Source organism: Streptomyces sp. NPDC051776 (assembly GCF_040681345.1).
Classification (GTDB): Bacteria; Actinomycetota; Actinomycetes; order Streptomycetales; family Streptomycetaceae; genus Streptomyces.
Genome location: NZ_JBFAYQ010000001.1, coordinates 59326 through 116996, shown reverse-complemented (window position 1 = coordinate 116996; position 57671 = coordinate 59326). Strand labels below are relative to the sequence as shown.

Annotated in this window: 48 protein-coding genes and 1 pseudogene (1 of these 49 running past the window's edge); 20 read left to right on the top strand and 29 right to left on the bottom strand. The window is 71.6% G+C overall.

Annotation, left to right across the window (positions count from 1 at the left end; translation table 11 throughout):
- From AB0M26_RS00525 to AB0M26_RS00505, 5 genes are all read right to left on the bottom strand, one after another.
- Positions 1–928, bottom strand: the 5' end (the start) of a protein-coding gene (locus AB0M26_RS00525) for a bifunctional FO biosynthesis protein CofGH (RefSeq protein WP_365252167.1). Its footprint begins 1670 nt before the window's first position; the window shows 928 of its 2598 coding nt (coding positions 1–928); the start codon lies at positions 926–928; its stop codon lies beyond the left edge, outside the window.
- A 258-nt stretch (positions 929–1186) separates the two neighbouring features.
- Entirely contained in the window at positions 1187–2047 is an 861-nt protein-coding gene (locus AB0M26_RS00520) for a TIGR03619 family F420-dependent LLM class oxidoreductase (protein WP_365252164.1), read from the bottom strand.
- Between the two features lie 90 nt (positions 2048–2137).
- Complete coding sequence (locus tag AB0M26_RS00515; protein ID WP_365252161.1) at positions 2138–3151, bottom strand: hypothetical protein; 1014 nt, start codon at positions 3149–3151, stop codon at positions 2138–2140.
- Positions 3152–3230: 79 nt separating this feature from the next.
- Positions 3231–4406 carry a DUF2306 domain-containing protein gene (locus AB0M26_RS00510; protein WP_365252158.1) on the bottom strand — a complete coding sequence of 392 codons (1176 nt, stop codon included), beginning with the start codon at positions 4404–4406 and terminating at the stop codon, positions 3231–3233.
- Between the two features lie 141 nt (positions 4407–4547).
- Positions 4548–5063, bottom strand: a complete 516-nt coding sequence (locus AB0M26_RS00505) for a PadR family transcriptional regulator (RefSeq protein ID WP_365252155.1) — start codon at positions 5061–5063, stop codon at positions 4548–4550.
- 216 nt (positions 5064–5279) lie between these two features.
- Here AB0M26_RS00505 and AB0M26_RS00500 point away from each other — a divergent pair, with 216 nt between their 5' ends.
- Positions 5280–6791 carry a CehA/McbA family metallohydrolase gene (locus tag AB0M26_RS00500; protein ID WP_365252152.1) on the top strand — a complete coding sequence of 504 codons (1512 nt, stop codon included), beginning with the start codon at positions 5280–5282 and terminating at the stop codon, positions 6789–6791.
- Positions 6792–6955: 164 nt separating this feature from the next.
- Here AB0M26_RS00500 and AB0M26_RS00495 read toward each other — a convergent pair whose 3' ends face one another.
- The 5 genes from AB0M26_RS00495 to AB0M26_RS00475 all read right to left on the bottom strand — a co-directional run bounded on the left by AB0M26_RS00495 (position 6956) and on the right by AB0M26_RS00475 (position 13723).
- Positions 6956–8698, bottom strand: a complete 1743-nt coding sequence (locus AB0M26_RS00495) for a D-aminoacylase (RefSeq protein ID WP_365252149.1) — start codon at positions 8696–8698, stop codon at positions 6956–6958.
- Between the two features lie 542 nt (positions 8699–9240).
- Positions 9241–10365, bottom strand: coding sequence for an LLM class flavin-dependent oxidoreductase (locus tag AB0M26_RS00490; RefSeq protein WP_365252146.1), 1125 nt, complete (start codon positions 10363–10365; stop codon positions 9241–9243).
- A 172-nt stretch (positions 10366–10537) separates the two neighbouring features.
- Positions 10538–11323: a glucose 1-dehydrogenase gene (locus AB0M26_RS00485; RefSeq protein WP_365252144.1), complete on the bottom strand. Its 786-nt coding sequence runs from the start codon at positions 11321–11323 to the stop codon at positions 10538–10540.
- A gap of 157 nt (positions 11324–11480) precedes the next feature.
- Entirely contained in the window at positions 11481–12410 is a 930-nt protein-coding gene (locus AB0M26_RS00480) for a TIGR03619 family F420-dependent LLM class oxidoreductase (RefSeq protein ID WP_365252959.1), read from the bottom strand.
- A gap of 92 nt (positions 12411–12502) precedes the next feature.
- Entirely contained in the window at positions 12503–13723 is a 1221-nt protein-coding gene (locus AB0M26_RS00475; protein WP_365252141.1) for an amidohydrolase family protein, read from the bottom strand.
- 178 nt (positions 13724–13901) lie between these two features.
- Between AB0M26_RS00475 and AB0M26_RS00470 the strand changes: the two genes are divergently transcribed.
- From AB0M26_RS00470 to AB0M26_RS00460, 3 genes are all read left to right on the top strand, one after another.
- Positions 13902–16910, top strand: coding sequence for a BTAD domain-containing putative transcriptional regulator (locus tag AB0M26_RS00470; protein WP_365252138.1), 3009 nt, complete (start codon positions 13902–13904; stop codon positions 16908–16910).
- Between the two features lie 358 nt (positions 16911–17268).
- Positions 17269–17538 (top strand): hypothetical protein, encoded by a 270-nt coding sequence (locus tag AB0M26_RS00465; RefSeq protein ID WP_365252136.1) that lies wholly within the window; start codon positions 17269–17271, stop codon positions 17536–17538.
- A gap of 199 nt (positions 17539–17737) precedes the next feature.
- A complete protein-coding gene (locus tag AB0M26_RS00460) occupies positions 17738–17947 on the top strand; it encodes a hypothetical protein (RefSeq protein ID WP_365252133.1) in 210 nt (69 codons plus the stop codon).
- A 49-nt stretch (positions 17948–17996) separates the two neighbouring features.
- Here the strand turns inward: AB0M26_RS00460 and AB0M26_RS00455 are convergent, their stop codons facing one another.
- Entirely contained in the window at positions 17997–19604 is a 1608-nt protein-coding gene (locus tag AB0M26_RS00455; RefSeq protein WP_365252130.1) for a FadD3 family acyl-CoA ligase, read from the bottom strand.
- Positions 19605–19737: 133 nt separating this feature from the next.
- Between AB0M26_RS00455 and AB0M26_RS00450 the strand changes: the two genes are divergently transcribed.
- From AB0M26_RS00450 to AB0M26_RS00435, 4 genes are all read left to right on the top strand, one after another.
- Positions 19738–20889, top strand: a complete 1152-nt coding sequence (locus AB0M26_RS00450; protein WP_365252127.1) for a lipid-transfer protein — start codon at positions 19738–19740, stop codon at positions 20887–20889.
- 1 nt (position 20890) lies between these two features.
- Positions 20891–21352 (top strand): OB-fold domain-containing protein, encoded by a 462-nt coding sequence (locus AB0M26_RS00445; RefSeq protein ID WP_365252125.1) that lies wholly within the window; start codon positions 20891–20893, stop codon positions 21350–21352.
- A complete protein-coding gene (locus AB0M26_RS00440; RefSeq protein ID WP_365252122.1) occupies positions 21349–22113 on the top strand; it encodes an enoyl-CoA hydratase/isomerase family protein in 765 nt (254 codons plus the stop codon). Before AB0M26_RS00445 ends, AB0M26_RS00440 begins: the two co-directional genes overlap by 4 nt.
- Before the next feature lie 211 nt (positions 22114–22324).
- Positions 22325–22885: a hypothetical protein gene (locus AB0M26_RS00435; RefSeq protein WP_365252119.1), complete on the top strand. Its 561-nt coding sequence runs from the start codon at positions 22325–22327 to the stop codon at positions 22883–22885.
- 26 nt (positions 22886–22911) lie between these two features.
- Here the strand turns inward: AB0M26_RS00435 and AB0M26_RS00430 are convergent, their stop codons facing one another.
- From AB0M26_RS00430 to AB0M26_RS00420, 3 genes are all read right to left on the bottom strand, one after another.
- Positions 22912–25599 carry a serine/threonine-protein kinase gene (locus AB0M26_RS00430; protein WP_365252116.1) on the bottom strand — a complete coding sequence of 896 codons (2688 nt, stop codon included), beginning with the start codon at positions 25597–25599 and terminating at the stop codon, positions 22912–22914.
- 253 nt (positions 25600–25852) lie between these two features.
- Positions 25853–26641, bottom strand: a complete 789-nt coding sequence (locus AB0M26_RS00425; protein ID WP_365252113.1) for a VOC family protein — start codon at positions 26639–26641, stop codon at positions 25853–25855.
- Positions 26642–26662: 21 nt separating this feature from the next.
- A complete protein-coding gene (locus AB0M26_RS00420; protein ID WP_365252110.1) occupies positions 26663–27451 on the bottom strand; it encodes a VOC family protein in 789 nt (262 codons plus the stop codon).
- 255 nt (positions 27452–27706) lie between these two features.
- Between AB0M26_RS00420 and AB0M26_RS00415 the strand changes: the two genes are divergently transcribed.
- Positions 27707–28354: a TetR family transcriptional regulator gene (locus AB0M26_RS00415; protein WP_365252108.1), complete on the top strand. Its 648-nt coding sequence runs from the start codon at positions 27707–27709 to the stop codon at positions 28352–28354.
- A gap of 330 nt (positions 28355–28684) precedes the next feature.
- Here AB0M26_RS00415 and AB0M26_RS00410 read toward each other — a convergent pair whose 3' ends face one another.
- Together AB0M26_RS00410 and AB0M26_RS00405 are read right to left on the bottom strand one after the other, a co-directional pair.
- A complete protein-coding gene (locus AB0M26_RS00410; RefSeq protein ID WP_365252105.1) occupies positions 28685–29182 on the bottom strand; it encodes a nitroreductase family deazaflavin-dependent oxidoreductase in 498 nt (165 codons plus the stop codon).
- Positions 29182–30618, bottom strand: a complete 1437-nt coding sequence (locus tag AB0M26_RS00405) for an acyl-CoA dehydrogenase family protein (RefSeq protein ID WP_365252103.1) — start codon at positions 30616–30618, stop codon at positions 29182–29184. The genes AB0M26_RS00410 and AB0M26_RS00405 overlap by 1 nt, the downstream gene beginning before the upstream one ends.
- A 294-nt stretch (positions 30619–30912) precedes the next feature.
- On the opposite strand from AB0M26_RS00405, the gene AB0M26_RS00400 reads away from it, so the two are divergent.
- Positions 30913–32046 carry an acetyl-CoA acetyltransferase gene (locus AB0M26_RS00400; protein ID WP_365252956.1) on the top strand — a complete coding sequence of 378 codons (1134 nt, stop codon included), beginning with the start codon at positions 30913–30915 and terminating at the stop codon, positions 32044–32046.
- A 47-nt stretch (positions 32047–32093) separates the two neighbouring features.
- Positions 32094–32762, top strand: a complete 669-nt coding sequence (locus AB0M26_RS00395; protein WP_365252100.1) for a pyridoxal 5'-phosphate synthase — start codon at positions 32094–32096, stop codon at positions 32760–32762.
- Positions 32763–32774: 12 nt separating this feature from the next.
- Here the strand turns inward: AB0M26_RS00395 and AB0M26_RS00390 are convergent, their stop codons facing one another.
- Positions 32775–33092, bottom strand: coding sequence for a DUF397 domain-containing protein (locus AB0M26_RS00390; RefSeq protein WP_365252097.1), 318 nt, complete (start codon positions 33090–33092; stop codon positions 32775–32777).
- On the bottom strand, positions 33089–33913 hold the full coding sequence (locus AB0M26_RS00385) for a helix-turn-helix transcriptional regulator (protein WP_365252094.1): 825 nt from the start codon (positions 33911–33913) through the stop codon (positions 33089–33091). Before AB0M26_RS00385 ends, AB0M26_RS00390 begins: the two co-directional genes overlap by 4 nt.
- 75 nt (positions 33914–33988) lie before the next feature.
- On the opposite strand from AB0M26_RS00385, the gene AB0M26_RS00380 reads away from it, so the two are divergent.
- Positions 33989–34306, top strand: coding sequence for a hypothetical protein (locus tag AB0M26_RS00380; RefSeq protein WP_365252092.1), 318 nt, complete (start codon positions 33989–33991; stop codon positions 34304–34306).
- On the opposite strand, the gene AB0M26_RS00375 is transcribed toward AB0M26_RS00380, so the two are convergent.
- Together AB0M26_RS00375 and AB0M26_RS00370 are read right to left on the bottom strand one after the other, a co-directional pair.
- On the bottom strand, positions 34307–34711 hold the full coding sequence (locus tag AB0M26_RS00375; protein ID WP_365252089.1) for a Zn-ribbon domain-containing OB-fold protein: 405 nt from the start codon (positions 34709–34711) through the stop codon (positions 34307–34309). It abuts the gene before it with no gap.
- Entirely contained in the window at positions 34708–35160 is a 453-nt protein-coding gene (locus AB0M26_RS00370) for a DoxX family membrane protein (RefSeq protein ID WP_365252086.1), read from the bottom strand. Before AB0M26_RS00370 ends, AB0M26_RS00375 begins: the two co-directional genes overlap by 4 nt.
- 161 nt (positions 35161–35321) lie before the next feature.
- Here AB0M26_RS00370 and AB0M26_RS00365 point away from each other — a divergent pair, with 161 nt between their 5' ends.
- Positions 35322–36515: an NAD(P)/FAD-dependent oxidoreductase gene (locus AB0M26_RS00365; protein WP_365252083.1), complete on the top strand. Its 1194-nt coding sequence runs from the start codon at positions 35322–35324 to the stop codon at positions 36513–36515.
- An 858-nt stretch (positions 36516–37373) separates the two neighbouring features.
- Here AB0M26_RS00365 and AB0M26_RS00360 read toward each other — a convergent pair.
- Together AB0M26_RS00360 and AB0M26_RS00355 are read right to left on the bottom strand one after the other, a co-directional pair.
- The gene (locus AB0M26_RS00360) at positions 37374–38072 is read right to left on the bottom strand and encodes a GAF and ANTAR domain-containing protein (protein ID WP_365252080.1); all 699 of its coding nucleotides are present in this window, start codon (positions 38070–38072) and stop codon (positions 37374–37376) included.
- A 799-nt stretch (positions 38073–38871) separates the two neighbouring features.
- Positions 38872–40014 (bottom strand): sensor histidine kinase, encoded by a 1143-nt coding sequence (locus AB0M26_RS00355; protein WP_365252077.1) that lies wholly within the window; start codon positions 40012–40014, stop codon positions 38872–38874.
- Positions 40015–40758: 744 nt separating this feature from the next.
- Between AB0M26_RS00355 and AB0M26_RS00350 the strand changes: the two genes are divergently transcribed.
- The 5 genes from AB0M26_RS00350 (at position 40759) to AB0M26_RS00330 (ending at position 45932) form a co-directional block, all read left to right on the top strand.
- Positions 40759–42984 carry an acetate--CoA ligase family protein gene (locus AB0M26_RS00350; protein WP_365252074.1) on the top strand — a complete coding sequence of 742 codons (2226 nt, stop codon included), beginning with the start codon at positions 40759–40761 and terminating at the stop codon, positions 42982–42984.
- Positions 42985–43284: 300 nt separating this feature from the next.
- Positions 43285–44115 carry an enoyl-CoA hydratase-related protein gene (locus AB0M26_RS00345; protein WP_365252071.1) on the top strand — a complete coding sequence of 277 codons (831 nt, stop codon included), beginning with the start codon at positions 43285–43287 and terminating at the stop codon, positions 44113–44115.
- A gap of 153 nt (positions 44116–44268) precedes the next feature.
- On the top strand, positions 44269–44709 hold the full coding sequence (locus tag AB0M26_RS00340) for a MarR family transcriptional regulator (RefSeq protein WP_365252068.1): 441 nt from the start codon (positions 44269–44271) through the stop codon (positions 44707–44709).
- Entirely contained in the window at positions 44706–45215 is a 510-nt protein-coding gene (locus tag AB0M26_RS00335) for a hypothetical protein (protein WP_365252065.1), read from the top strand. The genes AB0M26_RS00340 and AB0M26_RS00335 overlap by 4 nt, the downstream gene beginning before the upstream one ends.
- A 24-nt stretch (positions 45216–45239) precedes the next feature.
- A complete protein-coding gene (locus AB0M26_RS00330) occupies positions 45240–45932 on the top strand; it encodes a flavin reductase family protein (RefSeq protein WP_365252062.1) in 693 nt (230 codons plus the stop codon).
- A gap of 102 nt (positions 45933–46034) precedes the next feature.
- Here the strand turns inward: AB0M26_RS00330 and AB0M26_RS00325 are convergent, their stop codons facing one another.
- Positions 46035–47375, bottom strand: coding sequence for an MFS transporter (locus AB0M26_RS00325; protein WP_365252953.1), 1341 nt, complete (start codon positions 47373–47375; stop codon positions 46035–46037).
- 232 nt (positions 47376–47607) lie between these two features.
- Between AB0M26_RS00325 and AB0M26_RS00320 the strand changes: the two genes are divergently transcribed.
- On the top strand, positions 47608–48627 hold the full coding sequence (locus tag AB0M26_RS00320; RefSeq protein WP_365252059.1) for a helix-turn-helix domain-containing protein: 1020 nt from the start codon (positions 47608–47610) through the stop codon (positions 48625–48627).
- Positions 48628–48833: 206 nt separating this feature from the next.
- Here the strand turns inward: AB0M26_RS00320 and AB0M26_RS00315 are convergent, their stop codons facing one another.
- From AB0M26_RS00315 to AB0M26_RS00300, 4 genes and pseudogenes are all read right to left on the bottom strand, one after another.
- The gene (locus AB0M26_RS00315) at positions 48834–49907 is read right to left on the bottom strand and encodes a zinc-binding dehydrogenase (protein ID WP_365252056.1); all 1074 of its coding nucleotides are present in this window, start codon (positions 49905–49907) and stop codon (positions 48834–48836) included.
- Between the two features lie 258 nt (positions 49908–50165).
- Positions 50166–51629, bottom strand: a complete 1464-nt coding sequence (locus tag AB0M26_RS00310; RefSeq protein WP_365252053.1) for an aldehyde dehydrogenase family protein — start codon at positions 51627–51629, stop codon at positions 50166–50168.
- Positions 51626–53041: an acyl-CoA dehydrogenase family protein gene (locus tag AB0M26_RS00305; RefSeq protein ID WP_365252050.1), complete on the bottom strand. Its 1416-nt coding sequence runs from the start codon at positions 53039–53041 to the stop codon at positions 51626–51628. The genes AB0M26_RS00310 and AB0M26_RS00305 overlap by 4 nt, the downstream gene beginning before the upstream one ends.
- Positions 53042–53291: 250 nt before the next feature.
- Positions 53292–54302 (bottom strand): annotated as a pseudogene (locus AB0M26_RS00300) (SDR family oxidoreductase); the annotation flags it as partial.
- Between the two features lie 261 nt (positions 54303–54563).
- Here AB0M26_RS00300 and AB0M26_RS00295 point away from each other — a divergent pair.
- Positions 54564–55490 carry a cyclase family protein gene (locus tag AB0M26_RS00295; RefSeq protein WP_365252047.1) on the top strand — a complete coding sequence of 309 codons (927 nt, stop codon included), beginning with the start codon at positions 54564–54566 and terminating at the stop codon, positions 55488–55490.
- Between the two features lie 314 nt (positions 55491–55804).
- Here the strand turns inward: AB0M26_RS00295 and AB0M26_RS00290 are convergent, their stop codons facing one another.
- Together AB0M26_RS00290 and AB0M26_RS00285 are read right to left on the bottom strand one after the other, a co-directional pair.
- Positions 55805–56485 carry an ATP-binding protein gene (locus AB0M26_RS00290; protein WP_365252045.1) on the bottom strand — a complete coding sequence of 227 codons (681 nt, stop codon included), beginning with the start codon at positions 56483–56485 and terminating at the stop codon, positions 55805–55807.
- Between the two features lie 388 nt (positions 56486–56873).
- Positions 56874–57671 (bottom strand): acyl-CoA dehydrogenase family protein (locus AB0M26_RS00285; RefSeq protein WP_365252042.1); only part of this gene is annotated, 798 nt, incomplete at its 5' end.

Sequence of the window (57671 nt, the reverse complement as noted above, 5' to 3'; positions counted from 1 at the left end):
GCCGGGCGACGGCGATGGTCGCGGCCAGTTCGTTCAGCTCGGCGTCCGGCATCCCGCGCATCGCCGTGCCCGGCTTGGCACGGAAGTTCTGGATGATCAGCTCCTGGATGCCGTGGTAGGCGCGGGCGATGCGACGGAGCGCGAAGAGGGATTCCGCTCGCTCCTCGTACGTCTCGCCGATGCCGATCAGGATCCCGGACGTGAAGGGGATGTTGGAGCGGCCCGCGTCCTCGAGGACCCGCAGGCGTACGGCCGGTTCCTTGTCGGGCGAGCCGTGGTGGGGGCCGCCGGGTTCACTCCACAGCCGGGTCGCCGTCGTCTCCAGCATCATGCCCATGGAGGCGGCGACCGGCTTGAGCCGCTGCAGTTCGGTCCACGACATGACGCCGGGGTTGAGGTGCGGGAGGAGTCCGGTCTCCTCCAGGACCCGGATGGCCATGGCACGCACGTAGGCGAGGGTGTCGTCGTAGCCGTGCGCGTCCAGCCACTCACGGGCCTCGGGCCAGCGGTCCTCAGGGCGGTCCCCGAGCGTGAACAGGGCCTCCTTGCACCCCATTTCGGCGCCGCGGCGGGCGATGTCAAGCACCTCGTCCGGCGACAGGTACATGTCGTGGCCCGCTCGCCGCAGTTTGCCCGGGACGGTGACGAAGGTGCAGTAATGGCACTTGTCCCGGCAGAGCCGGGTGAGGGGGATGAAGACCCCGCGCGAGTAGGTGATGACTCCGGCGCGGCCCTCGGCCGCCAGCCCGGCGTCCCGCACACGGGCCGCGGAGGCGCACAGGTCCGTCAAGTCGTCGCCGCGGGCCCGGAGGAGGACGGCGGCCTCGGAGACGTCCAGCGCGACGCCGTCACGGGCGCGGCGCAACGCCCGGCGCATGGCGTTGGCGGTGGGTGCGGAGCGGTCGGCCCCGGGGGCGCTCGTCGTCATTCCCCGAGCATACGAGCGCCTTCGGACAGTGCCCCGGCTCCGTCCACCGCGCGGTGTGTGCACATGGTCACGGTGCTCCGACCTCTTTGCCGGGAATACACCCGAGTGCCGGTCGGAGGACCGGCCCTCGGGGACGCGGAGTCGTCGGTGGCGTCATCCGCCGCACCAGGGACGAAGTCCCCATGTGCGGCCACGGGGTTCGCGTCGGGCTTCGAACTCCGCGCAGCACAGCCTTGCTGTGTTCGGGGGAGCGCGGGTCTACAGGTACTGGGCGTAGTCGTCCAGGGTGCGCAGGACCTCGGCATCGTCCGCGGCGGGCAGTTGGAGCACGACCTCGTCGAGCGGCAGGTCGCGGTAGTGGCTCATCTTCCCGGGCGAGGGCCGCACCGCATACGGCACGACCTGAGGGGCCGACGGACCGCGCCCGGCCCGCTCCCACGCCTCGCGGAGCCGGGGGATGGTCTCGCTCAGGCCTCGGCCGCCGATCGGCAGCCACCCGTCAGCGTACTCGGTGACGTGCGCGAAGAGCTTGGGTCCCGCGCCGCCGCCGATGAGCGTGCGCGGTCCGGTGAGCGGTGTCGTACCGGCGCGCTCGCGCGGCTTCTGGACCGGCTTGGGATGGGCGTGACTGGCGCTGACGGAGCCGAACTCTCCCTCGTACGGCGTCGGATCGTCCGACCACAGGGCCCGCATCATGGCCAGCCGGTCGCGCACGATGTCGCGCCGGCGGGCCCAGTCGACTCCGTGGTCGGCGGCCTCCTCGACGTTCCAGCCGAAGCCGACGCCGAGGGTGAGCCGGCCCCGGGAGAGGTGGTCGAGGGTGGCGACCTGTTTGGCGAGGCCGATGGGGTCGTGCTGCGCGACGAGTGTGATGCCCGTGCCGAGGATGAGCCGTTCGGTGACGGCCGCGGCCTGGGCGAGGGCGACGAACGGGTCGAGGGTACGGCCGTATTCGCGAGGCAGCCGGCCACCGGAAGGGCTCGGCGTCTCGCGGCTCACGGGGATGTGGGTGTGCTCGGGGACGTAGAGCCCGGCGAATCCGCGCTGCTCCAGCTCGCGCGCGAGTCGGACGGGGGTGATGGTCTCGTCGGTGAAGAAGATGGTCGTCGAGATCCGCATCTGCGTATGTTCTCCCACGGCGGGTGCGGGGAGAAGGACGCGCGGTCGCGGATTCCCCGATCCGGCGAAGCCGCCTCCCGGACCGCGCCCTTATGGACGGGGAGCCGAATGCCGTGTCAGGAGCCGCTGTCCGGTCAGGCCCGTGACGAGCAGCCCGGTGACCATGACCGTCAGGGACAGCCCGGGCCCCGAGGTCCAGTCGACGTCACCGGCACGGACACCCAGCACCACGGCCAGGGCCACGGCGACACCGGGAACGGCGAGCAGGGCCGGGCGCGTACGGGTCAGGTCGTCCTCGGCCAGGGCGCCCAGGACACCGACACCGAGGGCCAGGGCCCATACGCCGAGGGCCTGCGCGTCGGGCCGGTCGACGCTCCACGGGACGAAGTCCGCCCAGAATCCCGGGACGGCGAGCAGGCCCGTGCCGATCCCGAACCAGGACGAGCCCAGGACGGCCAGGAACGGCTTCGACCATCCCGGCAGCGGCGCGATCCGCTCCTGGGGCGGCTGCCGGGTCTTGAGGTACTGCCCTCCGACGCACGCGACCGCGCAGACCGCCAGCAGTCCCAGGACGAAGACCCAGCCGAGGCTGAACAGCACGAGGACCACCGGACCACCCCGGGCGACCTGGAGTTCACCCGCGTTGAGCAGGGTCACGGCGAACAGGCCGACGAGTACGACGGCGAGCGGGAGGGCGAGTGTACGGACCTCCTCCCAGACCTGGGCTCGGCCGATCCTGAACAGACCGGGGGTGACGCCGAGCATGGCCGCGCCCAGGAGGCCAGGGCTCAGCGGTTCCGGGGAGGTCCAGGCACCGAACACCTCACCGGCGAGGCTTGCGCCCGCCATGACGGCGCCGACCAGGATGCCGACCACGGCCACGGCGACGGCCAGCATCGGCACCGCAGCAGTCAGTTCGCGGCCCCCGGCGAAGTCCGAGGCCGCGGCGCGGAGCTCGGCCCCGGGCCCTGTGGGGTCGGTCCCGGGCCCTGGGGGGTCGGCCACCGGCTCGGCGCGCGCCCCGTCGGTACCAGGCAGGCCCAGTCCCTCACCGCCCGGCGCGCCCGCTCCCCCACCGCCGGGCGTGTCCGTTGCGTCGGTCATCCGCTCCTCACCCACCCCTCATCTCCGTCCCGTCCGTCTCGGCATCTCTGTGGCTCGGTGTCCCGCGTCGCGGCCTCCGTCAGGCGACCCGTGACAGCCGGCGTGCGCGGCGTGCCGCGGCGACCCCCTCCCGCTTGACCACCGCGCGCCCGTACATCACGCGCAGGCTGACCACGGTCGTCGCCGCGAACGCGAGTACACCGCAGCCGATCGTCACTCCCGCGGACAGCGCGGCCTGCCGGTCCAGGCCCAGGGCGTGCTCGAACGGCAGCGCAGCGCCGGCCGAGAGCACGGGCGCCAGGCAGAGGGCGGTGACATGGAGCCGCCACTCCTCGCGCGCCCAGCTCCTGCCCTCGCGGCCCGCCCGCCGCCCGCGGACGGCTATGACGGCGTACATGGCGGCGTACGGCAGCAGATAGGCCACCAGCAGGCGCTGACCGGTCGTTCCCCAGCCCCAGTAGGACCAGGCGATCCAGGCCAGGGCACCCGCACCGGCGAGGTGTGCGGCGGCGAGTACGGGGGTCGGCGCCCATGTCCCCGTCACACCGCGCACGTCTGTACGCCGGTCCATCGCGCGCGAGGCGAGCAGTGCCCCGAAGGTGACGAGGGAGCCGAGGTGCATGATGGCCACCCGGTTGACGCTCTCCATGGAGTGCCCGGGCATGACCCACGGGAGCACCCCCCACTCCAGGCGCAGCAGCGGCGCCGTCATGAGGAAGGCGTAGCAGAGGAGCATCCACCGCTGGTGCAGGTCGGGGAATCCACCGACGGCGGCGAGGATGCCGAAGGTCACGCTCAGCACCGTGCCGACCAGGATGGTGGCGAGCACGATCCAGAAGGCCGGGCCGCTGAACGCGTCCTCGGGTGCCGTACGCGCCAGGTAGATCGCGGCGCCCGCCATAGAGACGTACACCGTCACCGCGAACACCACGCCCACGGCGCGGTGGAGGCGGATGCGCCGGCGGACAGCCGTGAGCAGCTGGGCGGGCCCGAGCAGCATCAGCACGCCGCCCAGGACCGAGTGGACGATCATCGGGACGAGATTGCGGCGGTAGGGCTCGATCCGCGTCGCGAGGGCGTCGGTGACGTACTGCGCCGAGACCACGCGGGAGAGGACCCACTCGCCGAACCGTGGTGCGCTCGGGTTCGTGTACGGCCACAGCTCGGTCATCGCGAGCGGCGCATAGGTGACGCAGACGAACACCACGGCCACAGTGGCCACGCGGCGCCAGTCGATCCGCTTCGGACGGTGCACGGCGACTCCTCGGATCGCTGGCCCTCAATAGTCCTTTTTGGACTATCGAGAAGGTAGCGCCGACAGGCGGTGTGGTCAACGCCACGTATGCCTGCGCTTTTTCGCGGCCTCCTGCGTGCGCCCCGGCCGCCGGCCGGCTCCTTACGAGCCGCGCTGCTCCACCCACTGCCAGAAGTCGAGCATCATCCGCTCGTACCGGATCCCGAACTCGAGCGCCTCGCGCTGACCGCGGGTCAGCAAGGGGCCGACATCCTCGGCGAGTTCCTCGTAGCCCTCCAGCAGACCGCGGTGTTCGGCGAACTGCACCGGGGCGAGCACCTCCGGCCTGGCGCCGAACCAGAGCTTCAGGATGCCGTGCTCACGCGCCTCGACGGGGACGAACGACGGGTCGGCGAGCCATGCGGCGAGCGCTTCCCGGCCCGCCTCGGTCAGCTTCATCAGCCGCCGGTTCCGGCCGCTGGTCTGGCGGACCTCCGAGAGCAGGCCCCCGTCCACGAGGCGGTCGCACTGCGCGTACACCTGTGCGTGCGGCATCGCCCAGAACGGTGCGACCGTGCGGGCGGCCTCGACCTTCACGTCGTACGGGGTGGCCTCGCCGAGCGTGTCGATGATGCCGAGCACGAGGTACGAGGGCGTGGTCAACCGAACGTCAGGCATGCCGCGACGGTATCGCGGTGAACGGGCCGCAGAGCCCGGCCCTGGACGGGCCGCAGAACCGGCCGCGACAGGGGCGGGGGCCGGACCGCCGCGGCGCGCCGGAGCGCCGCGCGTCGGCCGCCTGGTTGTCCACAGGCCTTCTCGTCGTCGCCCGGGACGCGTAGAACAGTGTCACGCGGTGTGACACATCAGTTCCCGACTGTGGGGGGATCCCGGATGGAACGACGTGACGTCCTCAGGCTGTCGGCTGTCGCCGGTGCGGCCGGCGCGCTTACGCTCGGGACCGTGACCTTCGCCCGTGCCGACGAGCGCGACGGCGGCGGTGAGGAGACGAGAAAGGTCACCGGTCACCTGCCGACCGGTTGTCCGGACTTCGTGTACCTCCCCGTCGAAGTCCCGCGCGGCGTCCGGGAGATCGCCGTCTCCTACACATACGACAAACCCGCGGTTCCGCCGGGCACGCAGGGCAACGCCTGCGACATCGGAATCTTCGACGAGCGCGGCACGGAGCTGGGCGGCCGGGGCTTCCGCGGCTGGTCGGGCGGGGCGCGCTCGGAGTTCACCATCGCGGCGGAGCGGGCCACGCCCGGCTATCTCGCCGGGCCGGTCCGGGCCGGCACCTGGCATGTCGTCCTCGGCCCGTACACGGTGGCGCCGCAGGGCATGGACTACGAGGTCACCATCACCCTGCGGTTCGGCGAGCAGCGCCCCACGCCGGAGCCCGTCTATCCGCCACAGCGTGCGAAGGGCCGCGGCCGCGCCTGGTACCGCGGCGACTGCCATCTGCACTCCGTCCACTCCGACGGCCGCCGCACCCCGGCGGAGGTGGCCGCCGCTGCGCGGGCCGCCGGGCTGGACTTCATCACCACGACCGAGCACAACACCGTGTCGGGCCACGGCGCGTGGGAGGGGCTGTGGGGTGACGACCTGCTGATCCTCACCGGCGAGGAGGTCACGACGCGCAACGGCCACGTGGTGGCGCTGGGCATCGACGGCGGCACGTTCATCGACTGGCGTTACCGGGCCCGGGACAACGCGTTCGGCCGCTTCTCCCGGAAGATCCGCGCGGCGGGCGGTCTGGTCGTCCCCGCGCATCCGCACGCCACCTGCGTCGGCTGCAACTGGAAGTTCGGTCTCAACGAGGCGGACGCGGTGGAGGTGTGGAACGGCCCGTTCACCCCGGACGACGAGGTGACGATCGCCGAGTGGGACAACACCCTGGTGGCCGCCGCCCGGGGGCGCGGCCGCTGGCTGCCCGCGATGGGCAACAGCGACGCGCACCGCGATCCGGACCTCGTGGGTCATCCGCAGACGGTCGTCCTCGCCGACGACCTCTCCCGTCAGGCGATCCAGGAGGGCATCAGAGCGGGGCGGAGCTGGATCGCCGCGTCGTCCAAGGTCGAGCTGGCGTTCCGGGTGACAGCGGGCCCGGGGAGACACGCGGGAATCGGCGAACGCCTCGCGGTGACCAGCGGGACCGAGGTGACGGTCCGCCTGGAGGTCTCGGGCGTCCCCGGCTGCTCTGCCCGCTTCGTCACCGATCAGGGCCAGCTCTACGCCACCCAGCTCCCCGCCTCCGGCACGGGCACGGTCGAGTGGCGCACGACGCCCGCGAACGCGGCGTACGTACGGGCCGAGGTGCGGCATCCCCCGGCGGACGGCGGCGCCTCGGGCCTGCCGGGCGCGCCGGCCGCCCTGACGAACCCGGTGTTCCTGGGGAGGGATTGAGTACCGCACTCTGCCGGGCCGGACGCCGAACGCCCCGGGAGCTGGAGCGCTCCCGGGGCGAAGGGGGGCGTGGCGTGGAAGGGCGCGGCGCCGAAGGGACGGAGGACCGAGGTGGCCGGGGAGCGTGAACAGGCCACGCCCACAGCCTTGTTGGGCCCAGCGGATCAGTGCGCGGTGACGACCGTGCACGTGTCACGGCCCGAACGCAGCACCGTGCCCGGCACCTTGCCCGTCACCGCGTCGTCCCGGACGGTCTCGACACCGTTCACGCGCACGCTGACGACACCGAGAGCCTGCGAGTCCAGCCGCGGGCTGCCCCCCGGCAGGTCGTGGACGAGCCGGGCCGGGCCCGCGTCGATCCGTTCCGGATCGAAGAGCACCAGGTCCGCGTGCCAGCCCTCGGCGATACGGCCGCGCTCGCGCAGACCGAAGAGCTGCGCCGGGTCGTCCGTCAGCATCTTCACGGCCCGCTCGAGGCCGACCAGCCGGCGTCCGCGCAGGCAGTCGCCGAGGAAGCGAGTGGTGTACGGCGCCCCGCACATCCGGTCGAGGTGGGCCCCGGCGTCCGAGCCGCCCAGCATCACATCCTCGTGTTCCCAGGTCTGCCGCCGCAGCTCCCAGCTCGCCGGGTCGTTGTCGGTCGGCATCGGCCACAGCACCGTCCGCAGGTCGTCCGCGACGCAGATCTCCACGAGGCAGGCGAAGGGATCCTGACCGCGCTGCGCGGCGATGTCGGCGACGACCCGGCCGCTGAGACCCTCGTTCGCGGCGGAGTAGGTGTCACCGATGACATAGCGGCCGAAGTTCGTCAGCCTGCGGAAGACGCCCGCCTCCTTGCTGCCGGCGCGGCGCAGCATCTCGGCCCGTACGGCGGGTTTGCGCAGCTCGGCGATCCGTTCCGGCACCGGCAGACCGAGGATGTCCCCCCAGCCGGGGATGAGGTTGAGCGCACAGAACGTGCCGAGCGACATGTTCATGGGCGTCAGGATCGGCATGGTGAGCGCGACGATCCGGCCGCCCGCCTTGCGGGCCCGCTCGGAGGCGAGGAGCTGGCGCGGTACGCGCTCGGGCACGGCCGCGTCGATGGTGAGGACGTTCCAGTTGAGGGGCCGGCCCGCAGCGGCGGACATCTCGACGAAGAGGTCGATCTCCTCGTCGGCGAACTGGTCGAGACAGCCGGCCACGATCGCCTCGATCTGGGTGCCCTCGTGCTCGCCGACCGCGCGGGAGAGGGCGAGCAGTTCCTCGGGGCGCGCGTGCCGGGAGGCGACCGGTCGGCCGTCCCCGTCGGAGTGCGTGGAGGACTGCGTCGTGGACAGGCCCCACGCCCCCTGCTCCATCGATGAATGAAGGAGCCGGAGCATGCGGTCCATCTGATCCGGCATGGGCTGTCCGCCGATCGCGTCCGGCCCCATCACGTGGCGGCGCAGCGCGCAATGTCCCACCATGAAGCCCGCGTTGACGGCGATCCGCCCCTCCAGGGCGTCGAGGTAGTCGCCGAAGGAATGCCAGTTCCAGGGCGCGCCCTCTTCGAGCGCGACCAGGGACATGCCCTCGACCTTGCACATCATGCGACGCGTGTAGTCGGCGTCCTCGGGGCGGTCGGGGTTCAGTGGGGCGAGTGTGAAGCCGCAATTGCCGCCCGCGACCGTGGTCACGCCATGGTTCATCGAGGGGGTGGCATACGGGTCCCAGAAGAGCTGGGCGTCGTAGTGCGTGTGCGGGTCGACGAAGCCGGGCGTGAGGACGAGCCCGCTCGCGTCCTCGGTGGTCCTGGCCGCTTCCGTGACGTTTCCGGCCTCGGTGACGACCGTGATCCGCCCGCCGCGGATCCCGACGTCCGCTATGCGCGCGGGCGCACCCGTCCCGTCCACGACGGTCGCTCCGCGTATGAGGTGGTCGAGCATGCTCAGGTCCCTTCTCGGGTGTGACGGTCAGTGGCGGGCGCAGGGGGAAGCGGCGCAGCGGGGCGGTTCGTCGGTCCCGGCCGGGGCCGCCGCGGAGGGGCCTCCGGCCGGGACCTCGTCCGGGGCGGCGGGCCGGGATGCCGCCGCCCCGCCGGGCGACCGGTGCGTCCTGCGGGCCGAACCCGCGGAACGTGCCGGCAGCCCGCGTCCGTACGCCCGCGGCCGCCACGGCTTCGCGGGCCCCGTCACGCGGAAGCCATGTGGTGCCCGGGCGTGCGCGGCCCGGCGAACTCCGAAGGGGCACGCTGCCGGGCCCCCGCGCAAAGCCTTCCCGCGCCGGGCCTCCCCGCGCCGGGCCTCCCCGCGCCGGGCCTCCCCGCGCCGGGCCTCCCCGCGCCGGGCCTCCCCGCGCCGGGCCTCCCCGCGCCGGGCGTTCCCGCGCCGGGCCTCCCCCGCGCCGGGCGTTCCCGCGCCGGGCCTTCCCGCGCAAAGCCTTCCCGCGCCAGGCCTCCCCGCGCCGGGCATTGCCGAAGCGGGCGGGGTCAGAGGCTCGCTGCCTGGCGAAAGCGGGTGGTGCGGTGCACCGGGTCCGTGTCGATCTTGGGTATGACGTGCTCGCCGATGAGCCGGATCGATTGGAGAGTGTCCTCGCGCGAGATGCCGATGGGCATACCGAACGAGAGCTGGTCCGCCCCGGCCTGCTCCCACCGCTTGCACTGCCGGAAGACCTCGTCCGGGTCGCCGCAGATCAGCAGTTCCTCCGCGATGAGCAGCTCGATGATCTCCTCGTTGAAGTCGGGCAGCGTCTCCGGCCACACCGGGAAGCCCTCGGGGCGCGGAAAGGTGTCGTGGTAGCGGAAGACCAGCGACTGCAGGTAGTTGAGACCGCCGTCGGCCGCGATCCGCACGGCCTCCTCGTGCGTCGGCGCGCAGATCGCCGTCGAGGTCACCATCACGTTGTCGTTGACGAAGTCGCCGACCGGCTCGGCCTCCTGAATGGCGGTCTTGTACTGCTCCAGCACCCACTCCATGTCGGAGACCTTCTGCACGCTGAAGCCGAGGACTCCGAGCCCCTTCCTGGCGGCCATGGCGTACGAGGGCGGGGATCCGGCCGCGTACCACATCGCCGGGTGCGAGGCCCCGTACGGCTTGGGGAGGACCTTCCTCGGCGGAAGCGACCAGTGCTTGCCCTGGAACCCCTGGTACTCCTCCTGGAGCCACATCTTGGGGAACTCGGCGATCGTCTCCTCCCAGATCTCCTTGGTGAAGTTCATGTCCGTGACCCCCGGGATGAACCCGAGGATCTCGTGGCTGCCCGCACCGCGCCCCGAGCCGAACTCGAACCGCCCCTCGGAGAGGTGGTCGAGCATGGCCACCTTCTCGGCGACCTTCACCGGGTGGTTGACCTGGGCGAGCGGGTTGAAGATCCCGGAGCCGAGGTGGATCCGCTCGGTGGCGTGAGCGAGGTAGCCGAGGAAGACGTCGTTGGCGGAGAGGTGCGAGTACTCCTCCAGGAAGTGGTGCTCGGAGGCCCAGGCGTACTTGAAGCCGGAACGGTCGGCCTGGATGACGTACTCGGTCTCCTCCATCAGCGCCTTGTGCTCGGCTTCAGGGTCGGTCTCGGCCCGCTTGCCCACGTATCCCTGTACAAAGAGCCCGAATTCCAAGGCGGTTCACTCCCTACGAGGATTCTGACGGTTCGTCAGATGCGGAACTGGCTCGACTGTGGCACCGGGCACCGGCACCGTCAATAGCTGATGGTCCATCAGCCAATCGGCACAGGCACACGCCGCCGTTCCGGTTCACCTCTCCCGTACGTCGGATGGCAGGCTCCACGCCTCAGAGCACGGAGACGCCCGCCAGCCAGCCGCCGTCGATGACGAACGGCTGCCCTGTGATGTACGAGGAGTCGTCGCACGAGAGGAACAGCGCCAGCCTGGCGACCTCCTCCGGCCGCCCGATGCGCCCCATCGGCACGAGCTTCCGGTACACCTCCTCCACCGCCTGCGCCACCTCGGCGGGGTCCACGTCCGGGTCGAGCCGGGCAGGGTTGGTCATCGGGGTGTCGATGGCCCCGGGGCAGACGGCGTTGACCCGGACGCCCCGTCCGGCCAGTTCCATCGCGGCGACCCGCGTCATCCCGACGATCGCCGCCTTGCTCGCGGCGTACGAGGTCAGCAGGGCCATACCGGTCAGTGCCGTGTAGGAGGCGGTGTTGACCACGGTGCCGCCGCCCGCCGCCTCCAGCTCGGGCACGACCGTCTTCATCCCCAGAAAGGCGCCGACCTGATTGACCTGCACCACCTGCTGGAACTCTTCGAGCGGTGTGCTCACCAGCTCGTTGAACCGCAGGATCCCGGCGTTGTTGACCAGGCCGTCGATCTTCCCGAACGCCCGCTTCGCGGCGGTGACGGCGGCGTTCCAGTCGTCCTCCCGGCTCACGTCCAGGTGGACGTAGCGTGCCGTGTCCTCGCCCAACTCCTCGGCCAGCGCCGCGCCCTGTTCGTCGAGGACGTCGCCGAGCACCACCCGTGCGCCCTCGGCGGCGAAGAGCCGCGCCTCCTGCTCTCCCTGTCCGCGCGCCGCGCCGGTGATCACGACGACGCGCCCGTCGAGCTTGCCCATACGACCTCTCTCTCCGCGTAAGTGCCTCCGCCGATCCGTGCCACCACGGAGCGAAGCACAGCGCCGTGCACATGGGCGCAGCGCAGCGCCGCGCACCGCCCCGACGACCGGAACCGCGAGCATCGCACCGCGCGGTCCGCCCTTCGGGCGGACGCCGCTACTGCGAGTCGGGGGACCGGTCGCCGAGGTGCGGGGCCACGTCGGAGGCGAAGGCCTCCATCTGTTCGATCAGTTCTTCCCTGCTCCGGCTCCGGAACCGGACCTGGATCTGGTGCACACCCATGGCCGCGTACTCGCGCAGTGACTCGGCCAGCCGCCCGGCCTTCCCCGACAGTGTTCTTCTGCCGACGTGCCATCCGGGTTCACCCACGTACAGCGGTTCGGTGATCGCGCCGATCTCGATCGGCGCCTCGATCCCCGCCTGCTCCCGCAGCGTGCGCAGACGCGTGATCTGCCGTGGAAGCTCCTCTCGGGGGTCCCCCTGCGGCAGCCAGCCGTCCCCCCGTACGGCAGCGCGCCGCACGGCCGCCGCCGAGGAGCCGCCGATCCAGACCGGCGGCCGCGGTGTCTGCGCCGGGCGCGGGCGCTGGCCGAGCCCGTTGAACGCGAAGCGCCGCCCGGCGAAGTCCGGGAACTCCTCCGGCCCCAGCGCGGCCTTGAGCGCGTCGACCGCCTCGTCGAGCACGGGCCCGCGGTCGGCGAAGTCGGCGCCGAGCGCCTCGAACTCCTCCCGTACGTGTCCGGCGCCGACCCCGAGGATCAGCCGGCCGCCGGAGAGGTGGTCCAGGGTCGCGTACTGCTTGGCCGTGGCCAGCGGGTGCCGCAGCCCGACGACCGCGACATGGCTCAGCAGCCGTACGTGCCGGGTGAGGCCCGCGAGATACGCGAGCGTGGCCACCGGGTCGTACCACGTCGTGCCCATGGCGGCCGCCAGGCGCCTCGGGATCGCCACGTGGTCGCAGCATGCGATGTAGCAGAAGCCGAGGCGGTCCGCCGCAGCGGCGACCGCGGCGAGGTCGGCCGGACCGGCACCGGCCTCCCATGCCTCGGCGTAGAGGGTGCTCCGGGACTGGACCGGGAGCTGCATCCCGTACGCAAGACGCCCGGCGGGCAGGACCTGCACCACATCGCCTCCCAAGGATCGGTTCGCTCGGTCGGGGCCGGGGCGGAGCCCGTGGTTCAGGGGCCCGGCCACAGCCCGTCGGCGGTCAGGCGCAGCAGGTCGATGGCGTTGCCGCGGACTATCCGTTCCACGACATCGGGCGCCAGGTGCCCCATCTGGGCCTCGCCGACCTCCCGGGACTTCGGCCAGGTGGAGTCCGAGTGCGGATAGTCCGTCTCGTAGAGGACGTTGCCGACGGCGATCGCGTCGAGATTGCGCAGTCCGAAGGCGTCGTCGAAGAAGCAGCCGTACACATGCTCGGCGAAGAGCTCGGAGGGCGGGCACAGCACCTTGTCGGCGACCCCTCCCCAGCCGCGGTTCTCCTCCCACACCACGTCCGCGCGTTCGAGGATGTACGGGATCCAGCCGATCTGCCCCTCCGCGTACATGATCCGCAGGTTGGGGAAGCGGTCGAACTTTCCCGACATCAGCCAGTCGACCATCGAGAAGCAGCAGTTGGCGAACGTGATGGTGGAGCCGACGGCCGGCGGTGCGTCCGCCGATGTCGAGGGCATCTTCGAGGACGAGCCGATGTGCATGGCGATGACCGTGCCGGTCTCGTCACAGGCCCGCAGGAAGGGGTCCCAGTCGTCGGTGTGGATCGACGGCAGCCCCAGGTGCGGCGGGATCTCGCTGAAGCAGACGGCCGGGACGCCGCGCGCCGCGTTCCGCCGCACCTCCTCGGCCGCAAGCTCCGCGTCCCACAACGGTACGAGCGTCAGCGGGATGAGACGGCCGCGCGCCTGCGGACCGCACCACTCCTCCACCATCCAGTCGTTGTAGGCGCGTACGCACAGAAGCCCCAGTTCGCGGTCCTCGGCCTCGGTGAAGGTCTGCCCGCAGAAGCGGGGGAAGGTGGGGAAACAGAGAGCGGACTGGACGTGGTTGACGTCCATGTCGGCCAGGCGCTCGGGGACGGAGAAGGAACCGGGCCGCATCTGCTCGTAGGTGATGCCTTCGAGCCTGACGTCGTCACGGGCGCAGCCGACCGCCGTGTCGAGCCTGGTCAGCGGGCGGTGCAGGTCCTCGTACACCCACCAGTCGGCGATCGGGCCGTCGTCGCCCGGCGCACCCATCGTGGGCGCGAACCTGCCGCCGACGAAGGTCATCTCCGTAAGGGGCGCCCGGACGATGCGGGGACCGACGTCGTGGTACTTCGACGGGAGCCTGTCCCGCCAGACGTTGGGCGGCTCGACCGAGTGGTCGTCCACCGAGATTATCTTCGGGAAGCTCTCCATGCCCGATACCGTAGCGCCGATCTGACGGATCGTCAGCTATCTGTTGTGGAAGGGTTTTCGGCCACTTCTCGGACAACTTTGTGGAGAGTGGGGAGAGACGGGCCTCTTGGTGACGCGGGAGACGTGCACAAGGCAGACTGGCGTGTGCGACTTGACTTGAGCAGATCTGGGGGCAGCGATGGGACAGGATCCGGGGGGCCGCCCGACCCTGCACTTCTCCGTACTCGGTCCCGTACGGGCCTGGCGGGGCGAGCAGCAGCTCCCCATGGGATCACCGCAACAACGCGCCCTGCTCGCCGCCCTTCTGCTCCGCCGCGGCCGCACCGCAACCGCGCCCGAGCTGGTCGACGCACTGTGGGGCGAGGACCCGCCCGAGGCCGCCGTGGCGGCCCTTCGGACCTACGCGTCCCGGCTGCGCAAGGCGTTCGGGCCGGACGCCGACGCACTCGTCAGTGAATCCGGCGGCTATGCGATCCGGATCGCGCCCGACGGCCTGGACACGGAGCGGGCCGAGCGCTGCGCCGGCGAGGCCGAGAAGGCCCGCGGCCGCGGCGACCGCGCCCGCGCCCGCGAGCTGATCGACGAGGCGCTCGACCATTGGGACGGCGAACCCCTGGCCGGGCTCCCCGGCCCGTACGCCGAGACCCAGCGCACGCGTCTGGAGGAGTGGCGACTCCAACTCATCGAGACACGCCTCGACATCGACCTGGAGACGGGCCACCACGCGGAGGCGATTTCCGAGCTGACCGCCCTGACGGCCGCGCACCCCCTGCGCGAGCGGCTGCGCGGCCTGCTGATGCTCGCGCTCTACCGCAGCGGGCGGCAGGCCGAGGCGCTGGCGGTGTACGCGGACACCCGGCGGCTTCTCGCGGACGAGCTGGGCATCGACCCCGGTGCCGAGCTGGTGGAGCTCCACCAGGGCATCCTCCAGGCCGACTCCGACCTGGCCGCCGCACCGGCGGGCGGGCAGCGGGGCGACCCGGCGCGGGAGACCGCGTTCGTACGGCCCGCCCAACTCCCTGCCACCGTGGCCGACTTCACCGGCAGGACCGCGTTCGTCGGCGAAATCGGAGAGCAACTCGCGACAGCCGAGGGCCGCATCATGGCGGTCTCCGCCGTCGCCGGAATCGGTGGCGTCGGCAAGACGACGCTCGCCGTCCATGTCGCGCACGCGGCCCGTGACCGCTTCCCTGACGGGCAGTTGTACGTGGACCTGCAGGGCGCGGGCGCGCGGGCCGCCGAACCCGAGGCCGTCCTCGGCGCGTTCCTGCGCGCACTCGGCACCCAGGACGCGGCGATCCCGGACGCGGTCGAGGAGCGCGCCGCGCTCTACCGCTCCACTCTCGACGGACGGCGGGTCCTCGTCCTGCTGGACAACGCCCGCGACGCCGCGCAGGTCCGGCCCCTCCTGCCGGGCACGGAGGGCTGCGCCGCACTCATCACCAGCCGTACGCGCATGGTCGACCTCGCCGGGGCGCATCTGCTCGATCTCGACGTGATGAGCCCGGAGGAAGCGCTCCAGCTGTTCACCAAGATCGTGAGCGAGGAACGGGTCGCGGGCGAGCGCGACGCCGCGCTCGACGTCGTCGCGGCCTGCGGCTTCCTGCCGCTCGCCATCCGCATCGCCGCGTCGCGGCTGGCCGCGCGCCGGACGTGGACGGTCTCCGTACTCGCGGCCAAGCTCGCCGACGAGCGCCGCCGCCTCGACGAACTCCAGGCGGGCGACCTCGCGGTGCGCGCCACCTTCGAACTCGGCTACGCCCAGCTCGAACCCCAGCAGGCCCGCGCCTTCCGCCTGCTGGGCCTTGCCGACGGCCCGGACATATCACTCGCGGCCGCTGCGGCCGTCCTGGACCTCGACGTCTTCGAGACGGAGGAACTGCTGGAGTCCCTGGTGGACACCTCCCTGCTGGAGTCCGCCGCCCCCGGCCGCTACCGCTACCACGACCTGGTCCGCCTCTACGCGCGTGCGTGCGCCGGGGCCACCCATGCCGGGGGCGCCACCCATGCCGGGGGCGCCACCCATGCCGGGGGCCGGAGGGACGAGCCGCCGCCCCAGGAGGCCGAGGGCCCCGATGAACGGGAAGCGGCGCTGTCGCGCCTGCTGGACTTCTACCTGGCGACGGCGGCGCGGGTGTACGCGCTGGAGCGGCCGGGCGATCGACTGGTCGAGCACGTGCATCACCCCAAGCACACGGGGCTCGACTTCGTGGACCGCAGCGAGGCCCTCGACTGGCTCTACCGCGAGGCGGAGTGTCTTCTGGCCTGCGTCCAGCAGTCGACCTCGCGCACCATGCTGGGGCGCGCGGGCGATCTCCTGCTCACCACAAAGGATTTGGCGGAGTCGGGCGCCAACTCGCGGCACTACGAGGAGGCGGCCGTCGCCGTCCGGTCCGCAGCCGCAGTCGCGGGCGAGGACAAGGTCGAGGGGCGGGCCCTGACGATCCTGACCCATGTGCACAGCATGGCGGGGAGATTCGACGAGGCCGATGACGCCGCACAGCGGGCCATGGCACTGGGACGCCTGACCGATGACCGGGTTCCGAGCTGCGAAGCCCCCAATGACCGGGGGATCATCGCGATCTATCAGAGCCGGCTGGAGGATGCGGAGACGTATCTGCTGCAGGCTTTGGACGCTTTCCGGGGGGACGCCAACGGTCCGGGCGAGGCGAGTGCCCTGTGCAACCTCTCTCGCGTGCATCTGGCCACGGGGCGGACGGAGAGCGCCATCGAGCTCGCCCAGCAAGGCATCGCCATCTACGACCGCATGGGGCTGGCCCTGCGTCTGGCCAATGGGCGATACGCCCTGGGCATGGCGCTGGGTCACGGCGGACAGACCTCGGAGGCCGTGGAGCGGCTCTCCGAGGCCCTGGTCGTCTTCCGCGAGAGCCGGCAGCGGCTCTGGGAGGGCATGACGCTGTTCCGGATGGCCGAAGTGCACCTGGCGGCACGGAAGTCCGCCCAGGCAGCCGCTCACGCCGAACTGGCGCTCGCCGTACTGCGAGACGTCGGTGGCGAATGGCGGCGCGCCAACGTCCTGCGTGTGCTCGGCGAGGCGCTCGAAGGGATCGGGCAGGCGGACCGCGCCCGCGCTTGCTGGCGGGACGCGCTCGTCGTCTTCGAGCGGCTCGGATCGCCGGAGGCCCAGGACGTGAGCCGGCTCCTGACGCCGGTCGTCGCTGCCTGACCGCGCGTCGGCCGGTTTCCGCCTCGCCATGCTGGCGTTGGGGCGCCGCCACGTGACGGGTCGGTCGGGCGGTGGGCCCGGCGGCGTCCACCCAGGCGCGTCGGGTCATGCGCCCAGCTTGCGCGATGGTGGCCCGGGTTGCCGCCCGCGCGACCCACGACTGCCGAACGTTCAGCGATCGTTTATCGCGCGGCGTCATGCTCATGGGTGTCGAGCCGCCACGGCGGGGGTGGGGCGGATCGACGGGGGTGCCGCACCACTAGGGTGAACGGCCCTGTTGTCCGACCGGCGACCGACGGGGGGTCGCCGGTCGGGCATCACCACCCGATGCCTTGCAGAAATTCACGGAGTTGACACCATGACCGCGGAACAGAAGCCCAAGACCGACGTCGGGCCGCTGGACAACCACGCCACGGACGCCGACATCTCCACCAAGGACAACCACGCCACCGTCGGCGACGTCCGGACCCTGGACAACCACGCCACCGGCCCCGGTAACGGCCGGGTCGGGCCGCTGGACAACCACGCGACCGACCCCGGTAACGGCCGGGTCGGGCCGCTGGACAACCACGCGACCGGGGCCGAGATCGCGCAGGACAACCACGCAACAATCAAGGACCCCAAGTAGTCCAAGGGTCCGACGGGGGATCGGCCGCGGCGGCGCGGAGGGGGAGCCGCCGCGGTCGTTTGCATGTTGTCATGTTTGCTATCGCGCCAACCTTCGTGCGTTTTGGGCCAGACCTCCCCGGACCTGAACCCTCCGCCCCCGGATTCCTGCTTCATCAGGGGATGGATACCCCAAACCCCACCAGCATCAGGAGTTGACCATGTCCCGCACAAAGAAGTTCGCCATAGCGTTTGCAATCACTGCGGCCGTCACCGCCGGATCCGCGGCCCCGGCTCTTGCCGACAACCACTCCACGGGTGGCACCCCTGTGGCCCCACAGGACAACCACTCGACGGTCGTGACGCCTCAGGACAACCACTCCACCATCGTCACGCCCCAGGACAACCACTCCACGGTGGTCACCCCGTAGCGGCAGGCGCCCCCGGGCCACGCCCCGCGGGCGCACCCTCCACGGCGCGTCACCGTGCACGCGAGCGAAGCTGGGTCTTGAGGACCTTGCCGCTCGCGTTGCGTGGGAGTTCGGTCACGAACTCGACCTCTCTGGGCACCTTGTAGTTGGCCATCTCACGTCGCGACCATGCGATGAGGTCGTCTGCCGTCACGGTCGCACCCCGGCGCCGTACCGCGTACGCCTTGCCCACCTCGCCCAGTCGGGGGTCGGGGACACCGACCACCGCCACCTCGCTGACATCCGGGTGACGGGCCATCAACTGCTCGATCTCCGCGGGATAGGCGTTGAAGCCGCCGACGATGAACATGTCCTTGATGCGGTCGGTGATCCGCAGGTTCCCGTCCTCGTCCAGCACGCCGATGTCGCCCGTCCGCAGCCAGCCCTGCGCGGTGATGGCCTTCCCCGTCTCCTCCGGCTCCTCGAAGTAGCCCTGCATGACGTTGTAGCCCCGTACGAGCACCTCGCCGGGGCGGCCCGGCGGCAGATCCTCCCCGGAAACTCCGACGACCTTCACCTCCGTACCGGGGATGGCCCGCCCCGATGTGCCGGAGACGACGTCGGGCGGATCGCTGCGGCGGCACATGGTCACCGTGCCGCCCGCTTCCGTGAGTCCGTACGCCGTGAGAACGGTGGCGATCCGCAGCTCCGAGCGCAGCCGCTCGACGAGTTCGAGCGGCACCACGGCCGCCCCCGTCACCACCAGCCGCAGCGCCGACAGGTCGTGCTTGGCGCGCGCCGGGTGGTCGAGGATCGACTGGTGGAGCGTCGGCGGGCCCGGCAGCACGCTGATGCGCTCTGCCGCGACGTTGGCGAGCGCGGTGTCCACGTTGAACACCGGTTGCGGCACCATCGTCGCGCCCCGCAGCAGACAGGCGATGATGCCCGCCTTGTAGCCGAAGGTGTGGAAGAACGGGTTGACGATCAGATAGCGATCCCCCTCGCCGAGTCCGGCGAGTTCGCTCCAGGTGTCGTAGATGCGTACCGTCTGGGCGTGCGTGACGACCGCCCCCTTGGGCCGGCCCGTCGTCCCCGACGTGAAGGTGATGTCGGAGGGATCGCCGGGCCGCACGGCGTCCGCCCGGGCCCGTACGGACGTGGCGGGTACGGCTTCGCCCGCCGCCAGGAAGTCCTTCCACGTACGGAACGCGGCGGGGGCGTCGTCCGCCAGGACGACCACCTCGCGCAGGTGCGGCAGCCCCGGAAGCGGCCCGTGCCCCGCCCCCTCCCCGGCCGCGCGCCGCAGCGACGCCACGTAGCTGGTACCGAGGAAGGTGCCGGTGATGAACAGCAGCTTGGCGCGCGTCCGTTCCAGCACGAAGGCCGCTTCGGTTCCCTTGAAGCGGGTGTTGACCGGTACGAGGACGGCGCCGGCCGTCACCGCGCCGAGCGCCGCGACGATCCAGTCGGCCGTGTTGGGCGCCCAGACGGCCACCCGGTCCCCCGGTTCGACACCGGCCGCCATGCAGCCGGCCGCCGCGCGCTCGACCCGCTCCCCCAGCTCTCCGTAGGTGATCCGGGTGCGGCCGTCGACGACCGCCTCGCGGTCCCGGTGACGTTCCGCCGCCGCGCGGACCAGCCCCGGGATGCTGCCGAACTCCACATCTGCGCGCCGCATCGCACACCCCTCCCGTACGGATCCCATACGCATCCCGGACGAACAACCTCCGCAACGCCTGATAGCTGACTGATCGTCAGATTACCGGTACCCTTCCCGGCTGTCAGCAGTGCGGCGGACGGCGGAGGTGGCGATGGCGGCAACCCTCAAGGACGCGACGGCGATAGCGGGCATCGGCCAGACCCCCTTCGCCAAACATCTCCCCGAGTCCGAGAAGACCCTGGCCTGCCGTGCGATCCTCGCCGCCCTCGACGACGCGGGCATCGCCCCGCACGAGGTCGACGCCTTCGCCTCCTACACGATGGAGGAGACCGACGAGGTCGAGATCGCCAAGGCGATCGGGGCGGGCGACGTCACCTTCTTCTCCAAGGTGGGCTACGGGGGCGGCGGTTCGTGCGCGACCGTAGGTCATCTCGCCGCGGCCATCGCCACCGGCCAGGCGTCCGTGGGCGTCGCCTGGCGGTCGCGCAAGCGCGGGAGCGGTCCCCGACCCTGGAAGAACACCGCGGTTCAGCTCCCGGCACCCGGCCAGTGGACGCGCCCGTTCGGGCTGCTGCGCCCCGCCGACGAGATCGCAATGCTCGCGCGCCGGTACATGCACGAGTACGGCGCGACCCGCGACCACTTGTTCAATGTCGCGCTGGCCTGCCGCAACCGGGCCAATCAGAACCCCGCCGCGATGATGTACGAGCGTCCGCTGACCCGCGAGATGTACATGACCGCACGCTGGATCAGCGAGCCGCTCTGCCTCTTCGACAACTGCCTGGAGACGGACGGCGCCCTCGCCTGCGTCCTCGTATCGGCCGAGCGCGCCCGCGACTGCCGCCGGCAGCCGGTCTACGTCCACTCCTCCGCCCAGGGACTGCCCGCGCAGCACCACGGGATGGTCAACTACTGGTGCGAGGACCCCCTGACCGGCCCGGCCTGGACGGCGGCGCGACACCTGTGGAAGTCAGCGGACTTCGGCCCGGCCGATGTCGACGTGGCCCAGATCTACGACGCGTTCACCCCGCTCATCCCGCTCTCCCTGGAGGGATACGGCTTCTGCGGACGCGGCGAGGGGGCGGCGTTCACCGAGGGCGGGGCCTTGGAGATCGGCGGACGGCTGCCGGTCAACACCGGCGGTGGCGGGCTCTCCGAGGCTTACGTCCACGGCTTCAACCTCATCACCGAGGGTGTGAAGCAACTGCGCGGCACCTCCACCGCCCAGGTCCCCGGCGCCGCCACCTGCCTCGTCACGGCGGGCGAGGGCGTGCCGACCTCCGCGCTGCTGCTGAGGAGTTGAGATGCGCGAGACGACGACCACCGAAGGCACCGGCCTGCTGGCCCCCACCGCCGACGAGGACGGCGCGCCCTTCTGGGAGTACGCGGCGCGGGGCGAACTGCACGTGCAGGCGTGCGCCGGCTGCGGCCGGCTGCGCTTCCCGCCACGGCCGTGCTGCCCGCACTGCCAGTCGTTCGACAGCTCCTGGCGCAGGATGAGCGGCCGCGGCCGGATCTGGTCCTTCGTGGTTCCGCACCCGCCGCTGCTGCCCGCCTACGCCGATCAGGCCCCGTACAACGTCATCCTCGTCGAGTTGGAGGAGGACCCGGCGATCCGCCTCGTCGGCAATCTCGTCACGGCGCCCGACGCACCGCTGGGCGCGGCCGACCCGTACGCGATACGGATCGGCACCCCGGTGCGGGCCGTCTTCGCGGAGATCGCGAACGGCGTGACCGGGCCGCGGTGGACGGCGGAGCGGCCGTGACCGTACGCACCGAGGTGAAGGACGGCGTCGCGCTGGTCACGCTCGACCGTCCCGAGCGCCACAACGCGATCGACCTGGCGACGGCCGCCGAACTCCGCTGTGTCTGGAAGGAGTTCCGGCGGAGCGACGACGTACGGGCCGTGGTGCTGACGGGCGCCGGTGACCGCGCCTTCTGCACGGGCCTCGACCGCTCCGCCGACGTCCCGCAGCCAGGCAGTCCGTACTCGATGGACGACCCGCTGCTGCACGTGGGCCCGAAGGCGTGCGACCTGTGGAAGCCGGTCGTCGCGGCGGTGGGCGGCATGGCGTGCGGCGGGGCCTTCTACCTGCTGGGCGAGGCCGAGTTCCTCATCGCCTCCACCACGGCGACCTTCTTCGACCCGCACACCACGTACGGGATGGTCAGCGCGTACGAGGCCATCGGCATGGCGCAGCGGATGCCGTTCGGCGAGGTGGCGCGGATGGCGCTGATGGGCACGGCCGAGCGGCTCTCGGCGTCCCGGGCCCACGAGATCGGACTGGTCTCGGAGGTCGTCGCACCGGAGGACCTGAGGGAGTCGGCCCTGCGGGCGGCCGGGGTGCTCGCCTCGTATCCGACGGAGGCGGTGCAGGGCACCGTGCGGGCCGTGTGGTCGGCCCGGGAGGCGGTGCGCACGCAGGCGCTCGCGGGTGCGCCGCACCTGATCGCGCTGGGGAATCTGCCGCCCGAACAGCAGGCGGGGCTCTTCGCGGACCGGAGCCGCGACTTCCGTACGCGATGAGCCCCGCTTCCGGACCGTGGAGCGGTCGTGCCATGCATGGACGGCCGCTCCCGGCCCGGCACTTGACGCCTGCCGCCTCGCTCCGGGACAGCGAGCCCCGGTCTCGCGTGGCGGACGCACGGCACCGGGCGTAGCGTCGGCAGGGGAAGCCTCCCTCGCCCGACTGCGGGAGAGAACCCGCTCGAAGGACCGAACGAGGTGGTCCGCGCGTATGGTCCGCAATCTGCTCGGTTCCGCGATCGCTCTCATCGGAGCGGCGGTGGCCGTCTGGAGCCCGTTCCACGACTGGTACGGCAATCGTGAGGGCCAGGACATCCGCGTCCAGGATCCCTTCACGGGGATCACGTCGGCGACGCCCTCGAACCTTTGGGTCTCGCTGCTGCTGCCGATGCTGGTCGCGGCGGTGCTGACGCTGTTCGGGGTGGTGTTCCGGTCTCGGGTGGGCGTGGCGGTCGCGGGCCTTCTGGTCCTCGGGATCACGTGCCTGTGGATGGCGCGGCAGGGCGTGGAGCTGGGCAGCCTGACCGCCGGCGACGGGGGCCTTGCCATCGGGGCCGGGCTGGCGGTCGCCGGGGGCGTGCTGTTGCTGCTGGGCGCACTGGTCATGCGGGGTCGACGACCTCGGGGACGGGCCCGGCGCGGGCCGGACGGCCCGGACGGGTCGGAGGACGACCTGTACGGGGGCCCGCCGACCGCGGCGACGGACTACGGCGACTACCGGCCGCGCCCGGACGACCCCTGGCCGCCGCAGGATCACCGCCGCTCCCCGTAGCGGGGCCCTCCTTCGGCCCGTCGCAACTAGTTCCGGCCCGAGGCGGACTGCCGGGCGAGTCCCGTCCCCTTCAGGGCGTCCAGCGCGTACACGCACCGGTCCTTGCTGCACGCATAGACCACCCCGCCCGACACCAGCGGCGCACCCGTGATCTCCCCGCCGGTGGCGAGTTTCCACCGGAGCTGGCCGCCGCCCGCGTCGAGCGTGTAGAGGCAGTGGTCCGCCGAACCGAAGTGCACGCGGCCGTCCGCGACCACGGGGGCGCCGATGACCTCGCCCTGAGCGGCGAAACGCCACTTCGGCGTGCCCGTGACCGCGTCGAGGGTGTAGAGCGCGCTGCCGCTGCCCACATGCACCGACCCGCCCGCGACGAGCACGGGTTCGGTGGACTGCCGGCTCTCGGTCGCGATGCGCCACCGGTCGCGGCCGTCCGCCGCGTCCAGGGCGTAGACGGTGCCGAGGTGGTCGGCGATGTAGATGCCGCCGCCCGTCACGGCGGGCCCGGGCGCGTAGGCCGGTGCGCTCAGGAACACCGCGGGCGCCTCGAAGCGCCACCGCACCTCGCCTCGCGCCACGTCGACGGCCAGAACGCGGGTCCCAGCCGCGATGTGCACGACCCCGTCCGGGGCGTGCAGCAGCCGCACCGGGACGCCGCCGCAGGAGGACGCGTCGCCGACCGGGTACGACCATCGCTCCAGGCCCGTACGGGCCTCCAGCGCGCGCAGCCGGCCGTCGGACCATACGTACACGACGCCGTCGTGGACGGACGGGCCCGCCTCGGGTGTCTCGAAGTCGGTCTGGGCGCCGGTGACTTCCCACAGCTTCTCGCCGCTCGCGGCCTCCCAGGCCTGGACGCCTCCGCCGCGGGTGCCGGTCACGACCGTGCCCCGCTCGACGTTCAGCGAGTAGACCCAGCCGTCGGTGCCCAGGCGCCAGCGCTCGGAACCGTCCGCAGCGTCCAGCGCGTACAGCGTCGGACCGTCCGAGGCATGGATCCGGCCGTCCGCGACGGCCATGGCCCACGCCACGTCGCGGGTCTTGAACTGCCGCCGCCCGGTGGCCACATCGAGCGCGTGCACCTCGAAGGAGGTGACGTAGATCAGTTCCCCGGCGACTTCCGGGGTCCCCCAGACGTCGTTGGACATCCGGAACCGCCACGGCCGCCAGCGCGCGGGCGCGCCCTGCGCCCCGGGCGGCTCAGCGGGCGCGGGCAGCGGCGCCGATGCGGGAGCGGGCGGCGCCTGCTGGTTGTCGACCGCGAGCGCGGGGCCCGGCACGGCCGCCATGCCCGCCGGCGGCCGGATCCAGCCGGTGGCTCCGGCGTCGTGCCTGGCGGCGTCGCGTCCGTCTGCCGCGGCGCGGGGCCCGGGCCCGATCGCGACGTGCGACCCCGGCAGGCGTACGGCGCCGTCCCAGCCCGCGGCGGGGCCGCCGGCGCCGTGGACCGGTGCGGGCGGCCGGTCGGGGGCCGGGCGTACGGCCGCCAGCGGGCCGGGCCCATTCTGCGCGGCGGCCCCCGTCCGCGGGTCTCCCGCGCCGTGGCCGGCTCCGTCGGGCCGCGGGCCGTCGGGGCCCTCGCCGTGCCGCGCGGCGGCGGCTGCTGCCCCGGCTCCGGCCGCGGCAGGAGCCTGCCCGTCCGGGGCCCCGCGGTGCCGGGCCGGTCCGCCGTGCGCATCCGCGGGGACGGGACCGTCGTGCGCGCCCTGCGGGCCGCCGCCCTGGCCTCCGCCGGGTGAGTACGAGGGCCGCGGCGGCTGTGCGGGGCGTGCCTTGGCGCCGCCCGTACCGCTGCTTCCCGAGGGGCGGCGGGACGAGGAGCGCCCGCCGCGGCGCTGCTCGATCATCGTGACGGCCCGGCCGGGGAGCCAGGCAGAGGCCGTGCCGCTGTCGTCCCCGCCTGAGGAGAACAGGTGGGGTGCCAGCTGGGACTGCAGATCCGCGGGGCTCGGCCGGTTCTCGGCGGCCATCTGCATACAGGACTCGATGAGGGGCCGCAGCTCGTCCGGCAGACCGGCCAGGTCGGGTCCTTCGCGGAGCAGCATGAAGACCGTCTCCACGGGGTTGGCGCCGTGGAAGGGCGCATGCCCCGTCGCCGCGAAGACGAGGGTCGAGCCGAGCGAGAAGATGTCGCTGGCGCCGGTGACGCTGCGGGAGTCGCGTGCCTGCTCCGGGGACATGTACGCGGGCGTGCCGACGGCCACATTCGTCATCGTCAGACGGGTGTTGGAGACTCCGCTCGCGATACCGAAGTCGATGACCCGCGGACCGTCCTCGACGACCAGGACATTGGACGGCTTCAAGTCCCGGTGGACCAGGCCTGCTCCGTGGATGGACTGCAGCGCCTCGGCGACACCGGCCGCCAGCCAGCGGACGGCCTGAGCGGGCAACGGGCCGCATTCATTGACTATTTCCTCGAGGGAGGGAGCAGGGACGTACGCCGTCGCCAGCCACGGCACCGCGGCCCGCGGATCGGCGTCCACGACCGCGGCGGTGTAGAAGCCGCTGACCGCGCGGGCCGCTTCCACCTCGCGTGTGAAGCGGACCCGGAAGAGCTGGTCCTCGGCGAGTTCGGTCCGCACCGTCTTGATGGCCACGCGCCGGCCGGACGCCGAGCGGGCGAGATAGACCAGCCCCATGCCGCCGGCACCGAGTCGGCCGAGCACCTCGAACGGCCCGATCCGCCTCGGGTCGTGCTGCGTCAGCTGCTCCACCACTTGCCTGCCACCTCCCCGTGGGGGCCTCGAAGGTTTTCAGCCCCGTGCAGCGTCTCACCGTGAACCGTCGCGGGGTACTCAACCTGATTCTTCCTGGCGAAGCCGGTGGTTGCGAACCCGGGGGCAAATCGGGGTGTCTCCCCGGACAATTAACGCAAATACCCAGGCTGGAGGGTGTTACTCATGAGTTGTCACAGCTTTGCGGCGGGTTGACAACGATCGACCGACGGATTCGGCAACGCGGCGCGCGCGTCTACCGAACCGCTCTGGAGAGGTCAATGACCGCAAAGTTTGCGCCTTGATTGTCGACCATGACCGCGAAGCGACCGTACGGCGTGTCTTCGGGATCGAGGATGACACGACCGCCGAGCCGGGTCGTGATCCGCACCGCCTCGTCGCATTCGGCCACCGCGAAGTACACCAGGAAGTGCGCGGGCATTTCGGCCGGAAAGCTGCTGTCGATCTCGGCGCGGCCCGCGACCGCGCTGTCGACCCCGGGCGGCCTGCCGGGCGGGGACCAGACCGCGAACGGCGCGCTGCCACCCGTGTCCAACTCCTGTGTGGTGTAACCGAATACGGTCTCGTAGAAGGGATCGACACGTTCAGGTGAGTGCGTGTAGAGCTCGGTCCAGGCGTACGAGACGGGCCGTCCCTGCTTCTCGAACCCGGCGGACGAGCCCGCCTCCCACAGCCCGAAGACCGCGCCGCCCGGATCGGCCGCCACCACCATCGTGCCGAAGTCGGCGACCGGCAGGGGGGCGGTGATGATCCGACCCCCCGCCTCCTCGATCCGGGCGGCGGCCGCCTCCGCGTCACGGGTCGCGAAGTACAGGTTCCAGACGGTGGGCATGCGCCCGTCGGGCTTGGGCATCAGCGCGGCGACACCGCGTCCGTCATGGAAGGCCCGGGCGTAGTAGCCATACTTCTCCTCGCCTTCCTGGAAGGTCCAGCCGAACAGCTCGCCGTAGAAGCGCTTGCCCGCCTCCGGATCGGGGACCATCGCATCCACCCAGCAGGGGACGCCCTCGTTGAATGCGGCCATGGGAAACGCCTCCTGGAACGTCTACCGGACCTTCGGCTCGCCCACCGTCGTCCGCGGGTCGATCACCGAGAACGCCGCGCCCTGCTGGTCCTCGACGATTGCGAAACGGCCGTACGGGCTGTCCTGGGGATCCATGCGCACAGCGCCGCCCAGCCTGCGGACCGTGCCCACCGCGTCGTCGCAGTCCTCGACGACGAAATAGACCATCGCGTGCGGCGGGACGGAGTCCGGGGTGCCCTCGGGCAGCTTGAAGCGCCCGCCGACCGGCTTCCCCTCCAGTTGCCAGACGTTGAAGTCGGTGTTCTCGTCGCCGTAGGGCACGACCTCGAACGGGTAGACCGCCGGATAGAAGGAGTCCACGCCCTTCGTCTCCCGGACGCTGATCTCCGTCCAGCCGAACGAGCCCGGCTGGTACTGCTTCTCGAACCCCTGGTGCGCACCGGCCTGCCAGACGCCGAAGACCGCGCCGGCCGGATCCCTGGCCATCAGCATGCTGCCGTGGCCACCGACCTGCATCGGGCCCGCCATCACCTCGCCCCCGTGGGTGCGGATCCTCTCCGCGGTCCGCTCGATGTCGGGCGAGGCGAAGTACAGATTCCAGGCCGGCGGCATTCCGCTCTGCTCCTCCGGCACGGGGTAGAGCGCGGCGACTCTCTTTCCGTCATGGAGCGCCTGCGTGTAGTAGCCGTAGTCCGCCTCGCCCTCCTCGAAGGTCCAGCCGAACAGACCGCCGTAGAAGCGCTTGCCCGCCTCCAGATCGGGGACCATGGCGTCCACCCAGCAGGGGGCGCCCTCGGGGAATACGGCCATGATGTGCTCCTCGATCGCGAATGTCGGGAGAATGTCCTGTTTCTGCACGTTAACCGCATATTTGGAGGCCCGCCCGTTGTCCACGAAAGTTGTCCACAGCCTGTTGATAAGAGGATTCATTCGTATGGACCAAAAGGGCATCGCGAATCTTCGGCCTCACATGCACTGAGCTGGCCCTTCGCCGGAGGCGGGAGCTCCCTCCCCATTTGCATGCGGCCGAATCGCGCTCCGATCACCCCTCGGTAAGCTGACGGCATGACAGGACAAGTTCGCACGGTCGACGGCCGGGTGGCCGGGCGCCGCGGGCAGGCGACGCGGCAGAAGCTGCTCGACTGCCTCAGCGAGATGCTCAGCTCCTCGCCGTACCGCGACGTCAAGGTCATCGACGTCGCCCGCAAGGCGGGGACGTCCCCCGCGACCTTTTACCAGTACTTCCCCGACGTCGAAGGCGCTGTCCTCGAGCTCGCGGAGGAGATGGCCAAGGAGGGCCAGAAACTGACCGACTTGGTCGCCGGGCGCGCCTGGACGGGCAAAGGGGGATGGCAGACGGCCGAGGAGCTCGTCGACGGGTTTCTCTCCTTCTGGCGCAAAAACGACGCGATCCTGCGCGTGGTCGACCTCGGCGCGGCGGAAGGGGACAAGCGGTTCTACAAGATCCGCATGAAGATCCTCAACGCCGTCACCAACTCCCTGACGGATTCGGTCAAGGAGCTGCAGAGCAAGGGGCGCGTCGACAAGGACGTGAGCCCGGCCGCGGTCGCCGGTTCGCTGGTGGCGATGCTCGCAGCGGTGGCCTCGCACCAGAAGGGCTTCCAGAGCTGGGGCGTCAAGCAGGCCGAACTGAAGCCCAACTTGGCGCTGCTGGTGCATCTGGGCATCACCGGCCGCAAGCCGACGAAGTAGGGGCGCACCAGGGGACGCGTCCGGACACTCGCCGCACATCCGCTCCGTATTCCCGCCGCAGCGCACGGAGTCGCCTCGTGGGCGGCGCCATCGCCCCGGTGCCGTACGTCAAATCGCCCCGGTGCCGTACGTCAAATCCCCCGGTGCCGTACGTCAAACGGCCCTGAGCCACCGCCGACGTCCTGTCACACAACGGCGGTCCGGCACTCGGGAGCGGATGAAGCCCTTGAACCCGTGATGTCCCCAGCCGGCGATGACCGGCTCATCCCCCGTGGCCCGGACGGCTGTTCCGTAGCGAACGACCGAACGCCCTGGCGCGTGGCCCCTGCATCAGGTTCCGTCGCCCTCCGGTTCCGGTCGGCGCCGGTGCAGACGGAAGACGCGGATGCGTCGTTCCACGCGCCGCTGATACGCGGCGTACGGGGGCCAGAACGCCAGCGCCGCCGACCACGCCCCCTCACGCTCCTCCCCCTCCAGCAGCCGTGCCCGCACCGGGATGTCGCGCCCCTTCCAGTTGATCTCCGCCTCCGGGTTCGCCAGGAGGTTGGCGGTCCACGCCGGATGGCCCGTACGCCCGAAGTTGCTGCCGACCAGGAGAAAAGTCCCGTCGTCCTCCGGCAGGCAGGCCAGCGGCGTACACCGCGGCGCCCCGCTCTTCGCGCCCCGGGCCGTCAGGATCGCGCCGGGCAGCATCTGCGCACTCAGCAGCACCCTGCCGCGGGTCAGCCGGTGCACGGTCCGGTCCAGCGCCGGGATCACATGGGGCGCCACCTTCGCGAAGCCCCGGGTCGAGGACACCTTCTGCACCAGGCGCAGCGCTGCGTGCATCAGACGGCCACCCCCTCGGCCGCGGCGCCACGTGCGGCCCGTACGGCGCGGGCGGCGCCGAAGAGGCCCGCCCTCTCCGCCGCGCGCGCCCGCAGCCGGTGCACGGGCCCGAAGAGCAGTTCGTCCGAGGCGGCGCGCTTGAAGAAGAGATGGGTGTCGTGTTCCCAGGTGAAGCCGATACCGCCGTGCAGTTGGACCGCCTCGCCCGCCACGGCACGCTGGGCCTCGAGCGCCTGCGCGAGGGCCAGGCCGCCCACGGCCCCCGCATCGCCGTCCTGTCGGTTCGCACCGTCCTGGCCGTCCTGGCCGTCCTGGCCGTGACGGTGGTCCTGGCCGTGACGGCCGGGGAGGCGGTCCTGGCCGTGACGGCCGTCGCGGTCCTGGCCATGACGGCCGTCGCGGTCCTCCCCTGACGCCTCTTGGCCCGCCGCCCAAGCCGCGTAGTACGCCGCGGACCTGGCCGCCTGGATCCGCACGTACAGGTCGGCCAGCCGGTGCTTGACCGCCTGGAAGGAGCCGATGGGCCGCCCGAACTGCTCGCGCGCGCCCACGTACTCCACCGTGCGCGCGAACACCCCGTCCGCCGCTCCCACCGCTTCCGCCGCGAGAGCCGCGGCCGCCGAGCCGCCCAGCCGGGCCAGGGCGTCGAGCGCGACGGCACCGCGCTCGTCCTCCCCCAGCAACTCGGCTTCCACATCGCGCAGTTCGATGCGCGCCTGTGGCCGCGTCTCGTCCAGCGCCGTACGCCGCGTGCGCGTGAGCCCCGCGGTGCCCCCGTCGCCCGACCGCACGACGAACAGCGACGTGCGGCTGCGCGCGTAGCCGCCCGTGTGCGCCGCGACCAGCAGCAGCCCCGCGCTGTGCCCGTCGAACACCCGGTCCGCCTGCCCGTACAGCCGCCAGCCGTCAGCTGTGCGCCGCGCCTGGACGCCCCCGGCGCGACCGCCGCCCGCCCAGCCATCCCCCGTCAGGCGGGAGCCGGAGCCCTGGCCGGGCCCGGGGCTCCCGCTCCCGTTGTCCCCCGTCAGTCCCAGGGCGAGGGCCGGGTCACGGCCGGGCAGGGCGAGGGCGGCGGTCAGTTCACCGCGCGCGATCGGCGGGAGCAGCGCGCTCCGCTGCTCCTCCGTGCCGAGGCGGGCGATCAGCGGTGCCGCCAGTACGGCCGTGGCGAGCAGGGGCGAGGGCAGCAGCGCGCGTCCGGTCTCCTCGCAGGCCAGTGCCAGCTCGGTCGGCCCGCAGCCGACGCCCCCGTACTCTGCGGGCAGTGCGAGGCCGGGCAGGCCGAGCTGTTCGGCCAGCAGCCGCCACAGCGTCCCGTCCCGGCCGTCCGGGGTGCGTACGGCGCGCTTGACCTCTTCCGGACCGCACCGCTTGAGCAGCAGCTCGCGCAATGTCCGGCGGATCTCGTCCTGTTCGGCGGTGAAGGCGGCGTCCATCGGCAAGCTCCTCCCACCCGCCCTGCTCCCGCCGCCGCGCGGGCGGAGGTTCGTCCCACCGACGGCGCGACCAGGGAGAGTCCGTGATGCGCGTGAACTGACGGACCGTCATGCTAGGCCCCTTACCCCCGGATGGACAGAGCTGTACGGGGCGGCGTAACCCGTAACTGATGTACCGTCAGATTCATGTCGCATGCGATCCCAGCACCCCCCAGGAAGCCCCGCACGACATCCGCCCGCACCTCGGGCGCCCTCCCCCGCCATGCCCCGCCCCGCAGGACCGCCGTCGTCGGCATCGCCCTCGCGGACTGCGGCCGGGTCGACGACCTCACCCCGTACGCCCTGCACGCCCAGGCCGCCCGCCGCGCGCTGGCCGACTCCGGCCTCGATCGGTCCGTCGTGGACGGCTTCGCCTCCGCGGGCCTGGGCACGCTCGCCCCGGTCGAGGTCGCCGAGTATCTGGGGCTGCGACCGACCTGGACCGACTCCACGGCCGTAGGTGGCGCGACCTGGGAAGTCATGGCGGCGCACGCCGCGGACGCCATCGCCGCGGGCCATGCCAACGCTGTTCTCCTCGTCTACGGTTCGACCGCCCGCGCCGACGTCAAGGCCGGGCGCCGCACCGCGAACCTCTCCTTCGGAGCGCGCGGCCCACTCCAATTCGAGGTCCCCTACGGCCATACGCTCATCGCCAAGTACGCGATGGCCGCCCGCCGTCACATGCACGACTACGGCACGACTCCCCAACAGCTCGCCGAGATCGCCGTCCAGGCCCGCGCCAACGCCGCCAGCAACCCCGACGCGATGCACCGGGACCCCATTACCGTCGACGAGGTGCTGTCCGGCCCCGTGATCGCGGATCCGTTCACCAAACTCCACTGCTGCATCCGCTCCGACGGCGGCTGCGCCGTGCTGCTCGCGGCCGAGGACTACGTGCCGGACACGGCCAAGGCGCCCATATGGATCCTCGGCACGGGCGAACACCTCTCGCACAGCACGATGTCCGAGTGGGAGGACTTCACCGTCTCCCCCGCCCGCGTCTCCGGCCGCCTCGCCTTCGAGCGCGCCGGCGTCCGCCCGGAGGACATGGATCTCGCCGAGATCTACGACGCCTTCACCTATATGACGCTGGTGACCCTGGAGGACCTCGGCTTCTGCGCGAAGGGCGAGGGCGGCCCGTTCGTCGAGAAGGGACGGCTGCTGCGGGACGGCGAACTGCCCGTCAACACCGACGGCGGCGGCCTCTCCGCCTGCCACCCCGGCATGCGCGGGCTGTTCCTTCTGGTGGAGGCGGTACGGCAGTTGAGGGGCGAGGCGGGCGAACGGCAGGTGCGGAAGGCGGGCGGCCGCCTGCCCGAGCTGGCGGTCGCCTCCGGTACGGGCGGCTGGTTCTGCTCCTCCGGAACGGTCGTCCTCGGAACCGGGTGACCCCCGCCGTTCACGGCGGAGCCCGGCGTCGCCCGTTAGGCTGCCGCATGGCCTCCGAACAGCAGCGTTCCTTCCGCGACCTCCTGCGCTCCCTGCGCGTCTGGGACGGGGAACTGCCCACCTTCGACCCGGCGACCGCGCCCGACGACCCGCTGCCGCTCTTCCAGCAGTGGCTGCGCGAGGCGGCCGAGGCGGGGACGCCCGAACCGCACACGATGACGCTCGCCACCGCGGGCGCCGACTGCCGCCCGTCGCTGCGCACGCTGATGCTGCACGACGCCGACGGCCGCGGCTGGCACTTCGGCACCCACCGGACGAGCAGGAAAGGCCGGGAGCTGGCCGAACGCCCCGACGCCGCCCTCGGCTTCTACTGGCCGACGGTCGCCCGGCAGGTACGCGTCCTCGGCCGCGTCACGGCCGCCGGGCCCGAGGAGAGCGCGGCGGACCTCCACCGGCGCTCACCGGGCGCCCTGGCCGCCGCACTCGTCGGCCGCCAGAGCGAGGTGCTGGACTCGTACGAGGAGCTGGAACGCGCCTCGGCCGCCTCCTGGGACCGCGTCCGCCGCGAACCCGAAGCCCCGGTTCCGAGCTGGACGTTGTACGTGCTCGAGCCGGACGAGGTCGAGTTCTTCCAGGGCGACCCCCAGCGCCGCCACATCCGCCTCCGCTACCGGAGGGAAGGCGACGGCTGGGTGCGGGAACTGCTGTGGCCGTGAGGGGGTTGGTGGTCAGGCGGTGGGCGTCGAGCTGTCGCTGACCATGGCGAGGAAGTCGGCCCAGGCGTCGCCGGAGAAGGCCAGGGAGGGGCCGGAACGGTCCTTGGAGTCGCGTACGTGGACGGTGCCGCCAGCCGTGGCGACTTCCACACACTCGCCGCCTTCGTTGTTGCTGTAGCTGGACTTGTGCCAGTCATAGGCGACCTCGACACAGGCGCCGCCCTCGTTGTCGCTGTAGCTCGACTTGCGCCAAGTGAAGGCGACCTCGACGCAGTTACCGCCCTCATTGCTGCTGTAGCTGCTCGTGAACCAAGCCAGTTCCGAGTTCATAGCGCGCTCGCAGTCCTTTCGATCAAGTCCACTGACGCCCAGGGCGTCAGTGCCTGCGCCCGAAGAATGCCGTATCGGTCGAACAACAGATTGACCTGATCCGGCTTGGAGATCAAAGTACCGCCGCCCGGACCCTCCGCATACGCCAAGTTGCGCCCCTCTGGAGTGCTCAACAGCTGCACGGGTCCGCGCAGTCCCGCGTGCTCATGCCTCCGCGTCGGCATCACCGTCAACGTGAGGTTGTGCATGTCCCGCATGCTCTGCGACAGGTGCCAGAGCTGCGCCTTCAGCACCTCATCACCGCCGATAGGCCGCTCCAGGACCGACTGCTCGATCACGTAGCTGAGGATCGGCAGTGGCTTGCGGCTCAGCACCGTCTGCCGCTCCAGCCGCGCGTCCACCAGCCGTTCGATCTCCTCGTCCTCCAAGACGGGGACGCGCACGCGGTACAGGGCGCGGATGTATTCGGGCGTCTGCAGCAGACCCGGGACGAGCAGGCTCTCGTACGCGCCGATGCTCACCGCGTCCGCTTCGAGCTTCACCCAGTCCACGAACTCCGGCGGGTACTTCTCCTCCTCCATCATCTCCACGCATGACGCCAACGCGCCCTGTGCACCGAGCACTCGGTCGGCCTGGAGGAGGAAGTCGCGGCTCGGGATGCGTTCGGCGCGTTCGTAGGCGCCTTCCAGCGACTCGGAGACCAGCAGCCGTTCGGCGAGGTCCTTCTGGGTGAGTCCGGCCCGCTTCCGGAAGTTCTTGATCAGCTCGCCCACGTGCCTGCGCGCGTGCGTCGGTTCCTGACCCGATCCCACAGCGCTCACCACCCTCCCCACATCCCGCCCATGTGCACCGTGTTCCCCTGGTCACGGTACGCAACTGCCGTGAGGGTTGAGGCTGTGACGACGGAAAACCACCCCACCGATCCGCGGCCCGCCGAACCGCGTCTGCTGCCTTGGCCGAGCCCCGAGGGCAAGCCCTGCTATCTGATCTCCGACGGCGACGGCGGCCGGATCTCGGACCTCGCCGACGACATCGAGGAGCTTCAACTCGATTTGGCCAGCGAGGTCCTGACGCACAGCCGCACGATGCTGTCAGGTGCTGTACCTCCGCGTCCGGTGGAGTTGCGCTTCGTCGCGTGCCGGCTGGCCGAGTCGCTGCACGACGCGCTGCGTGTGGCCGAGAGCCGTGGACGGCGGCTCGGCCGGCCCAGTTGATCAGCCGGGGCGGAAGACCGGTACGGACACGCCCTCGCTCGTACGGAAGGCCACGCGAACGTCCATGCCGATCCGCAGATCGTGCTCCGGGCAGCCGACGATCTCGGTCATCATCCGCGGGCCTTCGGCGAGTTCGATGACGGCGGCGGTGTAGGGGACGCGTTCTCCGAACGGGGGGAGGTCGTTCCGGTGGACGACCGACCACGTGTAGAGGGTGGCGCGTCCGCTCGCCCGCTGCCAGGTGACGTTCTCGCCCCAGCAGGCCGGGCAGAACTCGCGCGGATAGTGGTGTGCCACGCCGCAGTCGGCGCAGCGGCGGATCAGCAGGCGTCCCTCGGCGGCGGCGTCCCAGTAGGGGCGGGTGAAGGCATCGGCCTCCGGGAGGTCGTACCGCGGGGCGCTCACGGGAACAGTCCCAGCGCGGCGTCGAGCGACCAGGTCTGCCAGGCCATGGCGAAGAGGGCGACGAGCGAGATGAGCGCCATCATCGAGTTCTGGCCCTGCTCGGCCCAGTCGTGGATCATCAACACGAAGTAGAGCAGGTTGAGGACGAGCCCGCCGACGAGTGCGACCGGGGTGAGGAAGCCGAGGATCAGGCCGAGTCCCAGGCCGAGTTCCGCGTACGCGACGATATACGCCATCAGCTTGGCCCGTGGCGCGACGACCGTTTCGAAGCCGCGGCGCACGGCCGTCCAGCGGTGGTCGGCCGCGATGTTCGCCGCCCATGCGATACCGCTGCCGCGCTCGAACCAGGCCTTCTTGTCCTTGTGCCGCCAGCTCTCGAGCCACCACAGGCCGAGTCCGATGCGCAGCACGGCGAGCCATTCGGCTCCGCTGAGCCAGATCGTCTGCACCGGGGACACCCCCTCATGAGTTGCTGACGGTACGTCAGTTCAGCGGATGCGGGCGGGCGGGCGCAAGGGGCCGTCACCGACCACCGACCGTGATGCATCCGCAACCGATTCGGTACCGGGTCGACCGGCGCACCACCATCCCGGCCCCTACGCTCGCGCGCATGCCCGACATCACCCCCACGACCGCCACGCCTCCCACGACCGCCGCATCCGATACTCCGGTCCATGTGATCGGCGGCGGGCCCGGGGGCCTCGCCGTGGCGGCCGCCCTCCGCGAGCGCGGGCTGCGCTCGGTGGTCCTGGAGAAGTCCGGTGCGGTGGGCGCCTCCTGGCGCGGGCACTACGACCGGCTCGAACTGCACACCACCCGCAATCTGTCGGCCCTGCCCGGACTCTCCATACCCCGCGCGTACGGGCGCTGGATCGGGCGGGACGACATGGTGCGGTATCTGGAGGACTACGCCGAGCACCACCGGCTGGAGATCGCCACCGGAGTCGAGGTGACCCGGATCGAGCGGCCCACGGGCGAGGCGGGCGCCGGAAGGCGCTGGTTGCTGCGGGCGACGGGCGGGCGGGAGCTGTCGGCCGACGCGGTGGTGGTCGCCACCGGACTCAACCACACGCCGTACGTCCCCGACTGGCCGGGGCGCGACATCTTCCGCGGGGAGCTGCTGCACGCGGCCCACTACCGGAACGCCGAGCAGTACCGCGGCAGGGACGTCCTGGTCGTCGGAAGCGGCAACAGCGGCGCGGACATCGCCGTCGACCTGGCCGGGAGCGGCGCCTCGCGCGTATGGCTCGCGGTGCGCACCGCGCCGTACATCATGCGACGGACGACGCTGGGCTGGCCCGCGCAGCGAGCCGGGATCCTGATGCGGCGGCTGCCCCGGTCGGCGGTGGACCGGGCCGCGCGCCTGACGGGGCCGGACCTCGGCGCGTACGGGATGCCGCGGCCGGATGCCGGGCTCTCCTCACGCGTCGTGGAGGGGGCGACCCCCGTGCTGGACACGGGTCTGACCAAGGCCATCCGCAGGCGGAAGGTCCAACCGGTCGCTGCCGTCGCGTCGTTCGACCACGAGAAGGTGATCCTGACCGACGGTACGGTCCTGACGCCGGATGTGGTCGTGGCGGCCACGGGTTACCGGCGGAGCCTGGAGGAACTGGTCGGGCACCTGGACGTGCTGGACGAACGGGGGCGCCCGCGCGCCCACGGGCGCCGGCCCGCGATGCCGGGGCTCCACTTCACCGGCCACACCAACCCGATCAGCGGGGTTTTGCGCGAACTCGCGCTCGACGCCCAGCGGATCGCGAACGCGCTCGACCGCGAGGACCGACGACGACGGCGAGGGCGCTGAGTCCGGGCCGCTGAGACGGGCGACGGGCTGGGGCGCTGGGGATTGGGGCGCTGGGGGATTGGGCCGATGGGGGATTGGGCCGATGGGGGATTGGGCCGATGGGGGTTGGGCCGATGGGGGTTGGGCCGATGGGGGTTGGGCCGATGGGGGTTGGGCCGATGGGGGTTGGGCCGCTGAGGGATGGCGCCCTGGGGGTTGGGGCCCCTGGGGGATTGGGCCCTGGGGGTTGGGGCCCCTGGGGGATTGGGCGAGGGCTGGTCCGCGGAGAGATGGGGCGAGAAGCCTGGGGAGGGCACTCGGCGGGAGCGGGCGGATGCGGGCGGGCGCTCGGCGGGAACGGGAGCGGGCGGGCAGGCGGGAGCGGGCGCGGGCGCGGCCCGGGTCCAGTGCTCGGCGGGAACGGGCGCGGACCGGGGGCGGCGCTCGGCCGGGGGGCGGGTACGGGCAGGCGCGAGCGGACCGGGGGGAGCGCTCCGCCGGGGCGGGTACGGGCAGGTGCGGGCGCGGGCGGGCGCTCGGTGGGCGCGGGCACGAGTGGTGCTTTGGCGCAGGGGTGCCGTCGCGCGGGATGAGCCGTGGCGCGGGACGAGGGCTTGTGCGAGGGCTTGTGGGGAGCGGGCTTGGGGCGCCGGAGAGCTTGGGGGCGCCGGAGACCTTCCAACAGTGCACGACAGCACAAGTAGGTCAGGAGTACCTGGGTACCCGCTGCGCAAGCTGTCGATGGATCCCCCGGGGGAACGCGATGGCCAGGCTCTTCCGGTCCGGACACGTGCCGGGGGAGCCGCCCCCGGCGGCCCGCCGGCAGGCGGCCCGGCGCGTGCCGCTGCGGTCTGCGGTCTGCGGTCTGCGGTCTGCGATCTAGCCCGACGGCTCGTCGTCGACGCCGCCGGTCTCGCAGATCCGCCGGGCGAGGACCCTCAGCTTGATGTTGCGGTCCTGGGACAGGCGCCGCATCACGTTGAAGGCGTCCTGCTCCCCGAGGTCGTAGCGCTCCCTGACGATGCCCATGGCCTCACCGATCGTGTGCCGGGTGTCGAGTGCTTTCTGCAACTGGTCGGCCGTACGGGCGCTGGAGAACGCGACGGCTGCGTGCGAGGCGAGCAGCCAACCGGCCGTCTCGCTGCCCTTGGTGAACGCCGAGGGCATGCGCGAGTACAGATTCAGGGCGCCGAGGTCCTCGTCGAGGGTGTAGAGCAGAAAGCCCATCATGCTGCCGATGCCCAGGTCACTAGCCTGCTGGATGTACTTTGGCCACTCCTGTGACGGCTGGGTGAAGTCCTTGATCCTGAACACCGGTTCGCGCTCGCGGGCGGCATCGAAGCAGGGGCCCTCCTTGAGCCGCTCCTGGAGCTGGTCGGAGTGGATCACCATCCCGTCCGTGGGGGCGAGCGTCTCCACATGCTGGTCCCGGAAGAGCAGGATGCCCGCGGCGTCGCAGCCCTCCACGTGCTCCACGGCGGACTCCGTGATCCGCTCCAGCGTCGCGTCGACCGACTCCTGCGCAAGCAGATCCCGCGCCATGGCGGCCATGCGCTCCGCGAAGTCCTCCCAGTCCATGACCGTCGCCTTTCTGCCCGATTCAAGTCTCTCCCGAGCTGCCGTCGTCCGCCCGGGCCCAGACGGAAAGGCACGACCGATGCGGTCGGCGGAGCGCTTCGGCCCCTGGTCCGGTCCTGCCCCGTTCCGGGACGGCGAATCCGGGCCGAGCGGCGCAAGCCGTCCCCGACCGCGCGGCGGAAATCGTTCAGGGCCCGCGGCGGAAGCCGCTCCCACCCGCGCGCCGGAAACCGGTCCCGACCGCCTGAAACCGGCTCCCGGATAAGCCCGAGGCCCGTCTCCGGGCGTGGCGGAAGGCCATTCCGGGGCGTGAAGGAAAGGCGTTCCCGGGCGTGGAGGCAGGCGCGTTCCCGGGCGTGGAGGCAGGCGCGTTCCCGGGCGTGGCGGGAGCCCGTTACCGGTCCCTCCGGGAGTGCGCCCGCTCTCGGGCATGCAGGGAGCGGGTTCCCGGGCGCTGACGTCCCCCCAGCAATCAGGAGGTCCGTGGACCGGGCGGGCAGGAGCCTGTTATCCGGGCGCGACCCCAAGCGCTCTCGCGAGCCGGGAGCGGTCCCCGACCGGGAGGGCGCCCGTTCGCGGGCGTGGGGGTGGCCCGCTCCCGGGCCCTCCGGGAGGCCACCTCACCAAGCGCTCTCGCGAGCCGGGAGCCGTTCCCGGACACTCCGGGAGGACGTCCCTTCCGCGGACTTGGGGGACCTGCTCCCGGGCCCCCCGGGAGTGCGACCCCAAGCGCTCTCGCGAGCCGGGAGCCGTTCCCGGACGAGAGCGGCCGGCCGGGTGGGAAGGAGGATGGCCCCCGTCAGGCCGAATCCGTCGGAATCTCCGCCGCTACGCGGAATCCCCCGCCGTCGGCCGGACCCGCTTGGAGACGGCCTCCCACCGCTTCGATGCGCTGCCGCATTCCGGCCAGTCCCCGTCCGGTTCCCGGGCTCGCTCCGGCCGGTTCGGGGGGAGCCCCGACGCCGTCGTCGGTGATCTCGATACGGAGCGACTCCGGGGCGTAGATCAGCCGGACGCAGACCCGATGGACCGGGCCGGCGTGCTTGATGACGTTGGTGAGACTCTCCTGGACGAGTCGGTAGACGCTGAATCCGACGACCGACGGAACGTCCCGCCGCACCCCCTCGACCTCGTACGTGGCCGGGAGTCCGCCGGTGCGCGTCTCCTCGACCAGTCGGTCGAGGTCCGCCAGCCCGAGATCCTTGCGCGGCGGCACCGCCTGGTGCTCGTCCTCCATCAGGCGCAGGGTGCTGCGGATCTCCGAGAGGGCGGTGGCGCTGGCGTGGTTGATGCGCAGCAGCGCGTCCTTTCCCGCTTGCGGATCGGTGGACAGGACGTGCGCAGCCACCCCGGACTGCACATTGATCATGGCAATGCTGTGGCCCACCACATCGTGCAGTTCCTGGGCGATGCGCAGCCGCTCCTCGTCCACGCGATGACGTGCCTCCGCCTCACGGGTTTGTTCGGCGCGCAGCGCACGGTCCTCCATGGCCTGCGCATAGCGGCGCTGGTTCCGCATCGCCAGACCGACGGCGCCCGCCGCGATGAACCAGCCGAGCTGGATTCCGTTGTCGAGCCGGAAGCGCTCGATGTCCGGGATCCAGGTCGCGGCGAGATAGACGACTGCGACGGTCAGCGCCGTCAGCGCGGCGGACGTTCGCAGCGAGCATCGGAGGCCGACCTCGTACAGGGCCACCAGCACGGTGATCGCGGCGGGGAAAACCGTTCCGTCGACGAGCGCGGCGTAGGCCAGGGCCGCGATCACGGTCACGGCGAGGGCCAGGACCGGATGCCCGCGCCGGAGCGCCACGGCGAGGCAGGCGGCGGCCGCGATCAGCGCGGTCCGGATGTCCAGCCATTCCGCGCTGAACAGCGCGGAGTACGTCAGCACCAGCGCAAGAATGACACCGGCCAGCGGCCATTCCGTCCATCGCTGCCCCATGAGTGCGACGGTAAATCATCCACCGGGGATGACGGCGTATGACGGCTCCGGGGAGGCGCGACGCGACGCCTCGCGATCATGGTGCGAGCAGCCGGCCTGGTGATCGTGCACCGCCGAGCGGGATCGCGCGGCCCGGCCCCGGCTCCTCCGCGCCGTCGCCGAGCGCACCGGGTGGCCGTCAGGCCGGGGCCGCGGCTTCGGAGGGTTGCGGAGGCCGCTTCGGTGCCGGTGTGCCGCTTCGGATTCCCCGGTGCCCCCTTCGGGATCTCCGGGTGCCGACCTTCGGGGCCGGCCTTCGGCAACCGGTGTCCCCGAAAATCCGGTGTCCCTTCGGCGGCCCCCCGCGTTCCTTCGGCCCCCCGTTCCTTCGCAATCCGGTGTCCGCTTCGGGATCAAGAGCAGCGACCGCGAGGAAGTGCGGAGCGCCTCGGCACCACGCCTCACAGTGGCCCGGCCCACCCGCCCCGCTTCGCGACGGGACAGCTGGCATCGCCGACCCGGCCCTGCACGTCGGCGCCGCGACCCGCCCCGCCGGGCCGTAGTCCGCTGCAGGACCGACACGACCGTGCCGACGGTCCGGGGGCCGGATCCGGATCCGGCCCCCGCCCCCTCGAGAGTGAACGAGGCGGTGCTGATGGCTTTCTCGCTCCCGACTGTTCCTGACAGGTTGTCAGTTCAGTAACCTGACAGGGCGTCAGGTATTGCTGGACACACCGGCCACCGAGCAGGAGCGGGGAGAGAACGATGCTTGGTTCGACTCACGGCACCCTCACCACTCACTCCCGCCCGGCCCGCGTCGTGGCCTGCGGCGAGCACGCAGGCACAACGGTGCGCGGCACTTCGGACCCCCGCGAGGACATGGACGTCAGCGGGCGTCCGCTGCATGCGCGAGTCCCCGACCTGGACCGGTTCTTCCGGCCGGCGTCCATGGTCGTCGTGGGCGCGTCCGACAGCGAAGGACGGCCCAACACGGGCATCACCCGCCGGCTCATCGACTGGTCCGAGCGCGTCGGGGCGCGCCTGCACCCCGTGAACCCCGGCCGGTCGACCGTCTTCGGCCTGCCGTGCCTCCCTTCGGTCGCCGACCTGCCCGAACCCGCCGACCTCGCCGTCCTCCTCGTTGCCGACCCGCTGCCCCTGGTCGAGGAACTCGCCGAGGCGAAGGTGAAGTTCGCGGTCGCCTTCGCCTCCGGCTTCGCCGAGACCGGTGGCGAAGGGGCCATTGCACAGGCACGGCTCGCGGCCGCCGTCCAGCGTTCTGGGCTCCGGCTGCTCGGCCCCAACACCAATCTCAACGCGTTCGAGGAGTTCCGCGACGATCTGGAAGGTCCGGCCATCGCTCTCATCACGCAGTCGGGCCACCAGGGCCGGCCCGTCTTCGCCCTCCAGGAACTGGGCATACGACTCTCCCACTGGGCACCCACCGGCAACGAGGCCGACCTCGAGACGGCCGACTTCATCTCGTACTTCGCCTCGCAGCCCGAGGTCGGCGCCATCGCCGCGTATGTGGAAGGACTCAAGGACGGCCGGGAATTCCTGCTTGCCGCCGACCGCGCCGCGCGGAACAAGGTGCCCGTGGTGGCCGTCAAGGTGGGACGCACCGAGACCGGAGCCCGCACAGCCGCCTCCCACACCGGCAAACTCACAGGCGCCGACGAGGTGGTGGACGCGGCGATGCGGCAGTTCGGCGTGATCCGTGTGAACGGCCTCGACGAACTTCAGGACACCTCCGCCCTCCTGGCGCGAGCGCGCCCGCCGCGCGCGGACGGCGTGGCGGTGTATTCGATCTCCGGTGGCACAGGAGCCCACTTCGCGGATCTGGCCGCGGCCGCGGGGCTGCACCTGCCGGAGCTCTCCACGGAGAAGCAGACCGAACTCCACCAGTGGATACCCGACTACCTGAGCGTCTCCAACCCCGTGGACAGCGGCGGCCATCCGGTCGGCGACTGGCGCGGCCGGAAGATCATCGACGCGATCCTCGCGGATCCCGCCGTGGGAGTCCTCGTCTGTCCCATCACCGGCCCCTTCCCGCCCATGAGCGACAAGCTGGCCCAGGATCTCGTGGACGCGGCGGAGGCCACGGACAAGCAGGTGTGCGTGGTGTGGGGCTCGCCGGTCGGTACCGAGGATGCCTACCGGCGCATCCTGTTGGGTTCCTCCCGCGTCGCCACCTTCCGCACCTTCGCCAACTGCATCACCGCCGTCCGGGCCTACCTGGGCCACCACCGGTTCGTCTCCGGCTACCGGTCTCCCTTCGACGAGGCGCCCCGCACCCCGTCCCCTTCGGCCCGCAAGGCGCGCGACCTCCTGCGCCCCGGCGAGCAGTTGAGCGAGCACGCCGCGAAGCAGCTCCTGCGGGCGTACGGGATCCGTGTGCCGCGCGAACAGCTGGTGACGAGCGCGGCCGCAGCCGTACGAGCCGCGGGACTGGTCGGCTACCCCGTCGTCATGAAGGCCTCGGCGGCCCGGCTCGCCCACAAGACCGAACTCGGTCTCGTCCGCGTCGGACTGACCTCGGCCAGCCAGGTCAGGGACACCTATCGCGAACTGACCGACATCGCGCGCTACGAGGGGATCAAGCTGGACGGCGTGCTCGTGTGCCAGATGATCGAGCGGGGTGTGGAGATGGTCGTGGGCATCACGCACGACTCTCTCTTCGGGCCGACGGTGACGGCCGGGCTCGGCGGCGTGCTCGTCGAGGTGCTGCGGGACGCGGCTGTGCGCGTGCCGCCGTTCGGCGAGGACCAGGCCCGCGAGATGCTGCGCGAACTGCGCGGCCACGCCCTGCTGGAGGGCGTGCGCGGCGGGCCACCGGCCGACGTCGACGCACTGGTGGAAGTCGTATTGCGGGTCCAGCGAATGGCACTCGAACTGGGTGACGGACTCACCGAGCTCGACATCAACCCCCTGGTCGTGCTGGACCGGGGGCAAGGTGCGGTGGCCCTCGACGCGCTGGCCGTGTGCCGGTGACCCGCGCGCACGCCCGCGCCGCGGCAGCCATCGCCACCGCACACCCGGCGACCCGGATCCGCGACGCGGCAACAGCGAGCGCCACCAAGGACGTTCATGCGATACACAGCGCCGCAGCGGACCGTCCCCCGGTGCGCGGGAGCCGGACAAACAGCGCCGTTCCGCACCCGGCCGCGCCCGGCAACGCAGCGCCGAGACGCACCGCGCCGGCCACGCACCACCGCGCGCAGCGGCCGGTGGGCCGTGTCTTTCCCGCCCCCCGCGCGGGAAAGACACGGCACGACGACAAGGAGCTCCAGCATGACTGCCTCCCCCGAGAAGTCCTTGGAGACATTGGTACTTCACACCACTGACAACGGGGTCTCGTGGATCACGCTGAACCGCCCCCACGCGATGAACGCCGTCACCTGGGACCAGCGGGAACGCATCATCGCCCTGCTCGACGCGGCCTCCGCCGACCTGGGTGTACGAGCCGTCGTCATCACCGGTACGGGGAAGGGCTTCTGCGCCGGAGCCGACCTGCGCGGCGGCCCGGGAAGCGCGGGAGAACCGGCTGCCGGAGAGCGGGTCGCGGGCGATGTGGCCCGTACGATCCGGCGCGGCGCGCAGCGGCTGGTCACAGCGGTCCTGGACTGCGAGAAGCCGGTGATCGCCGCGGTCAACGGCACCGCCGCCGGCCTCGGCGCCCACCTCGCGCTGGCCTGCGACCTCGTACTCGCCGTGGAATCGGCGCGTTTCATCGAGGTGTTCGTACGTCGGGGGCTGGTGCCCGACGGCGGTGGCGCCTACCTGCTGCCCCGGCTCATCGGACCGCAGCGGGCCAAGGAGCTGATGTTCTTCGGTGACGCCGTACCGGCCTCGCACGCGGAGCGGCTCGGCCTGGTCAACCGCGTTGTCGCCGATGGCGAGTTGGAGAAGACCGCCCGTGCGTGGGCGGAGCGCCTCGCGGCGGGACCGACCCGCGCGCTGGCGCTCACGAAGCGGTTGGTCAACGCCTCGCTCGACACCGACCGGGGTGCCGCGTTCGACGCCGAGGCGACGGCGCAGGAGATCAACATGATGACGGCGGACGCGCGGGAGGGCGTCGCGGCGTTCGTCGAGCGCCGTTCACCGGAATACGGCGGGCGCTGAGGTCCGGACAGGACGGGCCGACAGCCGCTGGAGTCCGGAAGGACTCTGGCAGAACGCGGAGGCCCGGCGCTGCGCGGAGGAACCTGAGCCAGCGATACAGCGCAGCCGGAATCCGTTTGCCTCAGATACTACGATCTCGTACATTCCGAAAGCGTGACACCTGCACCCCTACTCGAACCCGCCGAGGGCTCACCGTTGCTCGCCTTGCAGCGCGCCACACACGCGACGCTGCAGATCCTCGCCGCGGAGCTGGTCGATCTCGATCTGACCGCCTCGGAGATCAACGCTCTGGCGATCCTCTCCGACGGCCGCGGCCGGACCGTTTCCCAGCTCGGCGCCGCAGCGGGCACCCGCCCCACGACGCTGACCAGCGTGCTGGACCGGCTGGAGCGGCGCGGCCACATCACGCGCGGCACCCGCACGGGCGACCGGCGCGTCGTCGTGATCGAGCTGACAGCATCGGGCCGGCCGACCGCCGACACGATCCGGCGGGCGGTGTCCGCGCTGGAAGAGCGCGCGATCGGCCATCTGCCCGCCGAGGCGGTGGCGGGGTTCCATGCCGTACTGCGAGCCCTGTCGGAGGAGACCCCATGACCAAGGAACGCACGAACCCCGACCAAACGAACCCCCACCACACCAATCCCCACGGCACAATCCCCGACCGCGCGAACCCCGGCCAAACGAACCCCGACCGCGCGAGCCCCGGCCCCGTCTTCGACGAGCTGATGGCCGACGTCATGGCTTCCGCCGAGCGCTTCGGGCACCGCGAGCACATCCGGCTGACGTGGTTGGCCGTGCGCCGCGTCGGGATGCCCGCGGCGATCGGGCTGATCAGCGACGGCATCCGGCGCACGGCGCGCTACGCGGGCGCCCCGCAGAAGTACAACGCCACGGTCAGCCGCGCCTGGGTGGAACTGGTCGCGCACCACGCGGCGGAGGAGGGTTCGCGGAGCTTCCCCGACCTCGTCGGCCGGAATCCCGCCCTCCTGGACAAGCGTCTGCTCAGCCGCTTCTACCGCTCCACGACGCTGGCCCGCCCGGAGGCACGTACCGGCTGGGTCGAGCCGGATCTCGCTCCCTTCCCGTGGACCACGGACTAGATATCTGACGGCCCATCAGCTTCAATGGTTCCCATGATGGGACACGCAGGCATGGCGGCCACCGCCGTGCGCTATCTGCGCTCGGCCGACTCGCCCGTTTCGGCCGCGCGCCGCCCGGTCGACCCGCTCCCCCGGCCCGATCTCCGGGCCGTACTGGACGGCGAGCAGCTGCCCGTCGATCCGGCCGAATTCCGGCGCGTGCTCGGCCACTTCGCGAGCGGTGTCACGGTCATCACGGCACCCGGCGTGACGGGCAACGCCCCGGAGGGCGAGACGATCCCGGACGGCAACCGGCGGGGCGAGGGCCCCTCGGGCTTCGCATGCCAGTCGTTCGCCTCGCTCTCCCTCGATCCTCCGCTCATCGCCTTCATGGTGGGGCGAACGTCCTCGACCTGGCCGCGGATCGCCCGCGCCGGAGTGTTCTGCGTGAACATCCTGGGCGCCGAACAGGGCGGACTGTGCCGGGACTTCGCGGTGAGCAGTGACCGCCGACCAGACAAGTTCGCCGGTGTGGCCCACGACGCGGCCCCGATGACCGGTTCACCGCGCCTCGACGGCGTACCGGCGTGGATCGACTGCACTGTTCATGCCGTGCACACCGGCGGGGACCACCTGATCGTCGTGGGCCGCGTCGAAGCCCTGGGTACGGACGACGCCGCCGCGGCGGCGGGACCGCTCCTCTTCCACCGCGGTGCCTTCGGAGGTTTCAGCGGCTGACGGTCCCTGAGCGAAGGGTGGGGCCCTACCGCCGAATTGACGGCTACGAGGCGTGGACCTGCCTCGAACGGACCCCTCAGTCCGGCATCTTCCGCGCCCGTCTCAGGCCTGCAGCTCCCGCGCCTGTTCCGGCCGGGCCCGTTCCGGCCCGCGGTGGATCACCAGGGCCATGAGGGCCGCCGCCGCGCACAGCGCGCCCGAGGTGTACCAGGCCGTGTCGTACGAGCCCGTGACATCGCGGATCACACCGGTGCCCAGGGCGACGAGACCCGCACCGACTTGGTGGGAGGCCAGCACCCAGCCGAAGACGATCGCTCCGTCGTCGCCGAAGTGATCGCGGCACAGGGCGACCGTGGGCGGGACCGTGGCCACCCAGTCCAGACCGTAGAAGACGATGAAGAACAGCATCGGAGGGTGGACGGCGTCCGCGAGCAGCATCGGGAGGAACATCAGGGAGACGCCCCGCAGGCCGTAGTACACGGCGAGCAGGCGACGGGAATCGTACCGGTCGGTGAACCAGCCGGAGGCGACGGTCCCGGCCAGGTCGAAGATGCCGATCACCGCGAGCAGTCCGGCGGCGGTCGTGACCGGCATGCCGTGGTCGTGCGCCGCGGGCACGAAGTGCGTCTGGATCAGCCCGTTGGTGGACGCCCCGCAGATGGCGAACGTGCCGGCGAGCAGCCAGAAGGTCTTCGTGCGGGCGGCCGAGCGCAGCGCGCCGAGGGCGCGGCCCGCCGCACTGCCCGCCCCCGCCGGTACCGCCTCCTGAACGGCGTCCTCCTCCGACCCTGCGCCGTACCGCGTGGTGCCCACGTCCCTCGGGCGGTCCCGCAGCAGCCACAGGACGAGGGGGACGACGGCGAGCGCCGCGAACGCCACGGCGAGCGTCGCCGTACGCCAGTCGTGGCGCTCGGCAGCCCAGGCGACCAGCGGCAGGAACACCAGCTGCCCCGTCGCGCTGCCCGCCGTCAGCACACCCGTCACCAGTCCGCGCCGGGCGACGAACCAGCGGTCCACGACGGTCGCGACGAACGCCAGCGCCATGGAGCCGGTGCCGAGGCCGACGAGGAGGCCCCAGCACACGACGAGCTGCCAGCTTTCGTTGATGAAGACCGTCAGCCCGCTGCCCGCCGCCACGAGCAGCAGCGCGGAGGCAACGACCTTGCGCATACCGAAGCGCTCCATCAGGGCGGCGGCGAACGGCGAAGTCAGCCCGTACAGCGCCAGATTGAGCGAAACGGCGCCCGAGATCACGCCGCGCGACCAGCCGAACTCCGCGTGGAGCGGATCGATCAGCACGCCCGGCGCCGCACGGAACGACGCCGCCCCGACGAGCGCGATGAACGCGACGACGGCGACCCACCAGGCTCGGTGGATGCGCGCCGGGCGGCGTGCGCGGGCGTGCGGGCCGCGCAGTCCGGAGCGTGCGGGGATCTGAGGCATTCGGGTCACCGGTCCAGATTCGGTGGCCCCGATCGATCGTTCGAGTGGCCCGAAGGCCATGGTTCGCTAGGATCGGGCCAGGCACGCCCCAATCGGACGGATCCGTGCGGTCGGCGGACCGGACGTGGGGCGGCCATCGTGCGGACCCGCGTGGTCATCCAGCCGGGACGCCTACCGTCGCCGGGCCCGGACCCCGCGCGGTCATCGGCCACGAGAGAATGAGGAGTGTGCCGTGGTGAAAGCCCTGCGTACGGCGCCCGGCGCGCGGACCTCCGCCGCGCGCCTCCATCGTGTCGTCGTGCTCACCCTGGACGGGGTGATCCCGTTCGAACTCGGCATCCCGTACCGCATCTTCGGCAAGACCCGATCGCCTGAGGGCCACCGGCTCTACGACGTCGTCACCTGCGCGCTGACGCCGGGAGCCGTCCGTACGGACGCCGACTTCTCGATCACGGTCGAGCTGGGCCCGGATGCCCTGGCGCAGGCGGACACGATCGTGATCCCGTCCTCCTTCGAACTGGGCCCCGTGTACGAGACGGGCACGTTGACGGAGCCCCTGGCCGCCGCACTCGGACACATACGCCCCGGCACGCGCATGGTGTCGATCTGCACCGGCTCCTATGTGCTGGCCGCGGCCGGGCTGCTCGACGGGCGGCCCGCCACCACCCACTGGCACAACACGGACCACTTCCAACGGCTCTTCCCGAAGATCGACGTCGATCCGGACGTGCTGTTCGTCGACGACGGTGACGTGCTCACCTCCGCAGGCGTCGCCTCTGGAATCGACCTCTGCCTGCACATCGTGCGGCTGGACCATGGCGCGTCGGTCGCGAACGAGGTCGCGCGCCGCAGCGTGGTGCCGCCCCACCGCGACGGCGGGCAGGCGCAGTACATCCGGCGCCCGGTCCCAGAGCCCCAGGTGGCCACCACGGCCGCCGCCCGCGCCTGGGCACTGGAACGCCTCGACCGGCCCATCCAGCTCCAGGACCTGGCCCGGCAGGAGGCGATGAGCGTACGGACCTTCACCCGGAGGTTCCGGGAGGAGGTCGGCGTCAGCCCGGGGCAGTGGCTGGTGGCGCAGCGGGTCGAACGCGCCCGGCATCTGCTGGAGGACACGGACCTGGCGGTGGACCGGGTCGCGCGGGAGTGCGGCTTCGGCTCCGCGGCGTCGCTGCGGCAGCACGTACAGGCGGCGCTCGGCGTCTCACCGACGGCGTACCGACGTACGTTCCGCCGCACGGCGGGAGGCTGATTCCGGCGGGCCGTCGCGGGGCTGGCACGGAGAGCCCGTCCCGCGAACCGGCCCGGCGAACCTGCTCGCGAAGCGGCCATCGAATCTGCTCGCGAACGGCCCGGCCCGCCTCCTCGCGAACCGGCCCGGTTGACCGTCAGGCGGGAAGCGCGAGGGGCCGCCTTGCGGGGGGCGCCCGGGAGCAGCGGGAGTTCGGCCCCTGAGGATCAGGAGCCGAACGTCAGCACCCCCCTGGCCACACGACCGTGGTACGCGTCGTCCGCGGCCTTGGCGAAGTCCTCCACCGGGTAGGTGGCGGTGACGAGTTCGTCCAGCAGCAGACGTCCGGCCCGGTACAGCTCGGCGTAGAGGGCAATGTCGTGCTGGGGACGCGAGGAACCGTAGCGGCAGCCGAGGATCGACTTGTCCAGGTACATCGACGAGACCAGGAACGACGCCTCGGCGGTGGCCGGCGGGACGCCGAGCAGCACCGCCTGGCCGTGCCGGTCGAGGAGATCGACGGCCTGCCGGATCAGCCGCGTGCTGCCGACGCACTCGAAGGCGTGGTCCGCACCGGTGGGCAGGATCTCCTTCACGGCGGCAGTGGTGTCGGGCACCGCCGAGGCGTCGACGAAGTGCGTCGCGCCGAACTGCCGCGCCACCGCCTCCTTAGCGGGGTTGGCGTCCACGGCGACGATCGTCGGCGCGCCCGCGATCCGCGCGCCCTGGACGACATTGAGCCCGATGCCGCCCGCCCCGATGACGACGACGCTGTCCCCGGCAGCGATCCTGGCCCGGTTGAGAGCGGCTCCGACACCGGTCAGCACACCGCATCCGATGAGGGCGGCAGAGGCGAACGGGATGTCCGTGTGGATCTTGACCGCCTGGACGGCCGTGACGACCGTGCGCTCGGCGAAGGCGGAGTTTGACGCGAAGTTGAACAGGGGCTTCCCCGCGCGGGAAAAGGGCCTGCCCGGCCGCCCGATGGAGGACCGGCACATGGTGGGGCGGCCCAGATCGCAGTCGCTGCACGCACCGCAGTTGGCCAGCGTGGACAGGGCGACGTGGTCGCCGCACGCCACGTGCCGCACCCCAGGGCCGACGCCCTCGACGACGCCCGCGCCCTCGTGGCCGAGAACGACGGGCACGGGGAAGGGGATGGTCCCGTCCACGACGGACAGGTCGCTGTGGCAGAGCCCGGCCGCTCGGACGCCGACCAGCACCTCGCCGGGCCCCGGGTCGCGCACCTCCAGGTCGTCGACGACCTGCGGCTGCCGGCCGTCGAAAATGACACCTCTCATCGCTGCCGTTCCCTTCCTCTCCCCTGGGTCTTGGGTCTCCGGTTCGCGCGTCTCCGGGCTACTTGCGTCTTCGGGACCGTTGCGTCTTCGGGCTCCTTGCTTCTCCGGGCTCCCGTGTCTCCGGACTCCCGCGTCCTCTCAGGACGTTCGCGTCCCCGGCTTTCACAACCCGTTCGGGCACTCGGCCTGTGCAGCACGTGGCATACGGCCAGTCGCAGCACGTGGCCTGCGTCTCCGGCTACGGCTACGGCTACGGCCTCAGGAGGGCCAAACGACGGACTGGAGTTCGCTGTAGGCGTGCAGGCCGAACGAGCCGCCGTCGCGGCCCACTCCGCTCTCCTTGAATCCGCCGAACGGCGTCTCGGGGTGGCGCTGAACGGTGTTGATGCCGACGTTTCCGCTGCGCAGGCGGGCGGCGAGGGCCCAGGCGCGGCCGGCGTCGGCGCTGAAGACGTAGTCGTAGAGGCCGTACGGCGTGCCGTTGGCGATCCGCACCGCCTCGTCATCGTCGTCGAAGGGGATGGCGACGACGACCGGGCCGAACAGCTCCTCCTGCGCGACGGTCATGGTCGGAGCGACGTCCGCGAGGAGCGTGGGGGCGACGTAGAAGCCGGTCTTCGTCGCGGGGCGTTCACCGCCCGCGACAAGGCGCGCGCCCTGGTCGAGCGCGCCGGCGATGTACGCCTCGACACGATCGCGCTGGGCGGCGGAGATCAACGGGCCGACCATCGTGGAGTTTTCCACAGGGTCCCCGACGACGAGCGAGGACGCGTACTGTTCAAGAGCGGCGACGACCTTCTCGTACAGCGATCGATGGACGAGGACCCGGGTCGGCGCCGTGCAGATCTGACCGCTGTGGAATGACCATGTCGAACCGACTGCCGAGACCGCCGACTTGACCACCCTCTCGTCGGCGTCCCCCAGCACAATGGCCGCGCCCTTGCCGCCGAGCTCCATGAGGGTGCGCTTCATCGTGTCCCCTGCGGACCTGGCAATCCGCCTTCCCACAGCGCTCGATCCGGTGAAGCTGACCATGTCGACATCCGGGTGGGCGACCAGCGCCTCACCGGCCGACGCGCCCGAGCCGGTGACGACGTTGAACGCGCCCGCGGGCAGCCCGGCCTCCTGGAGCAAAGGGCCCAGCTCCAGACAGCCCAGTGGGTCCTGCGGCGCCGGTTTTGCGACGACCGTGTTGCCCATGGCCAGTGCGGGCGCCACCTTGCCCGCGAGATTGACGATCGGAAAGTTGTAGGAGGTGATGCAGGCGACGACACCGACGGGGCGGCGTACGGCCGCGGCGCCGATGAGTCCGCCCGGCGCGAGCGGGCTCGCCTTGACGGGCTGGGGTGCGAGCGGGATGGTGCCGGGCTCCAGGGCGCCGCGTGCGTAACGCCTGAACCGGTCGGCAGCGGTGGGGACTTGCATGGTCGTGGCGACGCGCGGGGTGGAGCCCGTCTCGGCCTGCAGGAGAGGCACGAGCTCCTTGCACCGCTCGGTCAGCAGGTCGGCGGCGCGGTCCAGCACAACGGACCGCTCGCGCGGCTCGGCGCGTGACCACTCCTCGTACGCGGCGCGTGCGGCGGCGACGGCATCGGCGACGTCGGCGTCGGACGCCTCGGGTGCGCTGCCGACGACCTCCTCGGTCGCCGGGTTGACGACGGGGTAGTGGCCGGCCGCCGGGGCCCGCCAGGTGCCGCCGATCCAGTGCTGGTACATCGTCATCGGGGTTCCTTCGGCAGGCCGAGCACCCGCTCGGCGATGATGTTGCGCTGGATCTCGTCCGAGCCGCCGTAGATGGTGTCGGCACGGGAGAAGAGGAACAGGTGCTGCAGGGCGTCCAGTTCGTACGGGCGGACGGGCGACCAGTCGGCGGGTCCGAATGCGGCGTCCGCGCCGCGTGCGTGCATGGCCAGTTCACCGAGCCGCTGATGCCAGCCGCCCCAGAGCAGCTTGGCGACGCTGGGGGCGCCGGGGTCGTCGGCGGTACGGGGGCGGTTGGGGGTATTGGGACGCGCGCCGGTGACGCTTGCGGCGCCGGGCCGGGTGGCGGCGCCATGTCCGGTGGCGGAGCCGGTGGACGTGACGGGGGTGGTGTCGGAGGGGGCGGAGGTGGGGGCGGGGGCGGGGGCCCGGCTGGAAGTGGCGAGCGTGCGCAGGGAGTTCCAGCGCATGGTGCGCAGCTCGGCCCACTGGCGCACCAGCCGGTCCCTGAGAACCGGATCCTCAGCGGCCCCGGTCTCGACGGCCACCGTGATCACCCGGTCCAGCTCTTCGGCGAAGCCGATCTGCTGGACGAGGGTCGACACCCCGCGCTCCACGGCGAGCAGTCCCATGGCGACACGCCATCCGTTGCCGGGGCCGCCCACGATGTGTTCCGCGTGAGCCACCGCGCCGTCGAAGAACACCTCGTTGAACTCGGCAGCGCCGGACATCTGGCGGATCGGCCGGACCTCGATCCGGCCCGGCTGGTCCATCGGCACAAGAAGAAAGGAGAGACCGCGATGGCGCTCTGACCCGCGCTCGGTCCTGGCGAGGACGAAACACCAGTCCGCGTACTGGGCGAGCGAGGTCCAGATCTTCTGACCCGTGATCCGGTACGTGCCGTCGGCACGGTCGCGTACGGCCATGGTGCGGAGCCCGGCAAGGTCGGAACCTGCGCCCGGTTCGCTGTAGCCCTGGCACCACAGCTCCTCGCCACGGGCGACCGGCGGAAGGAACCGGTCCCGCTGGGTCTGATCGCCGAAAGCGATGATGGTGGGTGCGAGCAGGTTCTCGCCGATGTGCCCGACCCGCGACGGGGCTCCGGCACGGGCGTACTCCTCGGCCCAGACGACCTGTTGGGTGAGCGTGGCGGCGCGGTTGCCCCAGGCGCCGTGGGCACGGTCCCAGCCGAGGCCGATCCATCCGTCGGCACCGAGCTCACGCTCCCAGACCGCGCGTGTCAGCCGGGTGGCGAGGGGCGCACGTGCTCTTTCGCGGCCGCCACCCGTGCTCGTGGGTTCGGCCGTCTCGACCGTCTCGACCGTCTCGGCGGTATCCGTGAGGTCCGCGAACTCGCCGACGACATGTGCGTCGAGCCAGGCGCGTGCCTCTGCGCGGAATCGCTCGTCCTCGGGACCGAAGCTGAAGTCCACGGCTTTTCCCTCACTTCCCGCGTCGTGCGCCGGATTCCCCGCGTGGTGCGCCGGGTTCGGTCCGGTGCACTGCCGTCGGGCCCTGCTGAGCCGTCGCCGCACTCTCGGCCGTCGGGGCCTTCTCCGCCGTCACCGCCTTCTCAGGCATAGGGGGCTGTTCAGGAGCCGAGGCCTTCTCCGCCGTTGTCGCCGTTGTCGCCGTTGTCGCCGCTGCCGCCTTCCCCGACTTCCCCGCCCTGTCCGCCTTCGCGGCCGCCGCGGCCTGCGCCATCGCCTCCAGCTGGGCGAGCAGGGGCATGGGGTCCGTCCCGACCGACCCCGGAAGGAAGTCCGCGATCCTCTCCGGTGTCCAGGAGCCCTCCGCATACGCGGACCGCAGCTCCCTCGGCTGCGCCCAGACCGCGATCTTGGGACCGGCGATCGTGTAGACCTGACCGGTGATTTTCTCTTCCCTCGCCCGGTCGCTGAGCAGATAGACGACCAGCGCGGCGACGTCCTCGGGGGCGCCGATCTCCTTCAGGTCCATCGGAACGTTCGCCGACATCCGCGTACGGGCCACGGGGGCGACGCAGTTCGCCGTCACCCCGTACTTGTGGAGTCCGAGGGCGGCGCTGCGCACCAGTGAGATGATTCCGCCCTTGGCCGCGGCGTAGTTGGCCTGCGAGACGCTGCCCTGATGGTTGCCGCTGGTGAAGCCGATCAGTGTGCCGCTGCCCTGCTTGCGCATCACCGCGGAAGCCGCGCGGAAGACCGTGAACGTGCCCTTGAGGTGAGTGGCGACCACTGGGTCCCACTCCTCCTCGCTCATGTTGAAGAGCATCCGTTCGCGCAGGATCCCGGCGACGCAGACGACGCCGTCGATGCGTCCGTAGCGCTCCAGCGCCGTGTCCACGACGCGTCGGCCACCAGCCATGGTGGAGATGTCGTCGGCCACTGCCACTGCCTCTCCCCCGGCCCACGGCCCATCGGCTCCACCCGAGCCAACGCCCGCGCCTACACCCGAGCCAACGCCCGCACCCCCTCCGCTGTCTTCGCCCGCATCCCTCCCCGAGTCGCCGCGTGCGCCGAAGTCTCCGGCCTGGATCTCCTTGACCACGGCGTCGGCGACATCGCTCGTCGGCTCCGCGCCCTCGATGGAGACGCCGTAGTCGTTGACGACGACCTTCGCTCCTTCGGCCGCGCAGGCGAGGGCGACGGCCCGCCCGATGCCGCGACCGGCACCGGTGACGGCAATGACCTTGCCTGCCAGGAAGTTCCCCACGCCGCGCCCCTTCCACAGTTTCTGACGGACCGTTAGATTCTCGACAGAGGCGGGCCGCGAGCACAAGCCCCGTACGGGATTCGGCAGTTCAGGAATGATCGGCGCTTCGGGGAACGACCGGCACTTCAGGGGACCACCGGAACCACCGCCACCACACCCCGGGAAGCACCAGAACCACCGCCACACACCACCGGAACCACCGGAACCACCGGAACCACCGGAGCGGCCTGAGCGCCGGCACGACGAGGAAGGCGGGAATCGATGACGCTGCCGCCGGAGTTCCACGACATCGCCAAGCGCGTGAACAACTGGGGCCGCTGGGGTGAGGCCGACGAGATCGGCACCCTCAACCTGATCACCGACGAGGTGGTCCGCGCCGCCGCGGGCACCGTGCGCTCCGGCCGCCGCGTCCCTCTCGCCCTGCCGCTTCAGCATGACGGCGTGCAGACCGGCGTGATCCCCGGCCGGACCAATCCGCTCCACACCATGATCGCCGTCAACCAGGAGATCTTCGGCCCAGGAACGGTTGCCACCAGCGACGACACCGTGACGATGGCTCTCCAGACCGCCACCCACTGGGACGCGCTGACGCATGTCTCGTACGCGGGCAGGATCTACAACGGGCGCCCGGCCGGCTCGATCACCAGCCACGGCCGCTCGGCATTCAGCGGCATCGAGAAGGCGCGGCACATCGCTTCGCGCGGCGTCCTGCTCGACGTGGCCCGCGCCCGAGGTGCCGACCGCCTCGATGGCGGCCACGCCGTCACCCCGGAAGACCTCGAAGCCGCCGAGGAGTTGGCGGGTACGCGCGTCCGTGCGGGCGACATCGTTCTCGTACGGACCGGGCAGATCCGGCAGTATCTGTCAGGCGACAAGCATGGTTACGCCTTTCCGTCCCCCGGCCTGTCGATCCGCTGCCCGGAGTGGTTCCACGCCCGCGATGTCGCCGCTGTCGCGAACGACACCCTCACCTTCGAGATCTTCCCTCCGGAGATCGAGAACGTCTGGCTCGGGGTGCACGCCCTCGATCTCGTGGACATGGGCATGCTGCAGGGCCAGAACTGGAACCTGGAGGAACTGTCGGAAGCCTGCGCCGAGGAGAGGCGGTACACGTTTCTGCTGTCGGCGATGCCCGAGCCGTTCGTGGGCGGAACCGGAACGCCCGTCGCCCCCCTGGCAATTCTCTGACATCCATGGCCGGTCGGGTGGCGGTGCGCTCATGCGCGCCCCGAGCACGGCACAACGACCGCCACCCGGCTCCGGTGCCCGGACGCCGCGCTCACTCGGCGAGCGGCCGTGCCGGACGACGACCCGCACTCGCCGAGGACCACGGCCGGCAGGCCGGGCCGCCCTCGGCGTCCCCTCGCGACGAATCGTTCTCCACAAGGGTGATCACGTGACCACTGGACGTCAACACCTGGTCTGGACTTTGCGGATTATGCCCGTTTTGCCGCACCGATTGACATCCACTGGCAGCCATCACCCCGCCGGACCGGACTCTTTCAGCGGTCGGCCAGCGGCCGGCGGCCCACCGACTGCCCCATGGCAGACCGGCCCCAGGACCCGAGCGTGTGGCCAAGCGCCTGCCCGACAGGCTGCACAAGGGGCTCGCCCAGCGGCGGAACGGACTGCTCCCCGTCAGGGTCGGCCACCGTGTGCGCGTGGCCGCTGCGCTGCGGACCCACCCGCGGCACCCCGCGGTCGATCTCGCACCAGATGCTCTTGCCGACGCCCTCCGGGCGCCAGCCCCACCGGTCGGCCAGGCCGGTGACCAGCTCCAGGCCACGCCCGTTGGTGTCGTCACCCTCCGCATGACGCGGCTTGGGAGCGCGGGCGCTGCGGTCGGCGACCTCGACCCGTACGGTGTCGCGCACGACTTCGGACTCCCTATCCGTTCGCTCCCCGTGGGCGTTCGCGATCGGGTCGGCGCCGTGGCCCGCGCCGGTACCGGTGCCGGGGCCGCTCGTCGCGCAGTCGGGCAGCAGTATCCGCAGCACTGCCGGACAGCCGGTGTGCACCACCGCGTTGGTGACCAACTCCGAGATCAACAGGACCAGCGTCTCCGCCAGAGGCTCGTCCGGCTCTATTCCGGACCCGGCGAGCCGTGAACGGGCCCACCGGCGAGCCCGCGCCACTTCAGCGGGGTCGGGCCGCACCTCGAGCTGAACCTGAAGCACCTGCACCGCTCACACCATCCGAACCGGCGGACACATCGCCTCGCGTCTCCACGGAGTCACACTCCGTGACCCCAGTGGAGAACAGCTTGGTTGACGTACAGTCACCCCAACAAGCGCTTCAGGCATATTCCGACGGAACGGAGTACGCGTACGGCATACTGTGCGGCTCGCGCTTCGGGGACTCCCAAGAAGGGGCTTTCCCTGCCCCCACCTGGTGCGAGCGGGGCGCATTCGACACCCCGGGATCGCCACACTGGCCACACCGGGATGGTTGCGCATCAGAGCTACTCGCACTCGAGGCAGCGTACCGGAGCCATGCTGCGACTCCCCCCTGTGACGAGTCACGTATCGGACACAACCCCATATCAACGCTCCGTGACATTCCTGGCCGAACTCATCCGAACTCATCCGAATCACTCGGACATTCCGTTGATGGCGCTTTCCGGCCGGACGTTTTCCTGCCGACAAGAGTGCCCGCAAGAAGTTCCTCGGCTTGGGCCGCAGGGAGCCATTGGCGGGATCTCACCCATGCCCGCTTGAGATGCAGATGAACGTCCGCCTCCCAGGTGAAGCCCATTCCGCCGTGGACCTGGAGGCAGTCGCGGGCGTTTCGCACGGCGGCGTCGTCCGCGAGCAGCTTGGCGGCGGCGATGTCGTACACGTCACCGGTGACGGCGGCCGCGTAGACGGCGCTCCGGGCGACCTCCGCCCGCACCAGCATCTGTGCGCAGAGGTGCTTGACGGCCTGGAACGCGCCGATGGGCTGCCCGAACTGTTCTCGCTCGCCCGCGTAGCGGACGGCTGTGTCGACCGTGCACGACGCACTCCCGAGTTGCTGCGCCGCGGTGAGCAGGGCCGCCTCGCGCCGCAGTACCGCCGGACCGCTGCAGGGCCCGGGCGCCTCCCGGTTCGCCGCGCTCCGCCCGGTGGCGTCGACCGGGGCAGCGCGCCGCTGGTCAAGGGCCACCCGGTGCAGGGGCGTTGCGGGATCGACCGAACGCACCGGCAGCGCCTCTCCGCCACCTCCATCGACCATGCCGGGCAATCCGATCAGGCCCGTCCCGGAAGCGCCGACCCCGCCCGCCCCGGGCACACCGATCAGGCCCGTCCCGGAAGCGCCGACCCCGCCCGCCCCGGGCACACCGATCAGGCCCGTCCCGGAAGCGCCGACCCCGCCCGCCCCGGGCACACC

Bases quoted from the DNA above. Each gene is read 5' to 3' on its own strand.
- AB0M26_RS00520 (WP_365252164.1), bottom strand. From the start codon at position 2,047: ATGCGGATCTCGACGACCATCTTCTTCACCGACGAGACCATCACCCCC.
- AB0M26_RS00515 (WP_365252161.1), bottom strand. From the start codon at position 3,151: ATGACCGACGCAACGGACACGCCCGGCGGTGGGGGAGCGGGCGCGCCG.
- AB0M26_RS00505 (WP_365252155.1), bottom strand. From the start codon at position 5,063: ATGCCTGACGTTCGGTTGACCACGCCCTCGTACCTCGTGCTCGGCATC.
- AB0M26_RS00500 (WP_365252152.1), top strand. From the start codon at position 5,280: ATGGAACGACGTGACGTCCTCAGGCTGTCGGCTGTCGCCGGTGCGGCC.
- AB0M26_RS00495 (WP_365252149.1), bottom strand. From the start codon at position 8,698: ATGCTCGACCACCTCATACGCGGAGCGACCGTCGTGGACGGGACGGGT.
- AB0M26_RS00485 (WP_365252144.1), bottom strand. From the start codon at position 11,323: ATGGGCAAGCTCGACGGGCGCGTCGTCGTGATCACCGGCGCGGCGCGC.
- AB0M26_RS00480 (WP_365252959.1), bottom strand. From the start codon at position 12,410: ATGCAGCTCCCGGTCCAGTCCCGGAGCACCCTCTACGCCGAGGCATGG.
- AB0M26_RS00475 (WP_365252141.1), bottom strand. From the start codon at position 13,723: ATGGAGAGCTTCCCGAAGATAATCTCGGTGGACGACCACTCGGTCGAG.
- AB0M26_RS00470 (WP_365252138.1), top strand. From the start codon at position 13,902: ATGGGACAGGATCCGGGGGGCCGCCCGACCCTGCACTTCTCCGTACTC.
- AB0M26_RS00465 (WP_365252136.1), top strand. From the start codon at position 17,269: ATGACCGCGGAACAGAAGCCCAAGACCGACGTCGGGCCGCTGGACAAC.
- AB0M26_RS00460 (WP_365252133.1), top strand. From the start codon at position 17,738: ATGTCCCGCACAAAGAAGTTCGCCATAGCGTTTGCAATCACTGCGGCC.
- AB0M26_RS00455 (WP_365252130.1), bottom strand. From the start codon at position 19,604: ATGCGGCGCGCAGATGTGGAGTTCGGCAGCATCCCGGGGCTGGTCCGC.
- AB0M26_RS00450 (WP_365252127.1), top strand. From the start codon at position 19,738: ATGGCGGCAACCCTCAAGGACGCGACGGCGATAGCGGGCATCGGCCAG.
- AB0M26_RS00445 (WP_365252125.1), top strand. From the start codon at position 20,891: ATGCGCGAGACGACGACCACCGAAGGCACCGGCCTGCTGGCCCCCACC.
- AB0M26_RS00435 (WP_365252119.1), top strand. From the start codon at position 22,325: ATGGTCCGCAATCTGCTCGGTTCCGCGATCGCTCTCATCGGAGCGGCG.
- AB0M26_RS00425 (WP_365252113.1), bottom strand. From the start codon at position 26,641: ATGGCCGCATTCAACGAGGGCGTCCCCTGCTGGGTGGATGCGATGGTC.
- AB0M26_RS00420 (WP_365252110.1), bottom strand. From the start codon at position 27,451: ATGGCCGTATTCCCCGAGGGCGCCCCCTGCTGGGTGGACGCCATGGTC.
- AB0M26_RS00415 (WP_365252108.1), top strand. From the start codon at position 27,707: ATGACAGGACAAGTTCGCACGGTCGACGGCCGGGTGGCCGGGCGCCGC.
- AB0M26_RS00410 (WP_365252105.1), bottom strand. From the start codon at position 29,182: ATGCACGCAGCGCTGCGCCTGGTGCAGAAGGTGTCCTCGACCCGGGGC.
- AB0M26_RS00405 (WP_365252103.1), bottom strand. From the start codon at position 30,618: ATGGACGCCGCCTTCACCGCCGAACAGGACGAGATCCGCCGGACATTG.
- AB0M26_RS00395 (WP_365252100.1), top strand. From the start codon at position 32,094: ATGGCCTCCGAACAGCAGCGTTCCTTCCGCGACCTCCTGCGCTCCCTG.
- AB0M26_RS00390 (WP_365252097.1), bottom strand. From the start codon at position 33,092: ATGAACTCGGAACTGGCTTGGTTCACGAGCAGCTACAGCAGCAATGAG.
- AB0M26_RS00365 (WP_365252083.1), top strand. From the start codon at position 35,322: ATGCCCGACATCACCCCCACGACCGCCACGCCTCCCACGACCGCCGCA.
- AB0M26_RS00360 (WP_365252080.1), bottom strand. From the start codon at position 38,072: ATGGACTGGGAGGACTTCGCGGAGCGCATGGCCGCCATGGCGCGGGAT.
- AB0M26_RS00355 (WP_365252077.1), bottom strand. From the start codon at position 40,014: ATGGGGCAGCGATGGACGGAATGGCCGCTGGCCGGTGTCATTCTTGCG.
- AB0M26_RS00350 (WP_365252074.1), top strand. From the start codon at position 40,759: ATGCTTGGTTCGACTCACGGCACCCTCACCACTCACTCCCGCCCGGCC.
- AB0M26_RS00345 (WP_365252071.1), top strand. From the start codon at position 43,285: ATGACTGCCTCCCCCGAGAAGTCCTTGGAGACATTGGTACTTCACACC.
- AB0M26_RS00335 (WP_365252065.1), top strand. From the start codon at position 44,706: ATGACCAAGGAACGCACGAACCCCGACCAAACGAACCCCCACCACACC.
- AB0M26_RS00330 (WP_365252062.1), top strand. From the start codon at position 45,240: ATGGTTCCCATGATGGGACACGCAGGCATGGCGGCCACCGCCGTGCGC.
- AB0M26_RS00325 (WP_365252953.1), bottom strand. From the start codon at position 47,375: ATGCCTCAGATCCCCGCACGCTCCGGACTGCGCGGCCCGCACGCCCGC.
- AB0M26_RS00315 (WP_365252056.1), bottom strand. From the start codon at position 49,907: ATGAGAGGTGTCATTTTCGACGGCCGGCAGCCGCAGGTCGTCGACGAC.
- AB0M26_RS00310 (WP_365252053.1), bottom strand. From the start codon at position 51,629: ATGACGATGTACCAGCACTGGATCGGCGGCACCTGGCGGGCCCCGGCG.
- AB0M26_RS00295 (WP_365252047.1), top strand. From the start codon at position 54,564: ATGACGCTGCCGCCGGAGTTCCACGACATCGCCAAGCGCGTGAACAAC.